We start from the raw sequence: 56,462 nt of genomic DNA on the forward strand, positions 1-56,462 counted from the left end.
ACCTCATGCTCGTCGCCGTGGCCGCCGGTGATCAACAGGTGCTTGATGAATGGCAGCAGTTTCTCGGCGCACTGGTCCGCCGTACCTTCGGGCAGTTCGGCGAGGATGCGCGCTTCAGGCAGGTTGGGCGTGGCAATCAGCGACAAGGGCAACAGCCGCTCGCGCATGGCATAGCCGACCTCGTCCTTGCCCAGGCTGCCACCGCCACCGGCACGCAGCACCGGGTCGCAGACTACCGGCAGGTGCGGGTGCTCCTTGAGCAGTTCGACCACGGTGTCGACCATGACGGTGGAACCGAGCATGCCCAACTTGACCGCTGCAACTTCGGAGTCGCCAAGCACGGCATTGGCCTGGGCCAGCACCCACTCGCGGTCGAGTACGCGGAAATCGCTGACATTCACGGTGTTCTGCACGGTCAGCGCGGTCACGGCCGGAGCCGCATGACAGCCTTGGGCGAGCAGGGCTTCGATATCTGCCTGCAAGCCGGCGCCACCACTGGGATCATGGCCGGAGAGACAGAGGACAACAGGGCGAGAGCTGTAGATATTCATGGTGCGCGAGCTTACCACCAAACGCTTTTTGCGTGGCTGTCGGGCAGTGCTTGTATTTTGCTTCGGAATATCAAGAAAAGTGGCTATAGGCCATTATTTATTTCTGGCAGTTATCGCTCTGAAAGCCCCGGCCTAGAGCCTTTCAAAAAATTATTTCAATGGTGTCTTTTGGCCTTTACCGGCTATGCTAGAGTGGATCCAAACAACTTAATGTATCGCCGGTGTACGTCTTCTCAAAAGGAATGGGGGGCTTTTGACATAACCGGACAGGCCACGCTGGGGCTCTATGCGCTATTTGCTGATGTTTCTCTTGTGCGGGCTGCCGATGCTGGCCGGCGCCGTCGAGTTCAATGAAACCACCCGCAGCCTTCCCCTGGGCCGGGTCATGCAAGTACTCGAAGATCCAAGTGGCAGCGTCACTCTCGCCGACGCCCGTTCTGCGGCACTGGCCGATCGCTACACCCGCCATGATAAAGACACCCTCAATGCTGGTTATTCGCGCTCGGCGTTCTGGCTCAAGGTCGACCTGCATTACCTGCCCAAGGATCCGAAGGCCCTGCGCACCTGGTTGCTGGAGCTGGCCTATCCGCCCCTTGATCATCTGGAGTTGTACGTCCCTGATGATACCGGCGCCTACCGACTGGCCGGGCGCACCGGTGATGCATTGCCGTTTGCCAGTCGCGAGATTCGCCAGAACAACTACCTGTTCAATGTCGACTTCAAGGCCGGCGAGCAGAAAACCCTCTATTTGCGCCTGCAAAGCGAAGGCTCGATCCAGGCGCCGCTGACCCTGTGGTCGAGCACCGCCTACCTGGAAGATCAGCCGCTGCGCCTGTATGTGCTGGGCCTGATCTACGGCGTGTTGCTGGGCATGCTGGTGTACAACCTGTTTATCTACCTCAGCGTGCGCGACACCAGCTACCTCTATTACATCCTCTATATCGCCTCGTTCGGCATGTACCAGCTCTCGGTGAATGGCGCGGCGGTGGAATATTTCTGGCCCGACAACCCCTGGTGGGCGAATGCGGCGACGCCGTTCCTGATCGGCGCGTCGGCGTTGTTCGGCAGCCTGTTTGCCCGCAGCTTCCTGCATACCGCCCTCTACAGTCGCTGGCTGGACCGGCTGTTGCTGGTGCTGGTGGGCACGGGGGCGGTGGTGATGTTGTTGTCGCTGATGACCAGCTACGCCCTGGCCCTGCGCCTGGCGACTGCGCTGGCATTGATTTTTACCGTGACCATTTTTGTCGCCGGGATCAAGGCCTGGTGCTGCGGCCAGCGCGTGGCGCGGTATTTCATCATTGCCTGGTCGGCGTTCCTGATCGGCGGGGTGGTCAACACGATGATGGTGCTGGGCTACTTGCCCAATGTGTTTTTCACCATGTATTCCAGCCAGATCGGCTCGGCCATTGAAGTCGCCCTGTTGTCCCTGGCCCTGGCCGACCGCATCAACGCAATGCGCGAACAACAGGCGCAGATCCTGTTTGAGGCCAGCCAGAAACTGGAGGTGCTCAACCAGCAACTGGCCCACAGCAACCAGTTGAAAGACGAATTCCTCGCGACCCTGACCCATGAACTGCGCACGCCGATGAATGGGGTGATCGGTTCATTGGAGTTGATGCAGACCGTGCCCCTGTCCGGGGACCTGGCGCAGTACCAGCACACCGCCGCCGGTTCGGCGCGGGACATGATGCGCATGGTCAACGGCATCCTCACCCTTACCGAGCTTCAGGCCGGTCGCCTTGGCGCGCAGCCGCAGGTGTTCAGCCTGCGCGGGGTGCTCAATACCTTGCGCCAGCAGTTCCTGGGCAACGCCCAGGGCAAGGGGCTGGAGTTTTCCATCGACGTGGCGGGCGAGTTGCCGGATCGCCTGGAGGGGGATGCTGGCAAACTGATGCAGTGCCTGGAGTGCCTGCTGGATAATGCGTTCAAGTTTACCCACGAAGGCGCGGTGCGCGTGCGCGTGGTGGGACTGCCCCGGGCCGATGGTCATTTGCATCTGACGTTTATCGTCACCGATACCGGTATTGGTTTTGCCCACCTGGATGAGGCAACTTTGTATCAGCGTTTCTTCCAGGTGGACGGCTCGACCACCCGTGAATATGGCGGCCTGGGCATTGGCCTGGCGATCTGCCGGCAGTTGATCGAATTGCTCGGCGGGCGCCTGACCCATCATTCCGAACCGCGCAAAGGCAGTCGCTTCCAGTTGGAAGTGGCCGTGATTGCGGTGCCGCCTGAGCCGGCACGGGTGGTTGATTGGCAGCGCTCGCCCCAGGATTGCACGGTATTGCTGGTGGATGACAATAGCGTCACGCAGTTGGTCCTGCGCGGGATGTTGCTCAAGCTGGGTTACCGGGTGAAAGTGGCAGGCAGCGGCCCGGTGGCGTTGGCGATGTTGCAGGACGCGGCATTTGATGCGGTGCTGCTGGATGTGCCCGAGGATGGTTTCTCCCTGTGCTGCCAGGTCCGGGCCTTGCCAGGCTGTGGCGAACTGCCGGTGATTGCCTTGAGCGACTCACTGCAAGGCAGTGCGCGCCAGCATTGCCACGGCGTCGGCCTTACCGAGCAGTTGGTCAAGCCGGTACGTTTTGAGCTGTTGCAAGCGGTATTGCAGCGGCGCCTGCTGTGTCCGTTAGAGGGTGAAAGCGCCGGCAGTTAGGCGTATATGCCACTTTTTTAAGCGCGGTGACGATGCTTAACTGAAATGAAGGCCTCACTGAAGCTGGCCTTTTATCAGGAGGCCCGTCATGAATCTGCACCCGTTCGCCGAAACCCACGACGTTACCAACCAGCCGCCGTCATTGGATGGCGCCAACCTGTATCGCCTCGACCTGCCCTTGCAGGAGTGGTCGCGGCGCTTTGGCGCGGGCTGGGCCGAGGCGCGGATTGATGCCTACGGCGCCCTGGCAGGCGGGCCGCTGATGGCGGCGGGGTTCCTGGCGAATCAGAACAAGCCGGTGTTCAACAGCCATGATCGTTATGGCCACCGGATTGACCTGGTGGAGTTCCACCCGGCCTATCACGAACTGATGCGCACGGCCGTTGAACATGGCTTGCCGTCATTGCCCTGGGCCCATCCCCAGGCTGGCGCCCATGTCGCACGCGCCGCCATGACCTACCTGCACAGCCAGGCGGAAGCCGGCACCGGTTGCCCGCTGACCATGACCTTCGCCTGCGTGCCGGCCCTGCGCCTGCAGCCGGATCTGGCTGACACCTGGCTGGCGAAAATCCTCAACACCGAATATGACCCCCGCAACGTCGGCATTGCCCATAAGGCCGGTGCAACCATCGGCATGGCCATGACCGAGAAGCAGGGCGGTACCGATGTGCGTGCCAACACCACCCGCGCTTACCCCGTGGGTGCCGGTGGTCCTGGCCAGCCCTATGAATTGGTGGGGCACAAGTGGTTTTGCTCGGCGCCGATGTGCGACGCCTTCCTGACCCTGGCCCAGACTGACAAGGGCCTGACCTGTTTCCTGCTGCCCCGGCACCGCCCGGACGACACGCGTAACCAGTTCTATATCCAGCGCCTGAAAAACAAACTCGGCAACTGTTCCAACGCCTCCAGCGAAGTCGAGTTCCGTGGCGCCCTGGCCTGGATGATCGGCGAAGAAGGCCGAGGTGTGCCGACTATCATCGAGATGGTCGCCATGACCCGTTTCGATTGCATGGTCGGTTCCAGCGCCTTGATGCGCCAGGCGCTGACCCAGGCCAGCCATCATTGTGCCCATCGTACGGTCGGTGGCCGCGTGCTCAGTGAACAACCCTTGATGCAAAACGTGCTGGCCGATCTCGCCCTGGAGAGCGAGGCGGCCCTGGCCTTGAGCCTGCGCATGGGCCGGGCGCTGGACCATCTGGGCGATGAGCAGGAAGCCAAGTTCGCACGGCTGGTGACGGCAGTGGGCAAGTATTGGATCTGCAAGCGCGCGCCGGCAATGATCAACGAAGCCGCCGAATGCATGGGCGGCGCCGGGTATGTCGAAGACAGCATCCTGCCGCGCCTGTACCGTGAGGCGCCGGTCAACTCGACGTGGGAAGGTTCTGGCAACGTGCAATGCCTGGACGTGCTGCGGGCCTTGTCGAAAGAGCCTGGGGTGTTGGAGACATTGTTTGTCGAATTGGGCGATGGGCATGGCGATAAACGCCTGGCGCGGCATATCGAGCAATTGAAATCGGCGTTTATGGACACCCAGGACATCCAGTACCGGGCGCGGCAACTGACCGAAGATATCGCCGTGGCGTTGCAGGCCAAGTTGTTGCTGGAGGCGGGCAATGCCAGTGTCAGCGATGGGTTTATGGCCAGCCGCTTGGGTGAGTCATCAGGGCGGGTGTACGGCACCTTGCCACGGGGGGTGGATGTGCAGGCCATCGTCGCCCGCTCAACTCCTGTGTAAACGCGATCCCATGTAGGAGCTGGCTTGCCAGCTCCTACCCTGAATCACATGCCAATTCAGATTTTGCGTCTGGCGGCGATGCAGGCAAGATGAAGGCCTGCACGTCAGAACACAGGATGCTTACCGTGACCGAAGCTTTTGTTGTCGTCCAAACCGCCGAAGAGGCCGTGGACCGGCTGGCGGCCCTGCATGAGCGGGCCACCAGCGCGCTCAATCAGGCCCTCAAGCAATACCTCAAGGATCGCGTCGAACCCGACGCCGCACAACGTGCACTGTTTCGCTACCCGGAACTGCGCCTGACCTACCACTGCCATGGCGAAGTCCCACAGACCACTCGGGCCTATGCCAAGGTCCAGTTGCCGGGCACCTACAGCGTCACCGTCACCCACCCGGCGGCGTTCCGCAAATACTTGCTGGAGCAACTGGTGCCGTTGATGCACGACTTCACCGTGACGGTAGAAGTGGGCGTCAGCCAGCAGAACATCCCTTACCCGTACGTGGTGGAGCAGGGCGACGAGTTGGCCGGCTCCGGTGTGACCGCAGCGACCCTGGCGCGGGTGTTCCCGAGTACCGATCTGTCCGCCGCCACCGATGGCATTGCCGACGGCCTTTATGATTGGGAAAACACCGATCCACTGCCCCTGGCGCTGTTCGATGCGGCCCGCGTGGATTTCTCCCTGCGCCGCCTGGTGCACTACACCGGCAGCGACTGGCGCCATGTGCAGCCGTGGATTCTGCTGACCAACTACCACCGCTATGTCGACCAGTTCATCGTCCATGGCCTGGAACAGTTGCGCAGTGACCCACGCTTTATCCGCATGGTGTTGCCGGGTAACGTGATCATCGACAAGAACATGGACCATGGCGAAGCGTCTGCCATTGCCGCCGGCGTGGTCTGGCACCGTTACCAGATGCCGGCCTACCACTTGCAGGCCAGCGACGGCCACGGCGTAACCCTGGTCAACATCGGTGTCGGCCCGTCCAACGCCAAGAACATCACCGACCACTTGGCAGTATTGCGTCCACATTGTTGGCTGATGATTGGTCACTGCGGCGGCCTGCGCCAATCCCAGACCATCGGCGACTATGTGCTGGCCCACGCTTATATGCGTCGCGACGGGATTCTCGACCGCGTGGTACCGCCGAACATCCCGATCCCGGCCCTGGCCGAAGTACAGATGGCGTTGCAGCAAGCGGCGGCCAATGTCACCGGCGAGAAGGGCGAAGAGCTGAAAAAGCGCCTGCGCACCGGCACCGTGTTGACCTACGACGACCGCAACTGGGAGCTGCGTTGGGCCCAGGAACGCCCGTTGATCAACCTGTCCCGTGCCGTAGCGGTGGATATGGAAAGCGGCACCATCGCAGCCCAAGGCTACCGTTTGCGAGTGCCTTACGGCACGTTGTTGTGCGTCTCGGACAAACCGCTGCACAGTGAGATCAAGTTGCCAGGTTCGGCCAACGCGTTCTATGAGCGTGCTGTCAGCCAACACTTGAAGATCGGTATCGAGGCGGTGGACTTGTTGCGCACCGAGCTCAACTCGTTGCATTCGCGCAAACTGCGCAGCTTTGACGAGCCGCCGTTCCGCTAAATAGCGGGGTGGTTATTTAACGGTCAGGCCACTAGCATGGTCGGTCCTGACCGTTAGATGTTTCGTTGCCATGTCCCGTCCTGCCCGTCCCGACTCGCGCCGCCCTGGCGTGAAACCTCCCCATGCCGCTGCTCGCCGTGTTGCCAAGGCGCCGCCGGCCGAGCCGAAGTTGATCCTGTTCAACAAACCCTTCGACGTGCTGACTCAGTTCAGTGATGAAGGCGGGCGCGCGACCCTCAAGGATTTCATCGACATTCCGGGGATCTATCCGGCCGGGCGCCTGGATCGGGACAGTGAGGGCCTGTTGCTGCTGACCAATGATGGCCAGTTGCAGGCGCGGATTGCCGACCCCAAGCACAAGTTGGCGAAAACCTATTGGGTGCAAGTGGAAGGCGAGCCCACCGAGGCGCATCTGCAACGCCTGCGCACTGGCGTTGAATTAAATGACGGTATGACGTTGCCGGCTGAAGCCCGGCGACTGGATGAGCCAGAACTATGGCCGCGCAACCCGCCGGTGCGGTTTCGTAAAAACCTGCCGACCTATTGGCTGGAACTGGTGATTCGCGAGGGACGCAACCGCCAGGTACGGCGCATGACCGCCGCCGTGGGCTTGCCGACCTTGCGCCTGGTGCGGGTAAAAATCGGCGATTGGTCGATTGAAGGCCTGGGCCAAGGCCAGTACCGCGAAGTACCGGCGCGTTTATAAAGCCCCGGATTCGATCAGGCCGATCACCACGCTCTTGATGATGAACGCGGCCACGCCCAGGCCTAGCACGAAGAACAGAATCATCGAGCCAAAGCGCCCGGCCTTGGATTTCTTCGCCAGGTCCCAGACGATAAAGCCCATGAAAATGATCAGGATGGTGACCAGGCCGGTCATCATCCACTCTTCAAACAGCACGGGGTCAATCGAATTCATTGGGCAGTTTCCGACAAAGGCAGGCGCGAAGTATAAGGCAGCGAGGCACGCTCAAAGTTGACCTGCGTCGGTACGTCGCACACAGATCCAGCGGTTGAAACACAATCCAGATGTGGGAGCGGGCTTGCTCGCGATAGCGGTGTGCCCGTCGCCGAATGCATTGACTGACGCACCGCTATCGCAGGCAAGCCAGCTCCCACATGGGGTTGGTGGTGAGTCTTAGGTCCGCAGGTGAGTCAACGGCAACTCCGTGCTGTTAAGCACCTGGTTGAGCACAAAACTTGAGCGCACGCTGGTCACCCCTTCAATCCGGGTCAGGTGGCCCAGCAGCAGTTTTTGATAGTGATCCATATCCGGCACCACCACCTTCAACTGATAGTCGGCATCCATCCCGGTGACCAGGCTGCATTCCAGCACCTGCGGCAAGGTGCGGATGGCCGCTTCGAAGTTCTCGAAACGCTCGGGTGTGTGTCGGTCCATGCCGATCAGCACGTAGGCCGTGAGGCTCAGGCCGAGCATCTTGCGGTCGAGCAGGGCGACCTGGCGTGAGATGTAGCCGTCGTCCTCCAATTGCTTGACCCGGCGTGAGCAGGGCGAAGGCGACAGGCCGATGCGCTCGGCCAGCTCCTGGTTGGAGATCCTCGCGTCGCGCTGTAATTCCGCCAAAATACTCAGGTCGTATCGGTCAAGTTTGCTCATTGAGATGGCCTTTATCGTAACTATTGCTGCGAATTATCTATCCAGGGTTAAAAATTGCGCAAGCACTGTTTATTGACGCAATCTTCGCAATCATCTATCGGGGCTTCACGCCTATGATTACCAACAGAATCACTGCCCGGACATACAGTCCACTGCAGCCCGCCGAATCAGGCCGGCTGCGGCCCGCCAACCCCACCGGGTTGTGCCGGCCCCCGGGCTGCACACTGTCCACAAGACGGCGTGAGGTGAGCCAACGTCATAAGCGTTGAGCCAGGACGAAGTTCTCAAGGGGTGGCCGACGGGCTACCCCTTTTCTTTTGCCGACGAAAAATGTTCGGCTGGCTGATAACCTGTGGCAGAACCGGGCCCGGCTTTTCCAGTCTCATGCATAGGCCCTAATCCGCAGTGAGGAATAGCATGAAGCGCATCTGGCGTTTGGCAGGTGTAGGTGTGTTGATGGTCACCTTGGGTACGCAGGTGATGGCTGACGAGCGAGACAACTCACCCCGCCAGGGGCAAGGCCCGCAGGGCGGTGGTGGCGGGCAGCGAGAGCGTGGCCCCGAAGGCGGTGGGCGCCCGGCGAATAACCCGCCGCGAGCGGAAAATACTCAGCCACGTCCACAGAATCAGCATTTCGAGCGCAATGGCCAGAGCGGTCAAAATGGCCAGTGGCAAGCTCGCCCCCAAGGCAATGAACCTTCGCGCCCGGCGCCCCAGGCCGGGAGCAATCTGCCGATCCAGGCCCGCCCCGATTCCGTGAACCAGACCCAGGAGCCGCGCCAGGGTAACTACCGTGACATTCCCCGGCGCAACGATGGCAACCCGCGCTGGGAAGCCGGCGGCCCCGGTTCGCGTCCTGGCTACAACGGCCACCCCAATGACAACCGCTGGCCGGGTCGCCCCGACGGGCACGGCAATGGCTGGGGCCCGGGCCCACAATATCGGCCCGGGTACACGGTGGAGCGTTTCCCCGATCGCAATTACCGCGTGCCCTATCGTGGCCAGGATTATTTCTTCTCCGGGGGTTATTGGTATCGGCCCCAGGGCCCGCGCTATGTAGTGGTCACACCTCCCTATGGGATTCGTGTGCATTACCTGCCGGACTATGCGCGGGAAGTGTGGGTGGGCAGCGCGCTGTTTTTCCTCGCCGCCGGCGCCTATTACAGCTATGAGACCAGCACCCAGCAGTACGTGGTGGTGCAACCGCCAGTCGCCAGTCTGCCGCCACAGCCGGCGCCCCAGGGCAATGGTTATGACGTGGTCGCCTATCCCGTCAACGGCCAATCACCCGCCCAAGTGCAGCAGGACGGTTATGACTGCTATCGCTGGGCGGTACAGCAGAGTGGCTTCGATCCTCAGACAGTCACCTACGCCCCCGCGCCTGCGGTGGTGCAAACCTACCGCCAGGCCCAGGGCAACTGCCTGGGCAGCCGTGGCTATCAGGTGACCTACTAGGCCTTGTTGCCGGTAACCACTTCCTGCGGATCGGCGTGCACCAGCACCTCAGCCCGCGGGTAGGCTTTCTGGATGGCATCGGCGGCCTGGTCGCTGATGCCATGGGCCACCAACAGGCTCAACTCCCCCGGTAATTCCAGGTGCAACTGCACAAACCAGTGATTGCCGGAAACCCGTGTGCGCAAGTCATGGGCGCCCAACACGCCGGGCACGCCACGGGCCAGTTCCAGCATATGCTGGCTGACCTCGGCCGGCAGTTCCTCGTCCATCAGCACGGCAAAACTTTCCCGGGCGATCTGGATCGCGCTCCACAGGATGTAGGCGGCGATCCCAAGCCCGAACCAGGCATCGACCTGATGCAAGCCAAAGGCCGCCAGCACCAGCGCCAGGAGGATGCTGCCATTGAGCAGCAGGTCCGAGCGGTAGTGCAGCGAGTCGGCGCGCACCGCGTTCGAGCCGGTTTCGCGAATCACCCGATGTTGCAGGATCAGCAGCGCCACGGTCAGCGCCAGCGACAGCACAATCACCGCAATGCTCAGCCAGGGTGCGCCCACAGGCTCGGGGTGCTGCAAGCGTTGGTACGCCTGGAAGGCGATCAGCACCGCACTGCCGGCGATAAACAGCGCCTGGGCCATGCCCGCCAGGGACTCCGCCTTGCCATGGCCATAACGGTGGTCGTCATCGGCCGGGCGCAGGGCGTAATGCACCGCCAGCAGGTTGAGCAACGACGTCACGCCGTCGAGCAGCGAGTCGGTCAACCCGGCGAGCATGCTCACCGAGCCGCTGAACCACCAGGCGACGGCTTTACCGATAATCAGGATGCTGGCCACGCCGACCGAGGCGCGGGTGGCCAGGCGCAATAGCCGGGCGTGTTCGGTGCTGGTGGTCATGGGGCGATCAAGTCCTTACGCAGCCGGTTGCAGGCCCAGCATCGCGAGTTGTTGCACGCTGCCCTTGAACTGGATCAGGCGCGGGTCGTCCAGCGGCAGGCTGCGGCCGGTTTCGTGCTCGATGATGGTTTGCAGCTTGGTGTTATCCACCTTGCCGTCGGCGCCGATGGCTTGTTGCAGTTTTTCTGGCGCGACCTGGGCGGTCTTGCCGGGTTCGAAATAGATGGCGCCGGTGGCGAAGTCCACACCAAAGGCGATCAGGCCGGGGATGACATAGAACAGCAGGCCGAGCGCATCGAGTACGGCAATCGTCGGGTCGATCTTGCCGTCGATCTGGCCACGGCGGTCAGGATAGAAAATCGAACCGCAGGCGGTCAGTTGGCTCAACAAGGTGACGGCCAGAACACCGCCGATGACACGGGAAGCAATACGCATGGGACTCTCCTGAACACTTTATGGCGTGACTATAAAACATATCTACCGGGTGCCTCTTATCTAATGCGTGGGCTGGCTTGCCTGCGATGGCCCAGCCATAGGGTAAGCGAGCAAGCGACGACAGAGATAGCCAGGTACGGAATCAATGCATAGGTGAAGCTGCCGGTATGCCCTTTGATGATGCCTATTAGATAAGTCCCGGCAAACACTCCAAGGTTGTTCAGCGCATTGATAAGGGCAATCGCCATCGCGGCATTACGAGCAGGAATCATCTCGGTGGCGAGCGCCCAGAATGGCCCTTTGATCATTGAGGCGGCACTGATTGCAATGCATAAAATGATAATGGTCGGGATGAGCGCATTGACAAATATGATACTGGTCAATGCAACTGCGCCTACTGCTAGAGGGATTGCCAAGTGCATGACTCGCTCCCCTGTCTTATCGGAGTGGCTACTCCAAAAGTACATGGCGACACTTGCAAACGCGAAAGGAATAGAATTAAGAAAGCCAATTTGCATGGTGGTGAGGTTGAAAGTACTGATGATCTGCGGCTGCCACAACGAGAGGCCGTTCGTGACAGATGTCCCGCCAATATAGATTAGAGTAAGTGCCAAAACATACTTGTTGCAGAAAAGCTTCCAAACATCAGAAAAAGAGGCACGAGTTTTTTCGGTTGGAACTTTTTCAACTTGGCCTGACAGCCAGGTTTTATCTCCCTCAGTCAAAAACGAGGCTCTACTTACGCTATGAGGGAGAACCCACAAGGCTGCAATGCCCAAGAAAATGGCTGGGGAGCCTTCAATGATGAAAAGCCAGTGCCAGCCACGCATTCCAAACCAGCCGTCGAGCAACAATAGCATTGCCGACAAAGGCGAGCCCAAGACGCTCGATAGCGGCAAAGCAATCATCAGGATCGCCACCGCCCGGCTGCGATGACCGCTCGGAAACCACAGGGTGAGGTAGTAGATGACACCGGGAAAGAAGCCCGCTTCAGTGACACCCAGTAAAAACCGGAGAATATAGAATGAGTACGGCCCAGAAACCGCGGCCATGCAACTGCTGACGAGACCCCAGGAAACCATGGTCAATGCTAGCCAGCGAACAGGGCCAAAGCGTTCAAGAAGCATGTTTGCAGGTACCGCAAAAATGCAGTAAGCAATAAAGAACAGGCCTGCGCCAAAGCCAAACGCGGCATCGCTCAAGGCAATATCTGATTTCATCTGCAATGCGGCAAATGCAATGTTGACCCGATCAAGTGAGGCAAGGAAATATCCCAGTGTAACGAATGGAAGGATTCGCCACGCGACCTTGTTCATTACCCCGCGTTCAATATCTTGCTGTGCTTGTGTCATATTGATTTCATCCCAAGCAGTCAGGCCCGAAGTCGGGTGGTTTTTTATAAAAGTCGGTCGACGAGCCAGTTGTCGATTAATCCGGATATGGTCAGATTGTTTTTCTCAAGCATTGGTAAATGAGAATTTCCATATATCCCTTGTTCGGGCAAGTCCAATGCGTCAACACGTCCTCCAGCAGAAGCCAGGGCGTGGAAATAGGCGTCAGTTCGCGCTCTGATGGCCGGCCATCGTGCATCCAGGGACAAGTGATCCCCGTATACCGTGAGGATCGGAGTCTCTTTTAGCAGGCGTTTTTCAATGCCTTCTTTCGTACCGGCCTGAGAGGGCTCTATCGCCACAATGGCTGCAACTTTGTGTGGTACTAATTCAGCTGCACGAATAGCAAAATGGCCACCCTGCGAATGAGCGATCAATACGACCGGTTGTTCCAACTCCTTGAGCATTTGAACGTAAGCGTTCAGGGTAAGCTCGTCGGTAGCTGCCCAGCGAGGAACAATCTGCTTCATGAACGTTTTAAACGCATGGAGCGGGAACTGGCAGTGCGGGTATGCAGCCCTCTGTAAGCTGCTGGCGCAGAGGTCACTGACACGTTTACCTATCCGGAATTGTGTGAACGTATCCTGGTGAGTTCGCAGTAATGCCGGTTCCGAAAACTCATCTTCTCGTGGTGCCCAGCCAGACCTTCCCCGTTCTACCGCATCAATATTAAAAACAGACCAGCCCCGTTTCAGAAAGTCGTTCAACCAACCAGGGCGCCCATCAGGGGTTGATTCCCATACTGCGCCGGTCATAGACCCACCATGACAAAAGACTATGGGGGGGCGGTCTTGAGCTGACGCATTTATGACAAACTGTACATACATCTGCCCAACACAAGCCGTACCATTGGGGTTGATCTTGACTGGCACTCCGTTTGGGGCCAATACGTACTCTTCCATGGGATTGTCGCAATAGTCGACATGATGCCCGCCTACAAAGTAAGAGCCAATGGAATTAATGCTCACTGGGTTTGAGGTTTCTTTAGCCGTAATTATCATAAGAAATTCCGGAAGTGGTCTTGAAGCTTGTTGGAAAGTTGCTTGATGACAGGAAGGCATGTATTTAACTTGCTGTCAGTCATTCTGGAGTTCGGGCCTCCAATGGTCACCGAACCGATGACAAGGTTTCGAATATCCAAGATAGGGAAGCTCAGTCCAACAACATCAGAGAGCCTTTCACTTCGGCTTATGGAAAACCCCGATGATTGAACATTTTTCAAATCCTCCTGGAGGGCCGTTTTGCGTGTTTCACGGTCGGCGCCAGACTTTGGAGCGAATACATCTTCCAGAATGGCCATTTGTTGATCGCGAGGCAGGAACGCTAGCATTGCTTTTCCCCGTGACCCCAGGTGCAACGGCGTTCGTTCGCCCGGATTGATGTTCAATTGGACATGTTCGCTACTCTTGGCAACCTGCACGCATACGGCGGTGCGGTTTTCGAGGAAGTTCAGGTAGACGGTCTCGCCTTGGCCCAGGGCTACTTCCTGGAGCCATGTCGCCGGGGCGTCGCAAAGCTGTAAGCGATCCCGGTACAGAACTCCGAGCTCCCAGAAACGGACACCCAATTCATATCGTCGTGTTTCAGGTTGCTGTCGAAGGAACCCCTTTTTCGCAAGGGTCGACATGATCCGTTGGACAGCAGACGGAGACAGCCCTGTCTGTTGGCTCATCTCCCGTACACCCCAACTAGGGTGGTGAGCAGTGAAATACCCTAAAAGCTCCAAGGAAATATCTAGTGTTTTCAGCGGCATGATCTTTTGTTCCTCTATTTGGAACACTGTTTCTTTATTAGGTTTGCAACTTTGTTCCTTCCTATAAAAGCTTGTCAAGCAATTGCTTGTAGGTCTATTCGTATGTTGATTTTTTGGTGTTAGTTGGGGTGGGTAAAGAATTTGTTGGAGGGGCGTGGTTTATTACTAATAAAGGGGTGTGTTGCTTGTTCCTTTATTAGCAACACTTAGTGTTGGCTGTAGCGCCAGTTAGCAGCTTGGCACTGAATGGCAATGAAATATTTCAGGGTATTAAAGAGCTTCTACTCTCTATATGCCTGTTTATCTCTCCCAAAAGACTACTGGCGGATGATCCGTTGGTGGCTGAAGTCACCGGACGGATCAAGCTCCGCAGCCATCATATGAAGGTCTAAGTGTGGGAGCGCATTCCATAGGGAGATGGCATCGCCTCTGAGACCATCGATATCCAGCAGTTCGCCGTTATACTCGCCGTTCTGCCTTGGAGCCAGTATGAATTCGTTGCCAATCGATGATGTTTTACCCGCCTTGCGTGAAGCCTTGGCGACGCGCCATGAAGCCGTGCTTGAAGCACCGCCCGGTGCCGGTAAAACCACACGGGTTCCGTTGGCGCTGTTGAATGAAACCTGGCTGGCTGGGCAAACCATCCTGATGCTTGAACCTCGTCGGCTAGCGGCCCGCGCCGCCGCCGAGCGACTGGCCAGCGAGCTGGGGGAAAAGGTCGGGGAGACCGTTGGCTATCGGATCCGCCTGGACAGCAAGGTCGGCCCCAATACCCGTATCGAAGTGGTCACCGAAGGCATCCTCACCCGTCGCCTGCAGGATGACCCGGCGCTGGATGGCGTAGGCCTGTTGATCTTCGACGAGTTCCACGAGCGCAGCCTCGACGCCGACCTGGCGCTGGCCCTGAGCCTCAATGGCCGTGAGCTGTTTCGCGACGAGCAACCGCTGAAAATCCTCCTGATGTCCGCCACCCTTGAAGGCGAACGCCTGTCGGGTCTGCTCGACGACGCACCGATCCTGCGCAGTGAAGGACGCATGTACCCGGTGCAGATGCGCTGGGGGCGACCGTTCCAGCCCGGTGAATTTATCGAGCCACGGTTGGTGCAGACCATCCTTGAAGCCCTGCACGACGAAACCGGCAGCGTGCTGGTATTTCTACCCGGTCAGGCAGAAATTCGCCGGGTCAATCAACAGTTGGCGGACGCCTTGGGTGAGCGCAGCGATGTACTGCTCTGCCCGTTGCATGGCGAACTCGACCTGACGGCCCAGCGGGCGGCCATTGACCCGGCACCCGCCGGCAAGCGCAAGGTGGTGCTGGCCACCAACATCGCCGAGACCAGCCTGACCATCAATGGCGTGCGGGTGGTGATTGACGCCGGGCTGGCGCGGGTCCCGCGCTTTGACCCCGGTAGCGGCATGACCCGCCTTGATACCCAGCGCATTTCCCGCGCCAGTGCCACGCAACGCGCGGGTCGGGCAGGGCGGTTGGAGCCGGGCGTGTGCTATCGCTTGTGGTCCGAGGACCAGCATGAAGGGCTGGCGGCCTATGGCAGCGCGGAAATTCTTTCGGCGGACCTGGCCGGCCTCGCGCTGCAACTGGCGCGCTGGGGTGTGACGCCGACACAACTGGTATGGCTCGATGTACCGCCCACGGCCGCCTATGCCCAGGCCCAGGACTTGCTGGAGCGACTGGGCGCATTAAAGGACGCGACCTTGACCCCCCACGGGCAGAAAATGGCCAGCCTGCCGGCGCACCCGCGTATCGCACACTTGTTGTTGCGTGGTCAGGACCTGGGGTTGGCGAACATGGCGTGTGATGTCGCCGCGCTACTGGGTGAGCGCGATATCCTGCGTGGTGCCGGTGCGGATTTGCACAGTCGCCTGGCGTTGTTGTCCGGCGAGGAGCGGGCCCGTGGCACCCAGGGTGGCGTGCAGCGGGCCAGGCAGTTGGCCCGCCAATATCGCGGCTATCTACGAGGCAAGGCCGAACAGCCCGTCGCCGATCCCGATCACCCGCGTTGGCTTGGGGCGTTACTGGCACTGGCTTACCCGGATCGGGTGGCCCAGCAGCGTCGTGCCGGGGGCGCCGAATATCGCCTGGCCAATGGCCGTGCGGCGCTGTTTGCCGAAGCCGACAGCCTGATGAAGCAAGCGTGGCTGGTCATCGCCGACCTGGGCAGCCGTCAGGGGCAGCGTGAAGAGCGGATCTACCTGGCTGCAGACTTTGATCCGGCGTTGTTCGATTCGGTATTGGCCGAACAGGTGCGCTGTCTTGACCAACTGGATTGGGACGAGCGCGAAGGCGTGTTGCGTGCCGAACGCCAGCGCAAGGTCGGTGAATTGGTGCTCAGTCGCGAGCCGTTGACCGGTCTCGACGAGTCTGCTCGCAGCCAGGCGCTGGTCAATCTGGTGCGGCGCAAAGGCCTGGAATTGCTGCCCTGGACTGCGGAGCTGCGCCAGTGGCAGGCCCGCGTCATGCTGTTGCGCCAACTGGACGCCGGCCAGGTCAGTGAATGGCCAGATGTCAGCGACAGCGCCTTGCTCGCCAGCCTTGAACACTGGTTGATGCCGTACCTGGGCAAGGTCTCGCGCTTGAGCCATTTTGCCAACCTGGATCTATCGAGTTTCCTGCATAACCTGCTGCCCTGGCCGTTGCCGCAACGCCTGGACGAGTTGGCGCCGCACCATTTGAAAGTGCCGTCGGGGTCTTCGGTGCGTTTGGACTACAGCGAACAACCGCCGATCCTCGCGGTGCGCTTGCAGGAGCTGTTTGGCCTGGCTGACACCCCGCGCATCGCCGGTGGGCGGCAAGTGGTGAAGCTGCACCTGCTCTCGCCCGCACGGCGGCCGGTGCAGGTGACGCAGGATCTGGCGAACTTCTGGCGCAGTACCTACGCCGAGGTGAAGAAGGATCTGAAGGGCCGGTATCCCAAGCATTATTGGCCGGATGATCCTTTGGTGGCTGAGGCGACTGCGCGGATCAAACCCCGAAAATAACCTTGAACACGCCACCGATCAAAAATGTGTGCGAGCAAGCCCACACACATTGGTTTTGTAGTGTTGGTTATTGCGCGGCGGGCAATAAGAACCGCGCAATCACCGGCAGGTGATTGGAAATACGCAACGTATCGTCCTGCCGCACCCGGGCCTCCACTTTCTTCAGCCTTGGGCTGTAGAACAGATAATCCACCGTGCGATCCGGTCCGTCGAGGCTCGGGTCATTGGGGAAGTGGGTCAGCCACTGCGCCCGGTCGATGCCGCTGGATTGGCTGTTGCTGGGCACCATCGGGTATTTGTCCCACAGCAGATGCAGCTCGCTGTCTGGCGAATACTGCCCGCGCTTACCGGCCTCCAGGCGCAGGAACTGGCCCAGCGGCAACAGATTGAAATCGCCGCCGATCAGCCAGGGCGTGCCACGGCTTTCGAATTTATCCAGCAGCTTGATGGTCGCCTGGACTTGTTCGCGCACCGTGCTGTGGCCAGGAGCTGCGTTGTCCAGGCGGGTGTTGAGCACCGCCAGTTGGCCGCCGTCGCTCAACGGCAGGTAGCTGAGCAGCAACGCAGGCTTGGGCTGGAACTGGTGACTGAGCAGGTTGGCCGAGGCCACTGGCAGTTGCAGGCGTTCGGCGTGTTCGATCTGGTAGCGGCTGAGGGTTACCAGCTTGCGGCCGACGCTGCCGAAGATATGCCAATCGGGCACAAAGTCGGCTTTCCAGTCGAAGGCCTGGACGCTGCAAGGATAGAGGTCCACCAGTCGCTCCTGGAGCAGCGCCAGTTGGTCCTGGTAATGGGACGGTTTGGCGTCCTCATCCAATTCCTGCAGCAGCAGTACGTCCGGTTGTTCATCACGGATCACCCGCGCCACTTCATCCAGGCTGGAGGCCATGTCTTCAACGGTCGGGCGGTCATCCGGGCCGCTGCCGTCCGGGGTGTCGTACCAGAACACGTAGTTCTTGCCGGCCAGGTACTGCACGTTCCAGGTCATCACCTTGAGCGCCTGGCCGGGCAACAGCGTCGGCGCACGCGGGGCGACGCAGCTTACCGGCAGGATCTCTTTGTCGGCGGGGCGCCAGGTCAGGCTGTAGACCAGGGCGGTCAGCACACCAGCCAGAATCAGCAGGCCCACCAGGGTTGTACGCAGTAAACGGTTCATCGGCTCGCCTTATGGCGCTGCAGGACAGGCACGGAGCATACCCGACCGGCGGCCGAGAGCCCAAGGGCCACGTTAGCGGGCGTCTGCATCACCGGCGATCAGCATGAACAGGCGGAACAGCACCACGCTGGTAAACAATTGCAAGAAGCTGTGGGCGCTGTCGATCAGCACCGCCAGCAGTGGGTTCTGCGGGTCGGGCCAGGCCGCGACGCTCGCGCCCTTGAGCAGCCACAGCGGGGTCATCACGCACAACAGGCAGATCAGGATGCGCAGGAAATGCCCACGGGTCAGTCGGAAACTTTCCTTCATCGCCGCCAGCGCCGGCATGCCGCGCAGCACCAACAGGTACTCGGCAAACGCCAGAGTGACCATCAGCCACAGCCCCGGCAGGAAGTACAACGACAGCCCCAGCAGGATCAACAGGGTGCTCATGGCGGTCAGCAGCGCATAGCGTGGCCACAGGGTCAGCGCCATGGCCAGCACGTCGGCGGTGCGCGGCGACTCGCCACGGCTGCGGGCATCGAGAAACAGGATCAACGCGGCGGTGTACAGCGGATACACCAGCAGCCCGACGATCATGCTGTAGCCGGTAAACGCCTCCGGGCCCAGGGTGCGATCGAGCACTTGTTGCAGCACGGCTTCGAGGATCACCAAGGGCAGGCATAACTGCACGATGGCGCCCAGGTTGCGCTGGAAGAAGTAGAAAGAGTCGCGCAGAACGGTCAACGGATTCATCAAAGTCATCACAGGCCAAAAAAGCAGCAGACACTTTAACTGATCACCGACAAACGTAAACCTTGGGTAAAGATCATTGAAACGCCACAGGCCAGCCCCATTACTGGTGGCGTACCTTGTCCATTGCGGGCGGGACGCAGATTTTTACCGGCAATCTAACGAGGTCGCCATGAACAGCGAAGAGCAAACCCTGATCGATGGACTGTTTTCACGGTTGCAGCAAGCCGAAACGGACTCAGCCCCCCGCGACGCCCAGGCAGAAACGCGGATCAAGGAGCACATCACTCGCCAACCGGCCGCCGGGTATTTCATGACCCAGGCGATCCTGGTGCAGGAAGCCGCGATCAAGAGCCTGGATGCGCAGAACAAGCAGCAGGCGCAACAGATCCAGCAATTGCAGGATGAGCTGCAACGGGCCAAGGCCGCGCCGCCGGCCGCGAGCGGCGGTGGGTTCCTGTCGAGTATCTTTGGTGGCAGCCCTCGCGACTCGCAACCGGCGCCCAGCACACCGTCGTCATCGAACGGTGGTTGGCGTGAGCCGAGCCGGCCGGGTTTCAACAGCGCGCCTGCGCCGCAACAGAATGTTCAGCAACCCCAACAGGCTGCACCCGCCGGCAGCAGCTTTCTCGGCGGGGCCTTGAAAACCGCAGCCGGCGTGGCCGGTGGCGTGATGCTGGCCCAGGGCATCAGCAGCCTGTTCAGCCATAACCAACAGCCGCAGGTGGTGGAAGAGATCGTGCGCGAAGAGCCGGCGCCGGCCAGTGACAACAGCGACTGGGGCAATGACGAGCAACGTTTCGCCGGCAATGACAGTTATGCCAACGATAACGACAGCTTTGCCGACAGCGATTCTTCCTTCTTTGGCGACGACGATTCCTTCGTCTGAAACACACAAATCCGGGGCGCGTTGCCGCCCCGGTCTGATTTTTCTCGGAAAGCTCCCCTTGGCTGGCATACTGGCGACCTTTGCGGGCCATCACGCCTGCCAGTGCCATGAGGGTGTGCGGTGAAAAAAATTGCAGTGTTCGCCGATGTCCAGAACCTCTACTACACCGTGCGCCAGGCCTATGGCTGCCACTTCAACTACGCCGCCCTGTGGGCTGATATCAGCCAGCGCGGGCAGATCGTCGAGGCGTATGCCTATGCCATCGACCGTGGCGACAGCAAGCAGCAGCAGTTCCAGCAGATCCTGCGCAACCTGGGCTTTACCGTGAAGCTCAAGCCCTACATCCAGCGCAGTGACGGCTCGGCCAAGGGCGACTGGGACGTGGGCATCACCATCGACATCATGGACGCGGCCGCCCATGTCGACGAAGTAGTGCTGGCTTCGGGTGATGGCGATTTCGACATGTTGCTCGACCGCATCATCCATAAACATGGCGTCGAAGCCGTGGCCTACGGTGTGCCGGGGCTGACGGCCAATTCGTTGATCCGCGCGGCCAGCCGCTACGTGCCTATCGAAGGCGCGTTGTTGCTCAAATAGATTTTCTGATGAGGTTGGAACAGGTTTGGAACGGATAGCGGTCATCGACTTTGAAACCACCGGCATCTCGCCGAGCAGCAGTTGCCGGGCCACGGAAATCGCCGTGGTCATCCTGGAGCGGGGCCAGATCGTGGACCGCTACCAGAGCCTGATGAATGCTGGCGTGCGCGTGCCTGGGTTTATCGAACAACTGACCGGCATCAGCAACGCCATGCTGCGCAGTGCGCCGCCGGCCGAGAAGGTAATGAACGAGGTCAATGAGTTTGTCGGCACCACGCCACTGCTGGCGCACAACGCTGCGTTCGACCAGAAGTTCTGGGACTTCGAACTCGGTTTGATCCGCCGCACCCGTCTGCAAAAATTCGCCTGCTCGCTACTGTTGGCGCGCCGGCTGATGCCCGCCGCGCCCAATCACAAACTCGGCACCCTGACCTCATTTGCCCAACTGCCCCACACCGGCAAGGCTCACCGGGCCATGGTCGACGCGGAAATGGCGGCCAACCTGACCGCCCACCTGGCCCAGGAACTGCGCCGTGCCCACGGCTTGCGCGAACTCTCCCATGACCTGCTGTGCAGCTTGCAGAAAGTGCCGGCGGCAAAGATCAATGATCATCTGAAGAAACATCGCGGGTTCTGATCTCAACCTTCCGAGCAGCAAAGATCAAAATGTGGGAGCGAGCAAGCCCGCTCCCACATTGGTTTTGTGGTGGTTATCGGCGCTTTGTCGGGGCGTTTACCGGCTTTCTGAATTGTCAGTAGGTTTAGCCCTACAGTCCCGTCGGGCCTTTCTGGATTTTCCCTTCTCCCGCCTATCGTCCTTTGTTGCGGCCTAACATCTTGCCTGTCATTTACGTACAGGGACTACGTCATGCAGGAAAGCGATCTTCATTCGGCAATCATTCGAATCCAGTCCGAACTCGAACAAAATGGCATTGATTTCGGCTCAACTTCCAGCATGACGTTTCACCTGGGAAATACGATGGCAAGCTGCCCGGCAGTTATGGTTTTACCTAGTACACCAGGCTGGACGCATGGCGCCAGTTACAAGTTACTCAAGCCCATTCATGCCGACTCTGCGGTGCCGAACACTACGTTTGACGAACTCTGGAAATGTACACAGCAACACTACGGCTTGACGCTGGCAACGGTCCTCACGGGGGCGGCGGGCATACCCATCAGCAAAATTGCAGTGGGGACCTGGGTCCACGTTGGCTCCAGCAAAACGACAAACCTGGCTAGCCTCATTGGCATGCGCTTTTTCCCTCGTACACTGATCAGGCAGCCAACAATGGCAAGGGTAGCGAAAGCAACGTTTGGCAGTGTCCGAGTGTTTGGCATTATCGGACGAGGCACTCCCTTCGTTGCTGCGGGTGTGGCTGTTTTTGATCTGATCAGTCTTGGTAAGTGTGCCTATGAGGCAAGAAGTGGACGGTAACTGTCAGATCAAGTCTGAATTTCTACAGGTGCGGTCAACTCGGTCAACTGTGAGAGCGGGCTTGCTCGCGATGGCGCCCGTTCAGCCACCGCCATTTTTCCCTTCCAAATGCCCCAACGGCACCCGCCGCTCTATGGCGCTCGACAAGATGATCGAGGTCTTGCTGAACCCGAACTTCGCCACTCGATTGATCAGGTTTTCCAATTCCGGCATCGAGCCCACCGCCGCCTGCATGATCACGCAGGGGTCGCCGGTGACCCGGTGGCACTCGGTCAACTCGGGGATTTCTGCCAGTGCGTCGTACACCTTCTGGCTACCGTTGTTGGTCAAGCGCAGTTCGATCGTGCACTGGATCGGCAAGCCGATCTTGGACAGGTCAACCTTGGCCTGGTAACCGGTGATTACGCCACTGGCTTCCAGCTTGGCCACGCGCTCGGCTACGGCGGGGGCGGAGAGGTTTACCGTGCGGGCCAGTTGCGCGTAGGTGGCGCGACCATCTTCGAGCAGGGCGCTGAGGAGCATGCGGTCGTATTTGTCCATGAATAAGGCTCTGGTAATGGGAGGCTTTCGAATACAAGGCTTATAGCCCTGATAACCATGAATTGAAAAGTGTATGGGCACTTTAAACAGGTTTTGTAACTTATGTTTACTGGCGCGGATTTCTAGAATAGCTATCCCCTGTCTTGCCTCAGAGCCACCCTATGCCTGGCCCACGTCGTTTTCCCTTACCGTTGATCGCCGCTTTTTTTGCGCTGTATGTCATTTGGGGTTCCACCTACCTGGTGATCCGCATTGGCGTGGAGTACTGGCCACCGCTGATGCTGGCGGGGATTCGTTTTTGTACGGCGGGCGTTCTGATGTATGGCTACTTGCGCTGGCGCGGTGTGCCAGCGCCGACCTGGGCACAGTGGAAAGCTGCCGGCATGATCGGCATCTTGTTGCTGACGTTCGGCAATGGCGCGGTGAGTGTGGCTGAACACACGGGCGTGACCTCCGGTGTCGCCGCGCTGGCCGTGGCGACGGTGCCGCTGTTTACCTTGCTCTGTGGTTATTTCTGGGGCGCGCGTAATACCCGTCTGGAATGGGCCGGGGTGATTCTGGGAATGATCGGCATCGCCATGCTCAATATGGGCTCCAACCTGCAATCGAGCCCGTTGGGTGCAGGGTTGCTGTTGTTCGCCGCAGCCTCCTGGGCTTTCGGTTCGGTCTGGAGCCGGCATTTGCCGTTGCCTCAGGGCGCCATGGCCAGCGCCGCTGAAATGCTGATCGCCGGTGTGGTGCTGTTGATCGGCAGCGTACTCAAGGGCGAGCACCTGGAAGCGATGCCGCCAGTGGAAGGTTGGCTGGCCCTGGCTTACCTGACCGTCTTTGGCTCGATCATCGCCTTCAACGCTTATATGTACCTGCTCAAGCATGTGCGTCCGGCAGCGGCCACCAGCTACGCCTACGTCAACCCGGCGGTGGCGGTGTTGCTGGGCATTGTGTTCGTGGGCGAGACCATCGGCCTGGAAGAAGCCCTGGCGATGCTGGTGATCATCAGTGCGGTGTTGCTGATCAGCCTGCCCCAGTGGCGCAAGCCGAAGCCGGAAATAAGGTAAACTGCCGCGCATTGCGACCTTGCGCTGAATTTTTCCTACGGTAAACACATGACTTTCGCCTCCCTTGGCCTGATCGAACCCTTGCTGCGCGCCCTTGAGACGCTTGGCTACCAGACCCCGACGCCGGTGCAGGCGCAAGCCATTCCGGCGGTGCTGGCCGGTCGCGACCTGATGGCTGCGGCCCAGACCGGTACCGGCAAGACCGCAGGTTTCGCGGTGCCGCTCCTGCAACTGCTGACGATGGAAGGGCCGAAAGTCACCGCCAACTCGGTGCGCGCGCTGATCCTGTGCCCAACCCGCGAGTTGGCCGAGCAGGTTCACGCCAGCGTCGCCCAATACGCCGAACACCTGCCGCTGACCACCTACGCGGTGTATGGCGGCGTCAGCATCAACCCGCAGATGATGAAGCTGCGCAAGGGCGTCGACATTCTGGTGGCCACGCCTGGCCGCCTGATCGACCTGTTTCGCCAGAACGCGCTGAAACTCAATCAGTTGCAAACCCTGGTGCTGGATGAAGCCGACCGCATGCTGGACCTGGGCTTCTCGGAAGAGCTGGCGAACATTTACCGCATGTTGCCGAAAAAGCGCCAGACCCTGCTGTTTTCCGCGACCTTCTCCGACGATATCCGCCTGCTGGCCGGGCAGATGCTCAATGACCCTTTGAGCATCGAAGTCAGCCCGCGCAACGTTGCCGCCAACACCGTCAAGCAGTGGGTGGTGCCGGTGGACAAGAAGCGCAAGGCCGAGCTGTTTGTGCACCTGATGCGCAAGGGCAAGTGGAAGCAGGTGCTGGTGTTCGCCAAGACCCGCAATGGCGTGGATGCGCTGGTAGATAAGCTACAAGGCCTGGGGATCAATGCCGACGGCATCCACGGCGACAAGCCACAAGCCACGCGCCAACGTGCCCTGGACCGCTTCAAGGCCAGCGATGTGCAGATCCTGGTGGCCACTGATGTGGCGGCCCGCGGTCTGGATATTGAAGATTTGCCGATGGTGGTCAACTTTGACCTGCCGATTGTTGCCGAGGATTACATCCACCGTATCGGCCGTACTGGCCGCGCGGGCAACACGGGCGAGGCGATTTCCCTGGTATGTGCCGATGAGGTGAACATGCTCTCGGCCATCGAGATGCTGACCCGCCAGACCCTGACCCGCAAAATGGAACAGGACTTCGAGCCGGAGCACCGGGTGCCGGACACCGATGCCAGTGGGCAGGTGGTGAAAAAGCCGAAAAAACCGAAGAAGCCCAAGACCTCGGGTGGTGGCGGCAAGCGCAACTTGGGCAAGTGGGTAGAAAGCGGGGAAGTTGCGGCAGAGCCGTCGATCAAGCCGGTGCGCAAGGTGCCGGTCTTTAATACCGGGCCGCGTAAGAAGAAGTAATTTCTTTGCTGCCTGTCAGGGCCTCATCGCTGGCTTGCCTGCGATGAGGCCCTGAGTTCGCCGCAACTATTGGCGTTGGAACCATTCCAACACCCCGCGCCCCGCAGCCCGCCCACTGGCAAAACACCCCGTCAGCAAATACCCGCCCGTCGGCGCTTCCCAATCCAGCATCTCTCCGGCACAAAACACTCCCGGCAATTGCTTGAGCATCAAGCGCTCATCCAGCGCCTCAAACGGCACGCCACCTGCGGTGCTGATGGCTTCGTCCATTGGCCGGGTTTTCACCAGGGTCAGCGGCAGAGCCTTGATATCGACGGCCAATTGCTGCGGGTCGCTGAAATGTTCGGCAGGCGCCAACTCGCGCAACAGCGCCCCCTTCACCCCATCTAACCCCAACTGACTGTGCAAATGCTTGCTCATCGAACGTGAGCCACGGGGCTTGGCCAATGCAGCCTGCACTTTGTCCAGGGGCTTGCCCGGTAGCAGGTCGATATGCACGGTGGCCGCGCCATCACGGTTGATTGCTTCACGGATCGGCGCCGACAGTGCGTAGATCAAACTGCCTTCGATACCTGTCGCGGTGATCACGCATTCGCCCAACCGAGGTTTGTCAGTTGCCAAACCAATGGCGACGTTTTTCAGCGGCGCGCCGGCGAATTTGCTCACCATCAAGTCGCTCCAGGTTGACACCTCGAAGCCACAGTTGCTCGGCTGCAGCGGGGCGCAGGGCACGCCTTGGTCTTCCAGCAATTTGAGCCAGGCGCCGTCGGAACCCAGGCGTGACCAACTGCCGCCGCCGAGGGCCAGTAGCACGGCATCGCTGTGGACAGTTTTCTCGCCATCCGGGCTGTGGATAATTAAGCCGCCATCGGCATTCCAGCCGAGCCAGCGATGGCGGGTGTGGATAACTACCCCTTGGTCGCGCAGGCGCTTGAGCCAGGCCCGCAGCAGCGGTGCGGCTTTCATGTCGGAAGGGAATACCCGGCCGGAGCTACCGACAAAGGTTTCTATCCCCAGGCCATGAATCCACTCGCACAACGCCTCGGCGCCAAACTGGCGCAACAAGGGGGCGATGTCCGGTGCGCGTTCGGCATAGCGCGCAAGGAATGCCGGGTAGGCCTCGGAGTGGGTGATATTCATGCCGCCAACACCTGCCAGCAGGAACTTGCGACCCACCGATGGCATGCCGTCGTACAGGTCCACCCGGACCCCGGCCTGGCTCAATACTTCGGCGGCCATCAGCCCGGCGGGGCCGCCGCCGATGATCGTGACGTGATGGGGCTGGGCTGGGATCTGGGACATGGCGGTGACTGCGGTTCGGCGAAGTAAGCCGAGCATTCTACCCGAGGACCGCAAAACTGCCTGATCAAAAAACGTACACCTTCCTACACGCTATACGCTGTCTGCCTTACAGGTGTTTACGCTCAAGTTATCCACAGGCCGTTCCACAGGCATTGTGGGTAACACTCACGTTTCAATGACAACCTGATGACGTCCAGACCCGTTGCGCGCTGTGGTGCAGGATGCCGTGGCGACGGGCCAGGGCAGGGCGGTCCTTGCTGTAGCCGCCACCAATCACGCCCATCACCGGGATGTCGCGGCCCAGGCAGTGGCGCATCACGCTTTCGTCACGGGCGGCGACGCCGGCGTCTGTCAGCTTGAGGTAACCGAGGGCGTCGTCCTTGTGTACATCGACACCGGCGTCATACAGCATCAGATCCGGTTGATACAACGGCAGCAGGTAGTTGAGGGCATCGTCCACCACCTTGAGGTAGTCGGCATCGCCCATGCCCATGGGCAGGGGGATATCCCAGTCGCTGGTGGCCTTGCGCGCCGGGAAATTCTTTTCACAGTGCAGGGACACGGTAATGGCATCCGGCGTGTCGTGGAGGATGCGCGCGGTGCCATCACCTTGGTGCACATCGCAGTCGAAGATCAGCACCCGATTGACCCGTCCGCTGGCCAGCAGGTAGTGGCTGATCACCGCCAGGTCATTGAAGATGCAAAAGCCCGCCGGGTAGTCGTAATGGGCATGGTGGGTGCCGCCCGCCAGGTGGCAGGCCAGGCCGTGCTCCAGGGCCTGCTCGGCGGCCAGCAACGAGCCGCCGACCGCACGCACGGTGCGTCGGGCCAGGGCCTCGCTCCAGGGCAGGCCGAGGCGCCGTTGGTCTTCGCGGGACAACTCACCGCTCATATAGCGTTCGATATAGCCAGGGTCATGGGCCAGGGCGAGGACGTCGGCCGGGCATAATTGGGGGCGCAGCAACTGGCTGTCCTGGGTCAGGCCGCTGTCGACCAGGTGATCGCGCAGCAGCCGGAACTTGTCCATGGGGAAGCGATGATCCGCCGGGAATTCGGGGCTGTAGTCGTCGTGGTAGATCAGTGGCAAAGGCATGGCAATTTCTGACAGGAACCAGCGACGGATCTTAACAGCGCTGTACACTCACGCACATGGCAAGGGAGGGGAACGATGGAGCCGATACTGGAGTTGGAAAGCGCGCGCCTGGTGCTGCGCCAGTGGCGCGACAGCGACCTGCCGGAATTTGCCCGGATGTGTGCCGATCCGCAGGTGATGCGCTATTTCCCGGCCCCCCTGGACCGCCTGGAAAGTGCGGCATTGATCGGGCGAATACGTGGGCATTTTGCTGAGTATGGGTTTGGCCTGTGGGCCCTGGAGCGCAAGGACAGCGGCGAGTTTATCGGCCTGACGGGGTTGCTGAATGTCGGCTTTGAAGCCGACTTCACCCCAGCGGTGGAAATTGGCTGGCGCCTGGCCCGCGAGCACTGGGGCCTGGGGTTTGCCAGTGAGGCGGCCTGGACCGCATTGCGCTGTGGGTTTGACCGTTTGCAACTGGAGCAGATCGTGGCCTTCACCACCGAGGCCAACCTGGCGTCGCAGAAAGTCATGCAGGCCATCGGCATGCATTACGATCCGGCGGCAGATTTTCAACACCCCAGGCTCGCGGCGGACGATCCGCTGCGCCATCATGTGTTGTATCGCATCACCCGCGCCCAATGGTTGGACACGCTGCACGGATAAGCAGGCGGTAATACTTGTAGGAGCGGGCTTGCTCGCGAAAAACATCAACGGTTACGCGGGAGGCCTGACACCCTGCGTCATCCCTGGGCTTTTCGCGAGCAAGCTCGCTCCTACAGTAGAAAATAGAAGGTAGAAACCGTTTTGCTCTGAGGAGAGTGTATGAGCCAAGTGTTGGAAGATCTGGTCGATTTGCTGACCCTGGAACCGATTGAAGAAAACCTCTTTCGCGGCCGCAGCCAGGACTTGGGCTTTCGCCAACTGTTCGGCGGCCAGGTCTTGGGCCAGTCGCTGTCGGCGGCCAGCCAGACCGTCGAAGAGGCGCGGCATGTGCATTCGTTGCACGGCTATTTCCTGCGCCCTGGGGATGCCGGGCTGCCGGTGGTCTATCAAGTGGACCGGGTACGCGATGGCGGCAGTTTCAGTACGCGTCGGGTGACGGCGATTCAGAAGGGCAACCCGATCTTCACCTGCAGTGCCTCGTTCCAGTACGACGAAGAAGGCTTCGAGCACCAGACCACCATGCCGGTGGTGGTGGGGCCGGAGAACCTGCCGTCGGAGTTGGAACTGACCCAGCAGCGCGCGCACCTGATTCCTGAGTCCATGCGCGAAAAATTGCTGTGCCCCAAGCCGATCGAAGTGCGGCCGGTGACTGAGAAAGACCCGTTCAACCCGCAGCCGTCCGATCCGGTCAAATATGTGTGGTTCCGCGCCGATGGTGCCCTGGCCGATTTGCCGGCGCTGCACAAATACCTGCTGGCTTATGCCTCGGACTTCGGCCTGCTGACCACCTCGTTGCTGCCCCATGGCAAAACTGTGTGGCAGAAGGACATGCAAGTGGCCAGCCTGGACCATGCGTTATGGTTTCACGCCGATCTGCGTGCCGATGACTGGTTGCTGTACGCCATGGACAGCCCATGGGCCGGCAATTCCCGTGGGTTCTCCCGTGGCAGTGTGTACAACCGCGCTGGCCAACTAGTGGCCTCGGTGACTCAGGAAGGCTTGATTCGCCATCGCAAGGATTGGGCGTGAGCCTGGCGCACGTCAAACACTGGGTGTTCGACATGGACGGCACCCTGACTGTGGCCGTGCATGACTTTGCGGCGATCCGCGTGGCGCTGGAAATTCCGCCCACCGACGATATTCTCACCCACCTGGCGGCATTGCCTGCGGCCGAAGCGGCGGCCAAGCATGCCTGGTTGTTGGCGCATGAGCGCGAACTGGCGCTGGGTTCGGTGGCCGCCACGGGCGCGGTGGAGTTGGTGCGTGATTTGGCGGCACGGGGCTGTCGCCTGGGGATCCTGACGCGCAATGCCCAGGAGTTGGCGCACATCACCTTGCAGGCTATCGGCCTGGCAGACTGTTTTGCCGTGGAAGATGTGTTGGGCCGCGACGACGCCCCGCCCAAGCCGGATCCCGGTGGCCTGCTGAAACTGGCGCAGGCGTGGGATGTAGCGCCCGCCGAGATGGTGATGGTGGGTGACTATCGCTTCGACCTCGATTGCGGCCGGGCGGCGGGAGCGCGGACAGTGTTGGTGAACTTGCCGGAAAACCCTTGGCCGGAATTGGCCGATTGGCATGCCAAGGACTGCGCGGCATTGCGCCAGATGATCTAAACCAAGCACCACATTTCTGATTGGGTTTTGTCTGAAGGATTAGTGGAACAGGGCCGCCTGCCCTTCGGGTGAGGTAAACATCTTGTCGCCGTCATGCCCAACCCCTGGCACTTCAACCAACCGCTGGCTCAACTGCGGATGCCGCTGCTTGAGGTAGTCGAAATAGTTGTGCCCGCGAATCAGCCGATAAGCGCCCTGGGCCTCGGCGGCGCAGCTCTTGTCCAGGGCCGGGTGGTTGGGGTCGGTGTCTTGTTGGCCCAGCAGGTAGGTGATATCGCGTGCGACGTAGGCTTTTTCCAGTTGCTCGGGGCTTTGGCCGTTGGCGTAGGTCGGCAGCTTTTGCATGCCGTACTTCCAGTCATTGAATCCTGAGCAACTGGCCGGCGCGAATTGCACCGGGCGTTGCGGGCTGAAGTAGGCATAGGACGACGGGTTGGCGATCACATAACGCAGGCTGATCCCCGCCGCTTGCAGGGCCGGGTGCGCATGGCCGGTCAGGGCAAAGCGTTGCACCACCTGGCCACCACCGGAATGCCCGGCGACCACTATTTCCTTGAGGGTCGGGAACAGTGTGCGGTTGCCCAGGTGCTTGATGATCTGGTCCAAGGCGCCGTAGGAACTGATCTGGCCATGGCCGATTGACGACTCGCCGGCCATCCACGCATTGCCGTGCCAGCGCAGCACGCTATCGCCCAGGTGATGGCGCTGAATATCCGCATCGTTGAGAAACTGCGGCGCGATCACTAGGGTGTTGGCGCCTTGCCCGGCGTGGGCGGCGGCGTCCTCGGCGCTTTTGAGGTAGGTCTGGGCATTACGCAGCCGGCCATGCACGATAATCAGCGCGCGGGTGACCTGCGGCAGCGGCTGGCGCCAGTCCTGGCTAAGGCCCAGGCTCAGGTCGCCGGCTTGCAGGGTGAATCGATCGGGGCTGATCACCTTGACCGCCTGCCCGGCGGCCAGGGTGGCGGTAGAGCAGGTGATCAGCAGGCCCAGCAGCCATCCGCATCGCTTATTCATTTACAGACTCTTGGCCGAAAACGTGTCGCATTGGCTGATCTGGCCTTGGGCAAACCCGGTCTTGAACCAGCGGACCCGCTGTTGCGAAGTGCCATGGGTGAACGAGTCAGGTACTACGCGGCCTTGGCCCTGCTGCTGCAAGCGGTCGTCGCCGATGGCGTTGGCGGCGTTCAGCGCTTCTTCGATGTCACCCGGTTCCAGCCAGTTCAGGCGCTTTTGCGCGCGGTTGGCCCAGACCCCGGCGAAGCAGTCGGCCTGCAGTTCCTGGCGGACCAGCAAGCCACCATCGCCTTGCATCTGCCGGCCTTGCTGGCGCGCGACCTGGATCTTCGAAGAAATTCCCAGCAGGGTTTGCACGTGGTGACCGACTTCGTGGGCGATCACATAAGCCTGGGCAAAATCGCCGGCCGCCTGGAAGCGTTGGGACATTTCCCGGAAGAAATCCAGGTCCAGGTAGACCTGCTGGTCGGCCGGGCAATAGAACGGGCCGCTGGCGGAGGTCGCGCCACCGCAGGCGGAATTCACCCGGCCACGGAACAGGATCAGCTTGGGATTCTTGTAGGCCAGGCCGTTTTCCTGGAACACCTGGCCAAAGGTGTCTTCGGTGTCGCCCAGCACGGCACGCACAAAGTCTGCCTGCTCATCGTTGGCGGGCGGTGCCTGGCGTGTTTGCGGGCTGACCGAAGGCGCCTGCTCGGTCATCTGGCCGCTCAGTTGCCCGAGGATCTGCATCGGGTCCTGGCCGGTCAACAGACCGATACCGACGATCAGCACGATGGCGGTCAGGCTCAGGCCCTTGCCGCCACCAAAGCGCATGCCGCCACCGCCGCCACCACTGTCATTGCGCGCGTCGACCACGTTGTCGCTGCGCCGACCTTTTTTCCATAGCATGTGGCTATCCTCTTGATGATCGTTATGCAGGAACGAGCTTGCTCGCGAAAAACGCCAAGGCACCGCGTTAAACCAGGCATGCGGCGTTAGCGTTAACGACTTTCGCGAGCAAGCTCGCTCCTACAGTAATAGGGGTTGTGGTGAGTGAGTATGGCCGTTATTGGCGGCAATACCCTTCGCCTGTATTGACCACCAGGCAGTCTTTTTTATCAGCCAGCCATTTCAGTCCAGTGGCTGCACCGTCGCCAGCACGCAGCACTTGCGGGCCGTCCGGGCGGTTGAAGGTGATGCCGTCTTCGCCAGCCTCGCCTTTGAAGGTGCCGGAGGCGTCGGCATCGAGGCCGTATTGCATGGTCAACAGGTAATGCCCGCGGCCGATGCTGTCGTCCTTGCTGACGGTCAGGTGCAGGCCTTCGACGCCGACCCACTTGCCGACCCATTTGTCGGTGGGCAGGGTTTCCGGCACCAGGGTCGCCTGTACGGAGGGCGGCGCCGGCTTCGGGGCCTGGGGGGATTTATCGCAGGCGCTGAGCAGGGCGAGGGTCGAAAGGATCAACAGGGTTTTTTTCATTGGGGACTGGCCTTGGTTAAACAGCATGCAATGGCAGGCTGGCGTGCAGCGTTGGACTGGGTTTGGGCAATTTAGTGCGCTGATCGCCCGCTGTTTGGTTATGCTCTTGAGACCGATGCACCACCCGCTCTAGATTAGCGCGTTGAGTGCCACTGCTTGCGGCGGTCATTTCAGCCTGTCACGCACGAGAATTCAATGACCCTCAGCACCCCTCTTTCCGGCGTCAACCATCCCTTCAAGGGCATCGCGCTGATTGTACTGGCGACGCTCCTGTTTTCCAGCCATGACGCCTTGTCCAAATACCTGGCCGGCTTCTATCCGATCGTGATGGTGGTATGGGCCCGGTACATGGTGCATACGCTGCTGATGGCGGGGATTTTCCTGCCGCAATCGGGCCTGCGCGTGCTGCGCAGCAAGCGCCCGTTGTTGCAGGTCGCCAGGGCCTTGTGCCTGCTGGGTACCAGCCTGTTTTTTACCGCAGCCTTGCATTACATCCCGCTGGCGGAGGCCACGGCGGTGAACTTCCTGGCGCCGATCCTGGTGACGGCCCTGTCGGTGCCGCTGCTCGGCGAGCATGTGACGCGGGGCCAGTGGCTGGCGGTGATCTGCGGGTTTGTCGGGGTGATCATCATCGTGCACCCCGGCGGTGAGTTGTTCACCCCGGCGGTGTTGTTGCCATTGGTCTCGGCGTTGTTCTTCTGCTTCTACCAACTGTTGACCCGCATCCTCAGCCAGTACGACAGCCCGACCACCAGCAACTTCTTCGCCGGCCTGTGCAACACCCTGGTGATGAGCGCGCTGGTGCCGTTCTTTTGGGAGGTGCCAACCCTGGGCCATGGCCTGTTGATGCTGGCGCTGGGCAGTTGCGGGATGACCGCGCACTTGATGCTGACCCAGGCCTTCCGCTTCGCTGCGCCGGCCTTGCTGGCGCCGTTCGGCTATTGCCAGATCGTGTTTGCGGGGTTGTTGGGCTGGCTGGTGTTCAACCACACCCCGGACCTGACCACGGTGGTCGGGATCGGGGTGATCTGCCTGAGCGGGTTGGCCGCTGCCTGGCAGCAGCGGCGGCGGTGAATCAGACCTCGACCGTCGGGATCTTGCGCGGTGCCATGAAGTACATCCAGGTCAGGGCAAGGAAGTACATCGCCGGGATCAGGGTGAACAGCACGGTGTAGTTGTTGTTGGTCACGGTCAGGATATGGCCGACGATCTGCGTCATGAACATCCCGCCGATGGCCGCGCACATCCCGCCAAAACCGAACACCGTGCTCATCATGTGCTTGGGCGTGTAGTCCATCACCAGGCTCCAGATATTGGCGGTCCAGGCCTGGTGCGCGCCGATGGCCAGGGAGATGGCAAACACCGCGACCCACAACTGGCTGGAGCCTGCGGCCATGATCACGCCGACGATGCAGCAGGCAAACAGCAGCATCGACAGCAAGCGCGCCTTGATCGGCTGCATGCCGCGACCGATGAGGAACGAGGACAGGATCCCGCCGCCCACGCTGCCGAAGTCTGCCGTCAGGTAAATGATGATCAGCGGGATACCCATCTGGGTCACGTTGATCCCCAGGTTGTATTGCTGGTTGAGAAACGGCGGCAGCCAGTATAGGTAGAACCAGAACACCGGCGCGGTCAGGGCGTAGGCAATGGCGAAGGCCCAGGTGCCGCGCATGCGCAGGATGCGACTGAAGGGCACGCGCGGTTGTTCCGGCTCGACTTCCTGTTGCACGTAGTCCAGTTCCGATTGCTTCACGCTTGGATGGTCTTCGGGGTTGTAGTACTTCAGGCCCCAGAACACCAGCCAGATCCCACCCAGCGCCGCCATGCACAGGAAGGCGGCCTGCCAGCCCCACACATGCAGCACCAGTGGCAACAGCATCGGGGTCATCATGGCGCCGACGTTGGTGCCGGCGTTGAAGATGCCGGTGGCCACCGCGCGCTCGCCAGCGGGGAACCACAGGCGGGTGGTCTTGACGCAGGCCGGGTAGTTGGCCGCTTCGGTCAGGCCGAGGATAAAGCGGCAGACCATAAAGCCCACTGCTGAGGTCGCCAGGCCGTGGGCGCCGGTGGCGATGCTCCACAACAGCACCGCGCAGAAGAACACACGCTTGACGCCGACCCGGTCGATCAACCGGCCTTGCAAGACAAAACCAATGGCGTAACCGACCTGGAACCAGAAGTTGATGTTGGCGTAGTCCATCGCCGTCCAGCTCATCTCCTTGGCCAGGATCGGCTGCATCACGCCCAGGGCGGCGCGGTCGATGTAGTTCAGGGTGGTGGCGAAAAACACCAGGGCCAGCATGCCCCAGCGGGTTTTGCCGACGGCGAGGGCGCCGCGAATCTTGTCGCCAATAGCCGCTTGCGGGTTGCCGGGGCGCGGGGCCACGGCGGAGTTTTGCGAAGGCATGAGAGGTACCCGTTTTTTGAAATTCTTATGGTGTGTTCTGGGTCGTGATCACAGGTGCACGCCGATTAAAAGCGGCCCTGGATGCGCAATCGATGGTGCGCAGTGGCTAAAAAATCGTCAATTCGCCAATTGCCATTGTGTTCGATAATCGCCCATAAAACTAACCGGTTCGTACATTTTGAATTGCTGCTTTATTGCGCGCGGCCAATAATTTGCCGCAAACAAGACCAGCCTTCATTGCCGGGAGTCACCCCATGCAACGTTCCATCGCCACAGTTTCCCTGAGCGGCACCCTGCCGGAAAAGCTCGAAGCCATTGCTGCGGCTGGGTTTGATGGGGTGGAAATCTTCGAGAACGACTTGCTGTATTACGACGGCAGCCCCCGCGAAGTGCGGCAGATGTGTGCCGACCTGGGCATTGCCATCACGCTGTTCCAGCCGTTTCGCGACTTCGAAGGATGCCGCCGCGAACGCCTGGCGCGCAACCTGGAGCGGGCCGAGCGCAAGTTCGACCTGATGCAGGAACTGGGCACCGACCTGGTGCTGGTGTGCAGCAATGCCTCGGCGGATTCCACGGGCGAACATTCGATCCTGCGCGATGACTTGAGTCTTTTGGCCGAACACGCCGGTCGGCGCGGCTTGCGCATTGGCTACGAAGCCCTGGCCTGGGGCCGGCACGTCAACACCTGGCAACAGGTCTGGCAACTGGTGCGCGAGATCGATCACCCCAGTTTCGGGGTGTTGCTGGACAGTTTTCATACCTTGTCGCTCAAGGGCGATCCGGCGGCCATTGCCGAGATTCCCGGCGACAAGATCTTCTTCGTGCAAATGGCCGACGCGCCGATCCTGGCCATGGATGTGCTGGAGTGGAGTCGTCATTTCCGTTGCTTCCCCGGCCAGGGCGAGTTCGACCTGCCGGGCTTCTTGGCGCCGATCATCCAGAGTGGCTACACCGGGCCGCTGTCCCTGGAGATTTTCAACGATGGTTTTCGCGCTGCGCCCACCCGGGCCAACGCGGCGGATGGTTTGCGCTCGTTGCTGTACCTGGAAGAGAAGACCCGTCAACGCCTGGAACAACAGGCTACGCCGGTGGATATCCTGTTCGAAACCCCGCCTGCCAGCGAGTACGATGGCATCGAGTTCCTGGAGTTTGCGGTGGATGAAAACCTCGGCGCCCGGCTCACGCAATGGCTGCAACGCCTGGGGTTCGTCAAGGCCGGGCAGCACCGGTCCAAGAGTGTGAGCCTGCTGCGTCAGGGCGATATCAACCTGATCCTCAACTGCGAGCCTTACTCCTTTGCCCACAACTTTTTCGAGGCCCATGGCCCGTCGTTGTGCGCCACGGCGATCCGCGTCAAGGACAGCGCCAAGGCCCTGGAACGGGCAGTGGCCTACAAGGGCCAACCCTATCGTGGCTTGGTCGGGCCCAATGAACTGGAGCTGGCGGCGGTGCGTGCGCCGGATGGCAGCCTGATCTACCTGGTGGACCAGCACGCGGGCGGGATCTACGACACTGATTTCAACCTGCAAACCGCAAGCAGCAACAGCGGTGGCTTGCTGCGCATCGACCATATGGCCATGGCTTTGCCGGCCGACAGCCTCGACAGTTGGGTGCTGTTCTACAAGAGCCTGCTGGATTTCGAGGCCGACGATGAAGTGGTGTTGCCGGACCCCTACGGCCTGGTCAAGAGCCGGGCGCTGCGCAGCCGCTGCAGCTCGATCCGCCTGCCGCTGAATATTTCCGAGAACCGCAATACGGCGATCTCCCACGCGCTATCGAGCTACCGTGGCTCCGGGGTGCATCACATTGCCTTCGATTGCGCGGATATTTTCGCCGAGGTCAGCCGGGCCAAGGAGGCGGGCGTGCCGCTGCTGGATATCCCGCTCAACTATTACGATGACCTGGCGGCGCGGTTTGATTTCGACGATCAGTTTCTCAGCGAGCTGGCGTACTACAACGTGTTGTACGACCGTGACGCCCAGGGCGGTGAGTTGTTTCACGTGTACACCGAGCCCTTCGAAGGGCGGTTTTTCTTCGAGATCATCCAGCGCAAAAACGGCTATGCGGGTTATGGCGCGGCCAATGTGGCGGTACGCCTGGCGGCCATGGCCAAGTCGCGCAGCGGTGCGGTGCGCCAGGCCAAGTTGTAGGGGGTTGGCGCTTCCTTCGTACGACGTGGCGGCCCATAATCACGGCCTGCATAAATGGCCGTGAGCGCACCATGAACCCGACGTCCGAACTGCCCGACGCCCCCCTGGCGCCGCGCAAGAGCCGCAAGAACAACCCGGAAAAGACCCGCGAGAACATTCTGCAAGAGGCCATTGTCGAGTTCGTGCAGCAGGGGCTTTCCGGTGCGCGGGTGGATGCCATCGCCGAGCGCATCCACACCTCCAAACGCATGATCTATTACTACTTCGGCAGTAAGGAACAGCTGTACGTCGAGGTCCTGGAAAAACTCTACGGGGATATCCGCAACACCGAGACCCGGATGAACCTCACCGAGCTGGAACCCCGTGAAGCGATCCGGCGCCTGGTGGAGTTCACCTTCGACCACCATGACCAGAATGTGGATTTTGTGCGGATTGTCAGCATCGAGAACATTCACAACGCCGAGTATGTGAAAGAGTCGGATGCGATCAAGGCAATGAACAGCAACATCCTTGAAGCGCTGGGCGCGACCTTGCGCCGGGGGGCGGAACTGGGGGTATTTCGCGCTGGGCTGGAGCCGCTGGATGTGCATTTACTGATCAATTCGTTCAGCTTTTACCGGGTGTCCAACCGGCATACCTTCAGTGAGATCTTTCAGATCGAGTTGTCGGATGAGGCAATCAAGCAGCGGCATCGGGCGATGATCTGCGAGTCGGTGCTGCGTTACCTACAGGCCTGACTCCCCCGCTGAACTCAATGTGGGGTGGGCTTGTGTGGGAGCAAGCCCGCTCCCACATTTGGATTCGGTTCCTACCGTGAAGTATTCATGCTCTGGAAATGATCGAGCATCCTTTGTGCATCTGCTTTCTTGCCGCTGAACAACTCAAACGCCTTCACCGCCTGGAACACGGCCATATTCCCCCCATCCAACGTACGGCAACCCAAGGCCCTGGCCGTGCGCAACAGTTCGGTTTCCAGCGGGAAGTAGACGATGTCCGCTACCCATAAATCCGCGCGTAACAAGCCCGCTGGTACCGGCATGCCCGGCAGCTTGGCCATGCCCATGGGCGTGGTGTTGACCAGGCCGTCAGTCGCCGCCATCGCGCTATCGAGGTCACTGCCGGCATACGCCCGGCCGGGACCGAAATGCTGATTGAGGTTGGCAGCCAGGCTTTGGGCGCGGTCGTTATCCACATCAAAAATACTCAACTGCCCAACCCCTTCGGCCAACAGCGCGTGGGCGACTGCCGCGCCCGCGCCACCGGCCCCCATCTGCACCACGCGCTGGCGCGCAGCCTCATGCAGGCCACGGCGAAACCCTTCGGCAAAACCCAGGCAGTCGGTGTTGTGGCCAATGCGCTTGCCGTCGCGCCACACCACCGTGTTGACCGCGCCGATGCCTCGCGCTTCGGGCGACAGTTCATCGAGCAGCGCCAGGATCACTTGCTTGCACGGGTAGGTGATGTTCAACCCGGTGAAGTTCATCTGCTCGGCGGCCTTGAGCAGGTCGGGCAGGGCGCTGCTGTCCAGGTGCAACTGATCCAGATCGATCAGGCGATACAGGTAGCGCAAACCTTGGGCATCGCCTTCCTGCTCATGCAGGGCCGGTGTACGCGACGCTTGGATGCCAGCGCCGATCAGGCCGGCAAGAATACGCGGCTTCATTTGAGTTCCCGGCTGAAATGCTCAAGGGCCAGGTGATAGCCGTGGCTGCCAAACCCGGCGAGTACGGCCTTGGCGATAGGCGAGACGAAGGAATGGTGGCGGAAGGGTTCACGGGCGTGCACGTTGGACAGATGGACTTCGATCACCGGTAATTCACTGGCTACCAGGGCGTCGCGGATGGCCACCGAGGTGTGGGTCCAGGCCGCTGGGTTGATCACAATCCCGGCACAACGGGCGCGGGCGCCGTGGATCCAGTCCAGCAGTTCGCCTTCATGGTTGGTCTGGCGAAACTCCAGTTTCAGCCCGAATTGTTCGGCGCTGCGACCGCATAGCGCGGCGACGTCGGCCAGGGTCTCGTGGCCATAGGTGGCCGGTTCGCGGGTGCCGAGCAGGTTCAGGTTGGGACCGTTGAGGACCAGCACAATAGGTGGCATAGGGATGTCTCCACTGTTGTTTTTATTGATGAGGACAAAATGTACTGAATAGTTAATTTGGTCAATTGACGAAGTGTCCTGCTGTGGATAACCGTTCGATTATCGAACGCTGAATAAGGTTTTTCGACACTGCCCAAGAGCGGATATCAATTGAAAATCATTCTCGACAACGCTTAAGATGCCCGCCTGTTTCCTTTACATCCCAGGGAGTCGGTTTGTCGGACGTGGATCTCAAGGGCCTCTTTCTCAAGCATGCCGATACCCTGCGCCGGTATCTGCTGCGCAAGGTACGGGACCCTCAGTTGGCTGCGGACCTGGTGCAGGAGAGCTTTCTGCGCCTGGCACAAAAGCCCTCCAGTGAACGGATCGACAACTCCCAGGGCTATCTCTACCGCACGGCGAGCAATCTGCTGATCGACCATATCCGCCAGGAAGCACGGCGCAAGACCGACTCCGTGCCCCATGAGGCGCTGGCCGAGATTGAAGATGAAGTGGCCGGGTTGGAGGCTCAGGCAATGGCGCAACAACAGCGACAGGCATTGAAGCAGGCGTTGGCGGAACTGCCGGAGCGTACGCAGCAGATTTTCCGCCTTAACCGCGTTGAAGGCATGACCCACGCCCAGGTCGCGCGGCACCTTGAAATTTCCGACAGTTCAGTGCAAAAACATCTGGCCAAGGCGCTGGCACATGTCATGCAGCGTTTGCGGGAGGGCGATGTGACGCCATCCGATGAATGAATTACTGGAAAAATGCTGCTCAAACGTCACTGTTTCATACAACGAGAATTCGAGACTCACACGTGAATAGCCCGGAGTCGCAACAGCCCAGCATTACTGAGACCGCCGCCGATTGGGCAGTGCGCCTGCATGCGGGTGGGCTGGATGTGCAGGAGCATGCCGAACTGCAACGCTGGATCGACAGCGACAGCCGTCACGCTGCGGAACTGGCGTTTGCCCAGCAGACCTGGGTGGCGCTGGGCGACTTGCAATTGGACACGCCGGTGCATCGCCAGCGTCCGCCTTCGGTTGGTGTGCCATCGCGTCGCGCCCAGCGTCGGCGGCCATGGCGCGTGGCCGCAAGCGTCGCGCTGTTGCTGGTGGTCGCCGGTGTTGGCTGGTTGCAGGGGCCGCAAGCCTTGCTGCAGATGCAGGCCGACTACCTGACTGCCAAGGGCGAAGTGCGCATGGTCCGCCTGGTGGACGGCAGCACCGTGGAATTGGATTCCTCCAGCGCCATCCGCCTGGACTTCGACGGCGAGCAGCGCCGGATCAGCCTGTTGGCCGGCTCGGCGATTTTCGACGTGGCGCCCATGGCTGGACAGGAAACCCGGCCATTCGTGGTGCAGAGTGCTGGCGGGCAAACTCGGGCGCTGGGCACGCGCTTTGTGGTCGGTCGCGAGGCAGACGACCAGGCGTGGGTGGGTGTGCTGCAACACAGCGTGGCCGTGACCCAGCAAGACAAGCCACAAACCACGGTCCTCCAGGAAGGGCAGGCCGCCCGCTACAGCATGCAAAACGGTGTGGTTGACCTGCCCAACCTTGACCTGGCCCGGGCCACCAGTTGGCGGCGCGGGGTGCTGGTGTTCGATCGCCAGCCGCTGGCCAAGGTGGTTGAAGAGCTCAATCGCTACCGCCCCGGCCGGGTGGTGCTGACCGATGCCGAGCTGGGCAAGCGTGAAGTCAGCGCGGTGGTGCGCCTCGACATGCTGGACAAGGCGCTGGGCACCTTGACCGAAGAGTTGCAGGTGCGGCGCTTTGATCTGGCGGGTGTCAGCCTGATCTACTGACACACCGCAAACCCCTCTGTAGACCGACACTGTGTAGGAGCCGGCTTGCCGGCGATGCAGGCAACTCGGTCTATCTGGCACACCGAGGTGACGCTATCGCCGGCAAGCCAGCTCCTACAAAAGTCCGCACTCCTGGCTGATCTTCCAATAATTTTCAGAAACACTTACTGAGTCCCTATCCCTGACGCGTCTTGCTAATCGAGAAGTATTCGCATAAACAAAAAACGCTCAGCGAAGGGATCACCACAATGTCTGCAATCACCAAAGGGCGCACCACCGGCAGCCGGTTGGCCCTGGCCATTCACTTGGGTCTGTTTGCCAGCGCAGGGCAAGCCTACGCCGCCGCTCCTGTGGCTGGCGCTTCGCAACCTGCGACGCTGATGTTCGATATTCCCGCCCAACCTCTGGGCGGCGCAGTCCTGGCCTTTGCCGACCAGGCCGGCCTGCAGGTGCTGTTCGACAGCCCGCGCCTGCAAGGCCTCAGCAGCACCGCGCTCAAGGGCCAGTACAGCGCCCAGGAAGGCCTGGGGCGTTTGTTGGGCAGCGCACCGGTGGAGTATCGCTTTACCGGCGAACGCCAGGTCACCCTCAATCGCGTCAGTGTCGAACAGGACAGCGCGTTGACTGTCGGCACCACCACCATCAACGCCAATACCAACGGCAAGCCCAGTGACTGGGTGTACGAAACGCCGCGCTCGGTGGCGGTGATCACCCGCGAGCAGATCGACAAGCGCCCACCCCGGCATGCCGCCGATATGCTCGAAGAAACTGCTGGTGTCTACACCGCCGTCAACCAGCGTGACCCTGGCCTGTCGGTGAATATCCGTGGGGTGCAGGACTACGGCCGGGTGAATATGAACATCGATGGCATGCGCCAGAACTTCAACGTCAACGGCCACCAGCAGCGCAACGGGACGATGGTGATCGACCCCGAATTTGTCTCCAGTATCGAGATCGACAAGGGCAGCCAGTCGGGCATGGGCGGCGCGGCGGTGCTCGGCGGGATTGCGTCCTTCAAGACCCTGGACGCCAGTGAGTTTTTGGCCGATGGCAAGGAGTACGGCGGGCGTCTGCGCGCGGGTAACGGCATCGGCAAACTGGGCAATGGTACTAACTTTAACGGCAGCGGGGTGTTTGCCTTTGGCGATGAGCGTGGCGATGTGCTGCTGGGCTACAGCGAGCGGCACTTTGGCGATTACCGCGCCGGTACCAACAACGACCAGAAACTGGGCACCAACCTGCGCGCGCGCAAATACCAACCCGAAGCGTTTGACGATTGGTTGAACAGCGAAGTCGGCGATATGGGCAGCGTGACCCGTTCACAGATCGTCAAGCTGGGCTTGAACCTGCCCAACGATCAGCGCGTGCAACTGAGCTACCTGCAAACCGACAGCGACAGCAACGACGCCTGGGCCTATACCGCCGACGATGGGCAAAGCGTTTACTACCAGCGCGTGAGCAAGAACAACCTCAACGCCAAGAACGTCGCGTTGGACTACAGCTACATCCCGGACAACCCACTGATCGACTTCAAGGCCAAGGCGTATTACGTCACGACTCAATTGGAGCGGACCCATGCGCCGAACCTGGCGACGCCGGGCACGGGCAACGAGGTCGGCGGCTACACCGACCACTTCCAGACCGACACCTGGGGCTTGCAGGCCGACAACACCTCGCGCTTCGATTTCAATACGCTGGGACAGGTCAAATGGAACTACGGCCTGGAGATGTACCAGGACGAATTCAAACCGCGTACCAACAAGGTCGAGGCGGTCAACCTCCAGGGCTTGCTGCCGTATGTCGAAGGCGCCACCCCGGGCGGCAAGCGCACCATCGCCAGCCTGTTCAGCAATCTGCAATACGAGTACGACAACTGGCTGACCCTGGATGCCGGCCTGCGGTACGACCGCTATCGGCTTGAGGGTCAAACCGGGATGACCCTCTACAAGCGTGACCGTTTCTACAACAGCCTGGTGGGCGCCAAGCGGGTGGCCGAGGTGTTTGATATCGACAATGAAGAAGGGCACTTCTCGCCCACCTTTGGCATCGGTATCAAGCCGGGGCTTGAGTGGATGCAACTCTATGCGCGCTGGGGCAAGGGCTGGCGCCCGCCGGCAGTCACGGAGACTTTCATGACCGGTCGGCCCCATGGCGGCAACTCGTCAGAGCGGGTGTTTCCCAACCCTTATCTGAAGGCTGAAGAGTCGCGGGATTGGGAAATGGGCGTCAACGTGTTCAAGGAAGGGTTGTTTTTCAACGACGACCGCCTGGGCATGAAGGTCGCCTACTTCGATACCAAGATCGAAAACTTCTCATTCCTCAACCACAGCGTCAGCTTGCCGGAAACCAGCATTGGCGGTTTCCTGGGGACCATGGCCTACGTCAACAACACGGCGCCGACGCGCTTTCGCGGCATGGAATACCAGCTCAACTACGACATGGGCCGGGCCTACGCCAACTTGAGCTACACCCACATGATCGGCAGTAACGACTTCTGCTCGAAGAACTATTACATGGGCGGCGCCAAGACCAGCGGGCCCCGGACCACACGTATCGAATCCTACATTCGCCCGGATGGCCGCCCGGGCATCCGGCCGGTCACGACCTATGAAGTGCTAGATGACGATGTTGCCAACAATAAGGAAAGCTGCGGCCGGATCATGGGCAACGCTACTTATATGCCAGCAGATCGCGGCTCGTTGACCCTGGGCGCGCGGTTCCTGGAAAAGCGCCTGGATACCGGGGTGCGAGTGCGCTACAGCTCGGGCAACGGCGCCAACCTCAACCAGCAGGGCTACGAGTTCATCGACCAGGCACTGTGGCCGCAATACACCCTCTATGACCTGTATGCCAGTTACTGGATGACTGACCATTTGAACCTTGGCATAGCCCTGGAAAACGCCACTGACGAAGCCTATTTCGTTGCCATGGGCGACGCCAACAACCTCAGCCTGGCGCGCGGTCGCACGTTGAGCGGGATGCTGGAATACAAGTTTTGATCAAGGTGTTTGAGCCCGTAGGTCCTGGGCATTCGCGGTTACAACCCGGCATTTGAAGCCGTACCAATCGTTACTAGTCTGTGAGGCAGCCCTGGCAATTAGAAGGCGCCGGTTGTCGGTTGGTGCTCGATAAAGCGCTGATCGCTGAAAAATAACCTAACGGATGGGTTACGATGAGAGTAGGCACTTACAAGGGACATGTGATTGCAGTGTTGCTCCGGGATGAGCATTGCCCGCCGCACGTACGTTGTGGAGCGGCGAACCATTTTGAATCTGGTGAGGGCGCCAGGTTCCGTGGAGATTGAGTTATGAAAATTGTAAAAGCCAAAGTCCGACCCGATGCACCTATCACTGAGACCGATATTGATAAGGCCGTGACCCGTGGGCGCAAGCTCAAGCGGGTGTACGCCAATGCCAGTTCCGTGCGCTACGAAGATGACTGCATCTCCATCGGCTTCGGCGACGGCAGCCGCATTGTGTTGCCGGTGGCCGGCTTTGCGGAGTTCGAAGGTTTTTCTGTACAGGACTTCCAGAAGCTTGAGGTCGGGTTTGGTGGCAAGGCGCTGTGCTGTGAGGGCCGAGACCTGCATGTTTCCATCAGCGGCCTGATTGCCACGAGCCAGCCCTTGATGGATCTGGCCGCGAGCATGGTGGCATCGCGCAATGGTCGTAAAACCAGTGCTGCCAAGTCCGAAGCCGCCCGTGCCAATGGTAAGAAGGGTGGTCGGCCGCGTAAGGAAGAATAAGTCGGGGAATACCCGCCAATCCAATGTGTACGGGCTTATGTGGGAGCGGGCTTGCTCGCGAATGCGGTGGGTCAGCCAACTACTTGGCAACTGACCCACCGCCATCGCAGCCTCGCCGGGGCTCGAAAACTCCCACATTTCTGGATCTGCTGTGCCCTGACGGGTTAGCGCCGGGTCAGCAGGACGCCCGACTCCATATGGTGGGTCCACGGGAATTGGTCGAACATGGCACAACGGGTGATGCGGTGCGTGTCATGCAGTTGCGCGATGTTGGCCGCCAGCGTTTCCGGGTTGCAGGAGATGTACAGGATGTTCTCGAAGCGCCGGGTCAACTCGCAGGTGTCCGGGTCCATGCCCGCGCGAGGTGGGTCGACGAATACGCTACCGAACTCGTAGCTCTTGAGGTCGATGCCGTGCAGGCGTCGGAACGGCCGCACTTCGTTCAGGGCTTCGGTCAGTTCTTCGGCGGACAGGCGCACCAGGGTGACGTTATCCACCGCGTTTTCATCGAGGTTGCTCAGGGCAGCATTGACCGACGTCTTGCTGATCTCGGTGGCCAGCACCTTGCGCACGCGGGTCGCCAGGGGCAGGGTGAAGTTGCCATTGCCGCAATACAACTCCAGCAGGTCATCACTGCGATCGCCCAGGGCGTCATAGGCCCAGTTGAGCATCTTCTGGTTCACCGTGCCGTTGGGCTGGGTGAAGGCGCCTTCGGGTTGGCGATAGCTGAAGGTGCGACCGCCGACAGCGAGTTTCTCGATCACGTAGTCGTGGCCGATCACATCACGCTTGCCCTTGGAGCGGCCGATGATGCTGACGTTCAGGTCGGCAGCCAGCTGGTTGGCAGCGGTGTGCCAGTGTTCGTCCAGCGGGCGGTGATAGCACAACGTGATCATCGCGTCGCCGGCCAGGGTGGTGAGGAACTCCACCTGGAACAGCTTGTGGCTCAGGGCGGCGCTGGCTTGCCAGGCAGCCTTGAGTTGCGGCATCAACTGATTGATGCGCAGGCTGGCGATGGGGAATTCTTCGATCAGGATCGGCGTGCGCTTGTCGTCCTGGGAGAACATCGCGTAGTGGCGCTGGCCACCTTCGCGCCACAGGCGGAACTCGGCGCGCAGGCGGAAGTTCTGCAGGGGCGAATCGAAGACCTGCGGCTCGGGCGCGTCGAACGGCGCGAGCAGGTCACGCAAACGCGTGACCTTGTCTTGCAGTTGCAGGGCGTAACTTGCTGCATCAAAAGTCATGCGGGGAACCAGCCTAGCTTGATCACGAACAGGATCGACAGAATCACCAGCGCTGGGTTGAGTTCACGGTAGCGGCCCGTAAGCAGCTTGATACCGGTCCAGGCGATGAAGCCGAAGGCGATGCCGTTGGCGATGGAGTAAGTGAAGGGCATCGCCAGGGCGGTGATCACCACCGGCGCGGCAACAGTAATGTCGTCCCAGTCGATTTCCGCCAGGCCCGAGGTCATCAGCACCGCGACAAACAGCAGCGCGGGAGCGGTGGCAAACGCCGGGACGCTGGCCGCCAGCGGCGAGAAGAACAGCGCCAGCAGGAACAAGATCGCCACCACGATGGCGGTCAGGCCGGTGCGGCCGCCGGCACTCACGCCAGCAGCAGACTCGATGTAGCTGGTGGTGGTCGAGGTGCCCAGCAGTGAACCGGCCATGGCGGCGGTGCTGTCGGCGATCAGGGCGCGGCCCATTTTCGGCATGTGGCCGTCCTTGCCCATCAGGCCGGCGCGCTTGGCGACGCCGATCAGGGTGCCGGAGTTGTCGAACAGGTCAACGAACAGGAAGGCGAAGATCACGCTGATCAAGCCCACGTCCAGGGCGCCGGCGATGTCCAGCTGCAGGAAGGTCGGGGCCAGGGACGGTGGCATCGATACCACGCCGCCGAATGGGGTCACGCCGAGCGCGATGGCTGCGATGGTCACCGCGAGGATGCCGATCAGCACCGCGCCGCGCACTTTCAGGGCTTCCAGGGCCACGATCAGGAAAAAGCCCAGGGTCGCCAGGATCGGTGCAGGTTTGGCCAGGTCGCCCATGCCCAGCATGGTCGCCGGGTTGCTGACCACGATCCCGGCGTTATGCAGGGCGATCAGCGCCAGGAACAGGCCGATACCGGCGGCAATCGCCGAGCGCAGGGGCAGCGGGATCGCATTGATGATCCATTCGCGGATGCGGAAGATCGACAGCAGGAAAAACAGCACGGCGGAGATAAATACCGCACCGAGCGCCACTTGCCAGGTATGGCCCAGGTGCAGGACCACGGTGTAGGTAAAGAAGGCGTTCAGGCCCATGCCCGGTGCCAGGGCGATCGGGTAGTTGGCGATCAGGCCCATGATCGTCGAACCGATGGCCGCCGCCAGGCAAGTGGCGACAAACAGCGCGCCCTTGTCCATGCCGGTCTCGCCGAGGATGCTCGGGTTGACGAACAGAATGTAGGCCATGGCCAGGAACGTTGTGATACCGGCGAGAATCTCGGTACGCACGTTGGTGTTGTGTGCCTTGAGTTGAAACAGCTTTTCCAGCATGCCTGCTCCCTGTGGCGCGCTTGGCGCCGTGATTTGTTGACCTCAAAGTCAAAGCACAAACTGCGCCAAGCGCCGCGTGTTTTCTAGAGAGGATCGGAAAAAGCGGCGCATCATACCAGCAGGTCGACGGCCTGTGGCGCCCAGCCTCGGTTTTGTTGAGTGTGGCCTTGAGGCATACTCCGTCGACGTTCAGTCCTGAGTCATCCAAAGCATGAAAAAAGCCATCGCGTGCAGTCTAGCTCCGTTCGCCTGTATCGGCCTGTGGCTGGCGGCGGCACCGGCATGGGGCGCGCCTGCACCGGCCTTGAGCGAGGTGCGGGTGTTCCAGGTGCAGTCCCAGGCGTGCAACGAGTCCATCGCCGAGGGCGCCGACAGCACCCGGCAGTGCCAGCACCGTGGGCCGACGCAGGTCTCGGTGATGGAAGTGGGCCTTGGCAATAATTCCATCGCCACCTTTGATGGGGCGCGGCTTGCGGGGCGCAGTACGGCTATCTGCCAAGTCGGCTCCAGCAGCCAGGCGTGCAATGGCGCTGGTACGTTGATGGGCTACGTCTATGTCTTTGACGTGGATATCCGCGCAGCGGGCTGGTTCGAGTACAGCAACACGTCCATCAATGTGCCGCGCAACACCTTGAAGACTCAGCTACGCATCCAGTAATGGCCCCATGTAATTACAGGGTCAGGGCGCCTCGGCCGGCGTATGCATGCGGTCCCGCTTGGCCAGCGTCGGGAACAGTTTGATCCACACCCCGGTCACCACCAGCGTGCCGACCCCGCCCAGCACCACGGCGGGCACCGTGCCCAACCAGTGGGCGGTAACGCCGGACTCGAACTCGCCCAACTGATTGGACGCCCCGATAAACAAGCCATTGACCGCACTGACCCGCCCGCGCATTTCATCGGGGGTTTCCAGTTGCACGAATGAGGCACGGATCACCATGCTGATCATGTCTGCTGCCCCCAGCACCACCAGCACCGCCAGGGAGAACCAGAACGAGGTGGACAGGCCGAAGGCAATGGTCGCCACGCCAAACACGCCGACGGCGGTAAACATCACACGGCCCACGTGCCGGTCCACGGCAAACCGCGCCAGCCACAACGACATCAGCAGCGCGCCCACCGCTGGCGCCGAACGCAGCAGCCCCAGGCCCCATGGGCCGGTCAACAGGATGTCCTTGGCAAACACCGGCAGCAACGCGGTGGCGCCGCCCAGCAGCACGGCGAACAGGTCCAGGGAGATCGCCCCGAGGATGTCCGGCCGGCTGCGGATAAAGCGAATCCCCGCCAGCAACGAGTCCAGCGTTGCCTTGCCTTTGTTCAGCGGGGTTTGCCGCGCCGGCAGGTTGAGGGTCAGCACACAAGCAATCAGGTACAGCAGCACCGTCGGGCCATACACCCAGGCGCTACCGAAGGCATAAAGCAAACCGCCCAGGGCCGGCGCGACGATGGTTGCCGATTGCTGGGCCGACTGCGCCGCTGCCACCGCCCGTGGGAACAGGGCACTGGGCACGATGCTCGGCAGCAGGGCCTGGGTGGTGGGCATTTCGAAGGAGCGGGCAGCGCCGAGCAGGAACGCCAGGATAAAAATCATCTCGCGGGTGACATTGCCCGTCAGGCTGCCAATCACCAGCGCCAGGGCGATCATCGCCTGCAACGTCTGGCAAATGGCGGCGACCTTGCGTCGTTCGTAACGGTCGGCGACATGCCCGGTGTGCAGCATGAACAGCACCCGCGGTACAAACTCCACCAGGCCTACCAACCCCAGGTCCAGCACGTTGCCAGTCAGTTGATAGAGGTTCCAGCCGATGGCCACGGTGAGCATCTGGAAGCCACTGGCGGTAAAAATCCGGGCCAGCCAGAACGCTATAAAAGGGCGGTGATGACGTAACAGCAGCGGGGTTTCACTGGGCATCGGCAGGGACTGGACTGAGCGTGGGGAAAGGCGAGATTAGCACCAACCTGTAACAAATAGTTGCTGCTTCGGAAATATCCTTAGCAAGGCATCTATTTTGCTGAGTCAACCTGTCACGCGGCAAAAGACCACACAGTCCAACCTGGAAAATGGGACTACTCTTTCATCGTTGCTTGATCCAGATCAATGCTGACTTGAGTGTTGTGCTGGCGGCCGCAAGGCCAGAATCCCTACGTGGTTGGTAAAAAAAGAACGAATTGCAATTCGCCACACTCCATATCCGTGGGGGCAGTGGGTGCAGGCCTCCCTGCTTGCAGCCGGTATTACCTGACAGAGGAAGACTTATGTTCGGTTTGGAGGCGCTAGATCTCGCCCGAATTCAATTCGCGTTCACCATCTCGTTCCATATCCTGTTCCCGGCCATCACCATTGGCCTGGCCAGTTACCTCGCGGTGCTGGAGGGCCTGTGGCTCAAGACCCACAACGATACCTACCGTGACCTCTACCACTTCTGGTCGAAGATCTTTGCCGTCAACTTCGGCATGGGCGTGGTCTCGGGCCTGGTCATGGCCTATCAGTTCGGCACCAACTGGAGCCGCTTCTCGGACTTCGCCGGTTCCGTCACGGGGCCCTTGCTGACCTATGAAGTGCTCACCGCGTTCTTCCTTGAAGCGGGCTTTCTTGGGGTGATGCTGTTTGGCTGGAACAAGGTCGGGCGCAAGCTGCACTTCTTTGCCACGGTGATGGTGGCCGTCGGTACGTTGATCTCGACGTTCTGGATCCTTGCCTCCAACAGCTGGATGCAGACCCCGCAAGGTTTTGAAATTATCGATGGCCGGGTGATCCCTACCGATTGGCTGGCGGTGATCTTCAACCCCTCGTTCCCCTATCGCCTGGCACACATGGCCACGGCGGCGTTTGTCGCTACCGCGTTCTTCGTCGGCTCCTCGGCGGCCTGGCACTTGCTGCGGGGCAAGGACAACCCGGCGATCCGCACCATGCTGTCGATGGCAATGTGGATGGCGTTGATCGTCGCACCAATCCAGGCGGTCATCGGTGACTTCCACGGCCTCAATACGCTGAAGCACCAACCGGCGAAAATCGCCGCCATCGAAGGCCACTGGGAAAACATCGGCAATGAGCCGACCCCGCTGATCCTGTTCGGCTGGCCGGACATGAAGGAGGAGCGGACCAAGTACAAGGTGGAAATCCCCTACCTGGGCAGCCTGATTCTCACCCACTCCCTGGACAAGCAAGTGCCGGCCCTCAAGGAGTTCCCGCCCGAGGATCGCGCCAACTCGACCATCGTGTTCTGGTCGTTCCGGATCATGGTCGGCCTGGGCATGTTGATGATCTTCACCGGCCTGTTCAGCCTCTGGCTGCGCAAGGGCGGCAAGCTCTATAGCAACAAACCCTTCCTGTACCTGGTGCTATGGATGGGCCCGTCGGGGTTGATTGCGATCCTGGCCGGCTGGTTCACCACCGAAATTGGGCGCCAGCCCTGGGTGGTCTACGGCTTGATGCGCACGGCGGACGCCTCCTCCAACCACAGCGTGGTGCAGATGAGCATCACCCTGGCGCTGTTTGTGGTGGTGTACTTCGCCCTGTTTGGCGCCGGCCTGGGCTACATGATGCGTCTGGTGCGCAAAGGTCCGGTGACCCACGAAAGCACCGAGCCGGCCCACGGTGGCCCCGGGCAGCAACGCACCCCGGCGCGTCCATTGTCGGCGGCCGATGACAGCGGCGACGCCGATCACGGCGACACTCTGAACAAGGGGAATTGAGTCATGGGTATTGATCTTCCGCTGATCTGGGCCGTGATCATCATCTTCGGCATCATGATGTACGTGGTCATGGATGGCTTTGACCTGGGGATTGGCATTCTCTTCCCCTTTATCCCGGGCAAGACTGACCGCGACGTGATGATGAACACCGTCGCCCCGGTCTGGGACGGCAACGAAACCTGGCTGGTACTGGGGGGCGCGGCGTTGTTCGGCGCGTTCCCGCTGGCCTATTCGGTGGTGCTCTCGGCGCTGTACCTGCCGTTGATCCTGATGCTGATCGGCCTGATCTTCCGCGGCGTGGCCTTTGAGTTCCGCTTCAAGGCCAAGGATGACAAGCGCCACCTGTGGGACAAGGCGTTTATCGGCGGCTCGCTGGCCGCCACCTTCTTCCAGGGCGTGGCGCTGGGGGCATTCATCGAGGGCATTCCGGTGGTCGACCGCCAGTTCGCCGGTGGTTCATTGGACTGGTTCTCGCCGTTTGCTTTGTTTTGCGGTGTGGCCTTGATCGTGGCCTATGCGCTGCTGGGCTGCACCTGGCTGATCATGAAGACTGAAGGCAAGTTGCAGGAGCAGATGCACAACCTGGCACGACCGCTGGCGTTCGTGGTGTTGGCGGTGATTGGCATCGTCAGTATCTGGACGCCCCTGGCTCACCCGGACATCGCTTCGCGCTGGTTCACCCTGCCGAACCTGTTCTGGTTCCTGCCGGTGCCGATCCTGGTCCTGGTGACCATGTACGCCCTGGTGCGTGCCGTGGCCCGCAATGCTCATTACGCGCCGTTCCTGTTGACACTGGTGTTGATCTTCCTGGGCTACAGCGGCCTGGGCATCAGCTTGTGGCCGAACATCATCCCGCCGTCGATCTCGATCTGGGACGCTGCCGCGCCGCCGCAAAGCCAGGGCTTCATGCTGGTAGGCACGCTGTTCATCATCCCATTCATCCTGGGCTACACCTTCTGGAGCTATTACGTGTTCCGCGGCAAGGTGACCCACGAAGACGGCTATCACTAGGAGGCGTGCACCATGAGCGGTAAACCTTCACTGGACGACATCGAACAGGCCGAGAAAAAGCCGCTCTGGCAGCGCCTGGGCTGGTTGGCGATGATCTGGACCGGCAGCGTCCTGGCCCTGTTCGTGGTGGCCAGCCTGATGCGCATGTTCATGAACGCCGCTGGCTTGAGCACTCACTGACATCCCACGCTGTCTTGACCCTCCTTGCGGAGGGTTTTTTTTGCGTGGCTTATTTACGGGCCTTGAGGATCACGAACTTTGGCGTCGCCGCCACCTGCTCCACCCCACGGAACAGGCGCGCCAGCTTGCTGTGATAACCCAGGTGGCGGTTGCCGACGATGTACAAGGCGCCGCCGACCACCAGCGCTTCGCGGGCCTGCTGGAACATGCGCCAGGCGAGGAAATCGCCCACCACCTGCTGTTGGTGGAACGGTGGGTTGCACAACACCACGTCCAAAGATTGCGGCTCCTGGTCTGCCAGGCCGTCGCCGGGGCGAATAGTCACTGACCGCTCGCCCAGTGCCGCCTGCCAGTTTTCGGCCGCTGATTGCACGGCCATATAGGACTCGTCCACCAGGGTGTATTGCGCTTCGGGGTTTTGCAGGGCGCTGGCAATCGCCAGTACGCCATTGCCGCAACCCAGGTCTGCCACGCGGGCACTGCCCAGGTTTTGCGGCAGGTGGGGGAGGAAGGCGCGGGTGCCGATGTCCAGGCCTTCGCGGCAGAACACGTTGGCGTGGTTAAGCAATTCGATGGCCGGTACGTCCAGGCGATAGCGCGTGGGGTAGGGCGACACGGCCTGCGGTCGATCAGCCTGGGTGGCGATCAGCAGCCGGGCCTTTTTTACCGCCAGCGACGCGTGCATCGGCCCGATGTAACGCTCCAGCAGTTCACCGGCGGCGCGGGGCAGGTGCTTGACCATTGCGCCCGCGATCACTTCGGCGCCGGGTGCCAATTGGCCTTGCAGACGGATCAGTTGCTCTTCCAGCAGCGCCAGGGTTTTCGGCACCCGGATCAGCACACGGTCGAATGGCCCGTGGGGGATCTGGCTGGCGGGAACCACGGTGACGGCATCGAAGGTCTTGTGATTGCGCACCAGGTTTTTTTGCAGGGCCTGGGTGCCGAGGAACGAATCGCCGCAGGTGGTGACATGCACATGCCCCTCAAGACTGGCCGCCAGTGCGCCAAAGCTGTCATTGAGCACCAGCACGCGGGTGCTGCTGGCCGGTTGCTGCTCGGCCAGGTGGGCGAGCAAATACTCGTCGGCCGCATCGAACGCCTGCAGCGGTTCATTTTGCTGCTCGGGCTGGCGGATCAAGTCGAGTTGGGCGAAGGGGCTTTCGAGCAGGGGCATGGCGGGGGGAACTCTGGATGATCGACGGGTGTTCCCGGCTGGGCGAGGAACCTCCTGAGTGGACTGCGACGTGGGTGTTGAAGGGCTGCGTCATCACTCAGAACTGGCCGTAAATGTTACGTTTTTTTCCAGAGGATTACATTCGGTGTTTTAACCCGCAGCCTTTAAAAGAGGCCATGTTTCACGGCGCTCATCACGGCGGCAATCTTATTGTTGACCCCCAGCTTTCTCATCGCGCTACTGATATGAAACCCCACGGTGCGTTCTGACAGGCACAGGATCGTGGCGATATCGGCCGCCGTTTTGCCCAGTGCCGACCATTGCAGGATCTCGGTCTCGCGACTGCTGAGTTTGCTGGGACACTGGAAATCAGGCGCCTTGGCATATTTCTGTACCGCTACGGTATGCAAGGCATGACATATCCACAGTACCTGGCCGGTTTTCTCGTAGAGTTCATGGGCTTGCACCAGGCCATTGCGCCGCGCCAGGCAGATCATGCTGAAAAAACCGTGGAAGTCATGCACCGACTGTGCCCAGCCATGACTCAGACCGTGGGTTTGGGCATGTGCCCACATGTCAGGGACTGCGGAAAAGGTTTTTTCCTCCCAGACGATCGGTAGCACATTGTGTTTGCAGTGGCTGACCAGCGGGTCCAGTTCGAAGTAGTGTTGTGTTTTGTAGAGGGTGTTCCATTCATCCGGATAGTTGTTGAGGTTGATGTTCTGGGGCGGGCGATAGAGGGCATTGGAGCCCATGGTAAAACCGCAGTATTCGAAGCCTAGCTCATACGTGATGTTCAGGGCCGCTTCGAACATTGTGGTCACTTCATCCTCACCTTCCAGTTTAGGGAGACGTGTGTTGCGCCAGTGGACCATCGGTAACTCTCCATGAGGTACATATTGGTTTGTACATGACGCACTTCCTATAGCGTCACCGGGTCGAGTGTAGGACAGCATCTAAACGCTAGGTGGGATATTTCGCACTTATCGCGGCGGTTTTTAGCAGTTTTGACAGGGGTACAGACGCCAGGAGGCCTGTGTGTGGGACTTCGCCAGATCGTATGAGTCGTAGGTCCGTACAACATGGTCTGTCAGCCTGGCTGGATGCCACTACAAACCGGCGGTGTTTCCGGGCGACACTTTGGGCGACACTAGGGATTACCTGTAGACCGGAGCCCCCCATGACGGCCAGTGCTGAAAAATTCACCCGCCAGACCCTGATTGATGTGCAGTCATTGACCCCCAGCCTGTTCACCCTGCGTACCACCCGCGATCCGGGTTTTCGGTTCACCGCCGGGCAGTTTGTTCGCCTGGGCGTGACCAAGCCCGATGGGAGCCTGGTGTGGCGTGCTTATTCGGTGGTGTCATCGCCCTTTGATGAGTTCCTGGAGTTTTTCTCCATCGTGGTGCCTGGCGGCGAGTTCACCAGTGAACTGAGCCGCCTGCGCGTTGGCGATGAGTTGCTGGTGGAGCGCCAGGCCACCGGTTTTTTGACCTTGAATCGCTTTGTCGATGGTCGCGACCTATGGCTGCTGGGCACCGGCACGGGCATTGCGCCATTTCTGTCGATCCTGCAGGACTTTGAAGTCTGGGAGAAATTCGAGCGGATCATCCTGGTCTACAGCGCCAGGGAAGCCCGGGAACTGGCCTACCAGACACTGATCGCGCAATTGGGTGAGCGTGAATACCTGAGCGAATACGCCCATAAACTCACTTACCTGCCCATCGTGACGCGTGAGCAGCACCCGGGCGCATTGAATGGGCGTATTACCACCCTGATCGAAAATGGCGAACTGGAGCGGGCGGCGGGCGTGGACCTGACGCCGGAGCATTCACGGGTGATGATTTGCGGCAACCCGCAGATGATCGATGACACCCGCCAGTTGCTTAAACAACGGGATATGCAATTGAGCCTGGCCCGCAGACCGGGGCAAGTCGCCGTAGAAAACTACTGGTAGAAAAAAGGCGCCTGGTCAGAGGCGCCTTTTCATGTTGCGAGTCGGTTACAAGGGCTTGTTGTTCTGGGCCTTGAGCAGATCGCGGATCTCCCCCAGCAGTTCCTCTTCCTTGGTGGGCACCGGTGGCAGGGTTGGTGCCACGGCTTCTTCGCGCTTGAGGCGGTTGATGGCCTTGACGCCCATGAAGATTGCGAACGCAATGATCACGAAGTCGATGATGCTCTGGATGAATTTGCCGTAGGCCAGGACTACTGCAGGGATATCGCCCTGAGCGGCCTTGAGCGTTACCGCCAGGTCCCCGAAGTTCACACCGCCGATCAACACGCCGATGGGTGGCATCACTACGTCGCCCACAAAGGATGAAACAATTTTGCCGAAGGCGGCGCCGATGATAATACCGACCGCCATGTCGACCACATTACCTTTGACCGCGAAGGCCTTGAACTCACTGAGCACGCCCATAGGTTATTCCTTGTTACAGTTGAGAGGGGAGAGTGCAGTGTAAGTCAGTCTGCAGTGGCTTGCGCGACACAACTGTTAACACTGTTCGTTGTTATCGACATATTAAATCGCAAATAGTTTGCAAAGTGCCATCATTCGCGCGCGGATTACCCGTGATTTCAGGGCTTTACCAGATTATTTTTTCAATCGGGTAGGTCAGGGTTTTCTATTTATCTTCTGGCGTTCAGGGCTCTAGCCTCTGGCAAGCACCTGTTCGAGTGCAATAAAACAACCAGAGGAACGCCTGATGAAAAACCTTATTAGTCGCAGGTCTATTGCTGCGCGAACTGTATTGATAATTGCCAGTGCCAGTCTGCTTTCGGTGTCTGTACAGGCCGCTAACTTGACGCGCGATAATGGTGCGGCGGTTGGCGATAATCAGAACTCGCAAACGGCTGGCGCGACCGGCCCGGTATTACTGCAAGATGTGCAGTTGATCCAGAAACTGCAGCGCTTTGATCGTGAACGTATCCCCGAGCGTGTGGTACATGCCCGTGGTACCGGGGCCCATGGCACCTTCACGGTCACCGACAACCTCAGCGACCTGACCAAAGCCAAGGTATTTGCCGCAGGCGAGGCCACACCGGTGTTCGTACGCTTCTCTGCCGTCGTCCATGGCAACCATTCCCCGGAAACCCTGCGCGACCCTCGCGGTTTCGCCACCAAGTTCTATACCGCCGAAGGTAACTGGGACTTGGTGGGCAATAATTTCCCCACCTTTTTTATTCGCGATGCGATCAAGTTCCCGGATATGGTGCACGCCTTCAAACCTGACCCGCGCACTAACCTGGATGACGACTCCCGCCGCTTCGACTTCTTCTCCCATGTTCCAGAAGCCACCCGCACATTGACCGAGTTGTATTCGGACTCCGGCACGCCGGCCAGTTACCGGGAAATGGACGGTAATGGTGTACATGCCTACAAGTTGATCAATGCCAAGGGGCAAGTGCACTACGTCAAGTTTCACTGGAAGAGCCTGCAGGGCATCAAGAACCTGGACCCCAAACAAGTTGTCGACGTCCAGGGTCGTGATTACAGCCATATGACTAACGACTTGGTCACCCATATCAACAAGGGCGACTTCCCCAAGTGGGATTTGTATGTGCAGGTCCTCAAGCCCGAAGAACTGGCCAAGTTTGATTTCGACCCCTTGGATGCCACCAAGATCTGGCCCGATGTGCCCGAGCGCAAAGTCGGGCAAATGGTGCTGAACCGTAACCCGGCCAACGT

54 protein-coding genes and 1 pseudogene (1 of these 55 only partly in view) are annotated in these 56,462 nt (G+C 60.4%); 30 read left to right on the forward strand and 25 right to left on the reverse strand.

Going from position 1 to position 56,462, the window contains the following annotated elements; all coding sequences use genetic code 11:
• A partial coding sequence (locus BFQ03_RS07850) for a bifunctional hydroxymethylpyrimidine kinase/phosphomethylpyrimidine kinase (protein ID WP_239695228.1) occupies positions 1-551 on the reverse strand: 551 nt, incomplete at its 3' end.
• Between BFQ03_RS07850 and BFQ03_RS30205 the strand changes: the two genes are divergently transcribed.
• The 5 genes from BFQ03_RS30205 to BFQ03_RS07870 all read left to right on the forward strand — a co-directional run bounded on the left by BFQ03_RS30205 (position 441) and on the right by BFQ03_RS07870 (position 7,237).
• Positions 441-905: a hypothetical protein gene (locus BFQ03_RS30205; RefSeq protein WP_162237653.1), complete on the forward strand. Its 465-nt coding sequence runs from the start codon at positions 441-443 to the stop codon at positions 903-905. The genes BFQ03_RS07850 and BFQ03_RS30205 overlap by 111 nt on opposite strands.
• Positions 838-3,207, forward strand: coding sequence for a hybrid sensor histidine kinase/response regulator (locus BFQ03_RS07855; RefSeq protein WP_032861721.1), 2,370 nt, complete (start codon positions 838-840; stop codon positions 3,205-3,207). Before BFQ03_RS30205 ends, BFQ03_RS07855 begins: the two co-directional genes overlap by 68 nt.
• Before the next feature lie 88 nt (positions 3,208-3,295).
• Complete coding sequence (locus BFQ03_RS07860; RefSeq protein WP_065942803.1) at positions 3,296-4,942, forward strand: acyl-CoA dehydrogenase family protein; 1,647 nt, start codon at positions 3,296-3,298, stop codon at positions 4,940-4,942.
• An 89-nt stretch (positions 4,943-5,031) separates the two neighbouring features.
• A complete protein-coding gene (gene amn, locus BFQ03_RS07865; protein WP_175403885.1) occupies positions 5,032-6,531 on the forward strand; it encodes an AMP nucleosidase in 1,500 nt (499 codons plus the stop codon).
• Positions 6,532-6,601: 70 nt separating this feature from the next.
• Positions 6,602-7,237 (forward strand): pseudouridine synthase, encoded by a 636-nt coding sequence (locus tag BFQ03_RS07870; protein WP_065942804.1) that lies wholly within the window; start codon positions 6,602-6,604, stop codon positions 7,235-7,237.
• Here BFQ03_RS07870 and BFQ03_RS07875 read toward each other — a convergent pair.
• Together BFQ03_RS07875 and BFQ03_RS07880 are read right to left on the reverse strand one after the other, a co-directional pair.
• On the reverse strand, positions 7,232-7,441 hold the full coding sequence (locus tag BFQ03_RS07875) for a DUF2788 domain-containing protein (RefSeq protein ID WP_032861950.1): 210 nt from the start codon (positions 7,439-7,441) through the stop codon (positions 7,232-7,234). The genes BFQ03_RS07870 and BFQ03_RS07875 overlap by 6 nt on opposite strands.
• A gap of 228 nt (positions 7,442-7,669) precedes the next feature.
• Entirely contained in the window at positions 7,670-8,149 is a 480-nt protein-coding gene (locus BFQ03_RS07880) for an Lrp/AsnC family transcriptional regulator (RefSeq protein ID WP_003176264.1), read from the reverse strand.
• Between the two features lie 417 nt (positions 8,150-8,566).
• On the opposite strand from BFQ03_RS07880, the gene BFQ03_RS07885 reads away from it, so the two are divergent.
• Complete coding sequence (locus BFQ03_RS07885; RefSeq protein WP_032861727.1) at positions 8,567-9,604, forward strand: DUF6515 family protein; 1,038 nt, start codon at positions 8,567-8,569, stop codon at positions 9,602-9,604.
• Here BFQ03_RS07885 and BFQ03_RS07890 read toward each other — a convergent pair.
• The 5 genes from BFQ03_RS07890 to BFQ03_RS07910 are packed head-to-tail and all read right to left on the reverse strand — an operon-like array spanning position 9,601 to position 14,073.
• A complete protein-coding gene (locus tag BFQ03_RS07890; protein ID WP_032861729.1) occupies positions 9,601-10,494 on the reverse strand; it encodes a cation diffusion facilitator family transporter in 894 nt (297 codons plus the stop codon). The genes BFQ03_RS07885 and BFQ03_RS07890 overlap by 4 nt on opposite strands.
• 15 nt (positions 10,495-10,509) lie before the next feature.
• Entirely contained in the window at positions 10,510-10,929 is a 420-nt protein-coding gene (locus BFQ03_RS07895) for a hypothetical protein (protein WP_032861730.1), read from the reverse strand.
• Between the two features lie 56 nt (positions 10,930-10,985).
• Positions 10,986-12,281, reverse strand: a complete 1,296-nt coding sequence (locus BFQ03_RS07900; protein WP_065942805.1) for an MFS transporter — start codon at positions 12,279-12,281, stop codon at positions 10,986-10,988.
• A gap of 44 nt (positions 12,282-12,325) precedes the next feature.
• Positions 12,326-13,381, reverse strand: coding sequence for an alpha/beta fold hydrolase (locus BFQ03_RS07905; RefSeq protein ID WP_083204811.1), 1,056 nt, complete (start codon positions 13,379-13,381; stop codon positions 12,326-12,328).
• Positions 13,318-14,073: an IclR family transcriptional regulator gene (locus tag BFQ03_RS07910; protein WP_139115658.1), complete on the reverse strand. Its 756-nt coding sequence runs from the start codon at positions 14,071-14,073 to the stop codon at positions 13,318-13,320. Before BFQ03_RS07910 ends, BFQ03_RS07905 begins: the two co-directional genes overlap by 64 nt.
• Positions 14,074-14,562: 489 nt before the next feature.
• Here BFQ03_RS07910 and hrpB point away from each other — a divergent pair, with 489 nt between their 5' ends.
• Entirely contained in the window at positions 14,563-17,070 is a 2,508-nt protein-coding gene (hrpB, locus tag BFQ03_RS07915; protein WP_065942807.1) for an ATP-dependent helicase HrpB, read from the forward strand.
• Between the two features lie 67 nt (positions 17,071-17,137).
• On the opposite strand, the gene BFQ03_RS07920 is transcribed toward hrpB, so the two are convergent.
• Both BFQ03_RS07920 and BFQ03_RS07925 read right to left on the reverse strand, forming a co-directional pair.
• Complete coding sequence (locus tag BFQ03_RS07920; RefSeq protein ID WP_065942808.1) at positions 17,138-18,226, reverse strand: endonuclease/exonuclease/phosphatase family protein; 1,089 nt, start codon at positions 18,224-18,226, stop codon at positions 17,138-17,140.
• A 72-nt stretch (positions 18,227-18,298) separates the two neighbouring features.
• Positions 18,299-18,961 (reverse strand): YciC family protein, encoded by a 663-nt coding sequence (locus tag BFQ03_RS07925; protein WP_032861781.1) that lies wholly within the window; start codon positions 18,959-18,961, stop codon positions 18,299-18,301.
• Positions 18,962-19,130: 169 nt separating this feature from the next.
• On the opposite strand from BFQ03_RS07925, the gene BFQ03_RS07930 reads away from it, so the two are divergent.
• From BFQ03_RS07930 to BFQ03_RS07945, 4 genes are all read left to right on the forward strand, one after another.
• Entirely contained in the window at positions 19,131-19,847 is a 717-nt protein-coding gene (locus tag BFQ03_RS07930; RefSeq protein WP_032861782.1) for a DUF2076 domain-containing protein, read from the forward strand.
• Between the two features lie 120 nt (positions 19,848-19,967).
• Entirely contained in the window at positions 19,968-20,444 is a 477-nt protein-coding gene (locus BFQ03_RS07935; protein ID WP_032861784.1) for an NYN domain-containing protein, read from the forward strand.
• A gap of 25 nt (positions 20,445-20,469) precedes the next feature.
• The gene (locus BFQ03_RS07940) at positions 20,470-21,081 is read left to right on the forward strand and encodes a 3'-5' exonuclease (protein ID WP_065942809.1); all 612 of its coding nucleotides are present in this window, start codon (positions 20,470-20,472) and stop codon (positions 21,079-21,081) included.
• Positions 21,082-21,312: 231 nt separating this feature from the next.
• Positions 21,313-21,879 (forward strand): hypothetical protein, encoded by a 567-nt coding sequence (locus BFQ03_RS07945; RefSeq protein WP_065942810.1) that lies wholly within the window; start codon positions 21,313-21,315, stop codon positions 21,877-21,879.
• Positions 21,880-21,960: 81 nt separating this feature from the next.
• On the opposite strand, the gene BFQ03_RS07950 is transcribed toward BFQ03_RS07945, so the two are convergent.
• Positions 21,961-22,419, reverse strand: a complete 459-nt coding sequence (locus BFQ03_RS07950) for an Lrp/AsnC family transcriptional regulator (protein WP_032861790.1) — start codon at positions 22,417-22,419, stop codon at positions 21,961-21,963.
• 161 nt (positions 22,420-22,580) lie between these two features.
• Here BFQ03_RS07950 and yedA point away from each other — a divergent pair, with 161 nt between their 5' ends.
• The gene (gene yedA, locus BFQ03_RS07955; RefSeq protein WP_065942811.1) at positions 22,581-23,477 is read left to right on the forward strand and encodes a drug/metabolite exporter YedA; all 897 of its coding nucleotides are present in this window, start codon (positions 22,581-22,583) and stop codon (positions 23,475-23,477) included.
• 48 nt (positions 23,478-23,525) lie between these two features.
• Positions 23,526-24,857: an RNA helicase RhlE1 gene (locus BFQ03_RS07960; RefSeq protein WP_032861794.1), complete on the forward strand. Its 1,332-nt coding sequence runs from the start codon at positions 23,526-23,528 to the stop codon at positions 24,855-24,857.
• A gap of 66 nt (positions 24,858-24,923) precedes the next feature.
• Here the strand turns inward: BFQ03_RS07960 and BFQ03_RS07965 are convergent, their stop codons facing one another.
• Both BFQ03_RS07965 and BFQ03_RS07970 read right to left on the reverse strand, forming a co-directional pair.
• Entirely contained in the window at positions 24,924-26,195 is a 1,272-nt protein-coding gene (locus BFQ03_RS07965; protein ID WP_139115659.1) for a TIGR03862 family flavoprotein, read from the reverse strand.
• 136 nt (positions 26,196-26,331) lie between these two features.
• Positions 26,332-27,252 carry a histone deacetylase family protein gene (locus BFQ03_RS07970; protein WP_065942832.1) on the reverse strand — a complete coding sequence of 307 codons (921 nt, stop codon included), beginning with the start codon at positions 27,250-27,252 and terminating at the stop codon, positions 26,332-26,334.
• A gap of 75 nt (positions 27,253-27,327) precedes the next feature.
• Here BFQ03_RS07970 and BFQ03_RS07975 point away from each other — a divergent pair, with 75 nt between their 5' ends.
• From BFQ03_RS07975 to BFQ03_RS07985, 3 genes are all read left to right on the forward strand, one after another.
• Complete coding sequence (locus tag BFQ03_RS07975) at positions 27,328-27,897, forward strand: GNAT family N-acetyltransferase (protein ID WP_032861806.1); 570 nt, start codon at positions 27,328-27,330, stop codon at positions 27,895-27,897.
• Positions 27,898-28,056: 159 nt separating this feature from the next.
• Positions 28,057-28,926, forward strand: a complete 870-nt coding sequence (gene tesB, locus BFQ03_RS07980; protein WP_032861807.1) for an acyl-CoA thioesterase II — start codon at positions 28,057-28,059, stop codon at positions 28,924-28,926.
• Positions 28,923-29,510, forward strand: coding sequence for an HAD family hydrolase (locus tag BFQ03_RS07985; protein WP_032861809.1), 588 nt, complete (start codon positions 28,923-28,925; stop codon positions 29,508-29,510). The genes tesB and BFQ03_RS07985 overlap by 4 nt, the downstream gene beginning before the upstream one ends.
• Before the next feature lie 39 nt (positions 29,511-29,549).
• Here the strand turns inward: BFQ03_RS07985 and BFQ03_RS07990 are convergent, their stop codons facing one another.
• The 3 genes from BFQ03_RS07990 to BFQ03_RS08000 form a co-directional block, all read right to left on the reverse strand.
• Positions 29,550-30,527 carry an alpha/beta fold hydrolase gene (locus BFQ03_RS07990; protein WP_032861811.1) on the reverse strand — a complete coding sequence of 326 codons (978 nt, stop codon included), beginning with the start codon at positions 30,525-30,527 and terminating at the stop codon, positions 29,550-29,552.
• Entirely contained in the window at positions 30,528-31,418 is an 891-nt protein-coding gene (locus tag BFQ03_RS07995) for a KPN_02809 family neutral zinc metallopeptidase (protein WP_032861813.1), read from the reverse strand.
• 157 nt (positions 31,419-31,575) lie between these two features.
• A complete protein-coding gene (locus tag BFQ03_RS08000; protein ID WP_032861815.1) occupies positions 31,576-31,989 on the reverse strand; it encodes a hypothetical protein in 414 nt (137 codons plus the stop codon).
• Between the two features lie 195 nt (positions 31,990-32,184).
• On the opposite strand from BFQ03_RS08000, the gene BFQ03_RS08005 reads away from it, so the two are divergent.
• Positions 32,185-33,063 (forward strand): DMT family transporter, encoded by an 879-nt coding sequence (locus BFQ03_RS08005; protein ID WP_032861818.1) that lies wholly within the window; start codon positions 32,185-32,187, stop codon positions 33,061-33,063.
• 1 nt (position 33,064) lies between these two features.
• Here BFQ03_RS08005 and BFQ03_RS08010 read toward each other — a convergent pair whose 3' ends face one another.
• Positions 33,065-34,399: an MFS transporter gene (locus BFQ03_RS08010; RefSeq protein WP_032861820.1), complete on the reverse strand. Its 1,335-nt coding sequence runs from the start codon at positions 34,397-34,399 to the stop codon at positions 33,065-33,067.
• Positions 34,400-34,653: 254 nt separating this feature from the next.
• Here BFQ03_RS08010 and quiC point away from each other — a divergent pair, with 254 nt between their 5' ends.
• Positions 34,654-36,549 (forward strand): 3-dehydroshikimate dehydratase QuiC, encoded by a 1,896-nt coding sequence (gene quiC / locus BFQ03_RS08015; protein ID WP_065942813.1) that lies wholly within the window; start codon positions 34,654-34,656, stop codon positions 36,547-36,549.
• A gap of 71 nt (positions 36,550-36,620) precedes the next feature.
• A complete protein-coding gene (locus BFQ03_RS08020) occupies positions 36,621-37,286 on the forward strand; it encodes a TetR/AcrR family transcriptional regulator (protein WP_032861824.1) in 666 nt (221 codons plus the stop codon).
• Between the two features lie 71 nt (positions 37,287-37,357).
• Here BFQ03_RS08020 and BFQ03_RS08025 read toward each other — a convergent pair whose 3' ends face one another.
• Positions 37,358-38,212 carry a shikimate dehydrogenase gene (locus tag BFQ03_RS08025; RefSeq protein WP_065942814.1) on the reverse strand — a complete coding sequence of 285 codons (855 nt, stop codon included), beginning with the start codon at positions 38,210-38,212 and terminating at the stop codon, positions 37,358-37,360.
• Complete coding sequence (aroQ, locus tag BFQ03_RS08030; RefSeq protein WP_032861827.1) at positions 38,209-38,646, reverse strand: type II 3-dehydroquinate dehydratase; 438 nt, start codon at positions 38,644-38,646, stop codon at positions 38,209-38,211. The genes BFQ03_RS08025 and aroQ overlap by 4 nt, the downstream gene beginning before the upstream one ends.
• A 215-nt stretch (positions 38,647-38,861) precedes the next feature.
• Here aroQ and BFQ03_RS08035 point away from each other — a divergent pair, with 215 nt between their 5' ends.
• The 5 genes and pseudogenes from BFQ03_RS08035 (at position 38,862) to BFQ03_RS08050 (ending at position 44,177) form a co-directional block, all read left to right on the forward strand.
• Positions 38,862-39,383, forward strand: coding sequence for an RNA polymerase sigma factor (locus BFQ03_RS08035; protein WP_032861829.1), 522 nt, complete (start codon positions 38,862-38,864; stop codon positions 39,381-39,383).
• Between the two features lie 62 nt (positions 39,384-39,445).
• On the forward strand, positions 39,446-40,432 hold the full coding sequence (locus BFQ03_RS08040; protein WP_065942815.1) for a FecR family protein: 987 nt from the start codon (positions 39,446-39,448) through the stop codon (positions 40,430-40,432).
• 248 nt (positions 40,433-40,680) lie between these two features.
• Positions 40,681-43,431 (forward strand): TonB-dependent receptor, encoded by a 2,751-nt coding sequence (locus tag BFQ03_RS08045; RefSeq protein ID WP_065942816.1) that lies wholly within the window; start codon positions 40,681-40,683, stop codon positions 43,429-43,431.
• A gap of 173 nt (positions 43,432-43,604) precedes the next feature.
• Positions 43,605-43,676, forward strand: a pseudogene (locus tag BFQ03_RS31055) (DUF4160 domain-containing protein); the annotation flags it as partial.
• A gap of 63 nt (positions 43,677-43,739) precedes the next feature.
• Positions 43,740-44,177 carry a DUF2442 domain-containing protein gene (locus tag BFQ03_RS08050; protein ID WP_065942817.1) on the forward strand — a complete coding sequence of 146 codons (438 nt, stop codon included), beginning with the start codon at positions 43,740-43,742 and terminating at the stop codon, positions 44,175-44,177.
• Positions 44,178-44,341: 164 nt separating this feature from the next.
• Here BFQ03_RS08050 and trmA read toward each other — a convergent pair whose 3' ends face one another.
• Together trmA and BFQ03_RS08060 are read right to left on the reverse strand one after the other, a co-directional pair.
• On the reverse strand, positions 44,342-45,421 hold the full coding sequence (gene trmA / locus BFQ03_RS08055; RefSeq protein WP_065942818.1) for a tRNA (uridine(54)-C5)-methyltransferase TrmA: 1,080 nt from the start codon (positions 45,419-45,421) through the stop codon (positions 44,342-44,344).
• Positions 45,418-46,713 (reverse strand): NCS2 family permease, encoded by a 1,296-nt coding sequence (locus BFQ03_RS08060; protein WP_032861840.1) that lies wholly within the window; start codon positions 46,711-46,713, stop codon positions 45,418-45,420. Before BFQ03_RS08060 ends, trmA begins: the two co-directional genes overlap by 4 nt.
• A 211-nt stretch (positions 46,714-46,924) precedes the next feature.
• On the opposite strand from BFQ03_RS08060, the gene BFQ03_RS08065 reads away from it, so the two are divergent.
• A complete protein-coding gene (locus BFQ03_RS08065) occupies positions 46,925-47,371 on the forward strand; it encodes a DUF4879 domain-containing protein (RefSeq protein ID WP_032861841.1) in 447 nt (148 codons plus the stop codon).
• A gap of 21 nt (positions 47,372-47,392) precedes the next feature.
• Here BFQ03_RS08065 and BFQ03_RS08070 read toward each other — a convergent pair whose 3' ends face one another.
• Positions 47,393-48,625: an MFS transporter gene (locus BFQ03_RS08070; protein WP_065942819.1), complete on the reverse strand. Its 1,233-nt coding sequence runs from the start codon at positions 48,623-48,625 to the stop codon at positions 47,393-47,395.
• A gap of 344 nt (positions 48,626-48,969) precedes the next feature.
• Here BFQ03_RS08070 and BFQ03_RS08075 point away from each other — a divergent pair, with 344 nt between their 5' ends.
• The 3 genes from BFQ03_RS08075 to BFQ03_RS08085 are packed head-to-tail and all read left to right on the forward strand — an operon-like array spanning position 48,970 to position 51,600.
• The gene (locus BFQ03_RS08075) at positions 48,970-50,409 is read left to right on the forward strand and encodes a cytochrome ubiquinol oxidase subunit I (protein WP_065942820.1); all 1,440 of its coding nucleotides are present in this window, start codon (positions 48,970-48,972) and stop codon (positions 50,407-50,409) included.
• Positions 50,410-50,412: 3 nt separating this feature from the next.
• On the forward strand, positions 50,413-51,420 hold the full coding sequence (gene cydB / locus BFQ03_RS08080) for a cytochrome d ubiquinol oxidase subunit II (protein ID WP_032861844.1): 1,008 nt from the start codon (positions 50,413-50,415) through the stop codon (positions 51,418-51,420).
• Positions 51,421-51,432: 12 nt separating this feature from the next.
• A complete protein-coding gene (locus BFQ03_RS08085; protein WP_065942821.1) occupies positions 51,433-51,600 on the forward strand; it encodes a DUF2474 domain-containing protein in 168 nt (55 codons plus the stop codon).
• A gap of 49 nt (positions 51,601-51,649) precedes the next feature.
• On the opposite strand, the gene BFQ03_RS08090 is transcribed toward BFQ03_RS08085, so the two are convergent.
• Both BFQ03_RS08090 and BFQ03_RS08095 read right to left on the reverse strand, forming a co-directional pair.
• On the reverse strand, positions 51,650-52,774 hold the full coding sequence (locus tag BFQ03_RS08090) for a methyltransferase (RefSeq protein ID WP_065942822.1): 1,125 nt from the start codon (positions 52,772-52,774) through the stop codon (positions 51,650-51,652).
• Between the two features lie 164 nt (positions 52,775-52,938).
• On the reverse strand, positions 52,939-53,649 hold the full coding sequence (locus BFQ03_RS08095) for a helix-turn-helix transcriptional regulator (protein ID WP_032861846.1): 711 nt from the start codon (positions 53,647-53,649) through the stop codon (positions 52,939-52,941).
• A 305-nt stretch (positions 53,650-53,954) separates the two neighbouring features.
• On the opposite strand from BFQ03_RS08095, the gene BFQ03_RS08100 reads away from it, so the two are divergent.
• The gene (locus BFQ03_RS08100) at positions 53,955-54,731 is read left to right on the forward strand and encodes a ferredoxin--NADP reductase (protein ID WP_032861847.1); all 777 of its coding nucleotides are present in this window, start codon (positions 53,955-53,957) and stop codon (positions 54,729-54,731) included.
• Positions 54,732-54,776: 45 nt separating this feature from the next.
• Here BFQ03_RS08100 and mscL read toward each other — a convergent pair whose 3' ends face one another.
• Positions 54,777-55,193 carry a large-conductance mechanosensitive channel protein MscL gene (gene mscL, locus BFQ03_RS08105; RefSeq protein WP_032861849.1) on the reverse strand — a complete coding sequence of 139 codons (417 nt, stop codon included), beginning with the start codon at positions 55,191-55,193 and terminating at the stop codon, positions 54,777-54,779.
• Positions 55,194-55,479: 286 nt separating this feature from the next.
• On the opposite strand from mscL, the gene katB reads away from it, so the two are divergent.
• On the forward strand, positions 55,480-56,462 hold the 5' portion of the coding sequence (gene katB / locus BFQ03_RS08110; protein WP_032861850.1) for a catalase KatB. 559 nt of this gene lie beyond the right edge of the window; 983 of the gene's 1,542 nt are visible here — the first part of the coding sequence; the start codon lies at positions 55,480-55,482; its stop codon lies off the right edge, out of view.

It is taken from the genome of Pseudomonas sp. 25 R 14, assembly GCF_900004755.1.
GTDB lineage: Bacteria > Pseudomonadota > Gammaproteobacteria > Pseudomonadales > Pseudomonadaceae > Aquipseudomonas > Aquipseudomonas brenneri.

Bases quoted from the DNA above. Each gene is read 5' to 3' on its own strand.
- BFQ03_RS30205 (WP_162237653.1), top strand. From the start codon at position 441: ATGACAGCCTTGGGCGAGCAGGGCTTCGATATCTGCCTGCAAGCCGGC.
- BFQ03_RS07855 (WP_032861721.1), top strand. From the start codon at position 838: ATGCGCTATTTGCTGATGTTTCTCTTGTGCGGGCTGCCGATGCTGGCC.
- BFQ03_RS07860 (WP_065942803.1), top strand. From the start codon at position 3,296: ATGAATCTGCACCCGTTCGCCGAAACCCACGACGTTACCAACCAGCCG.
- amn (WP_175403885.1), top strand. From the start codon at position 5,032: ATGAAGGCCTGCACGTCAGAACACAGGATGCTTACCGTGACCGAAGCT.
- BFQ03_RS07870 (WP_065942804.1), top strand. From the start codon at position 6,602: ATGTCCCGTCCTGCCCGTCCCGACTCGCGCCGCCCTGGCGTGAAACCT.
- BFQ03_RS07880 (WP_003176264.1), bottom strand. From the start codon at position 8,149: ATGAGCAAACTTGACCGATACGACCTGAGTATTTTGGCGGAATTACAG.
- BFQ03_RS07885 (WP_032861727.1), top strand. From the start codon at position 8,567: ATGAAGCGCATCTGGCGTTTGGCAGGTGTAGGTGTGTTGATGGTCACC.
- BFQ03_RS07890 (WP_032861729.1), bottom strand. From the start codon at position 10,494: ATGACCACCAGCACCGAACACGCCCGGCTATTGCGCCTGGCCACCCGC.
- BFQ03_RS07895 (WP_032861730.1), bottom strand. From the start codon at position 10,929: ATGCGTATTGCTTCCCGTGTCATCGGCGGTGTTCTGGCCGTCACCTTG.
- BFQ03_RS07900 (WP_065942805.1), bottom strand. From the start codon at position 12,281: ATGACACAAGCACAGCAAGATATTGAACGCGGGGTAATGAACAAGGTC.
- BFQ03_RS07905 (WP_083204811.1), bottom strand. From the start codon at position 13,381: ATGCCTTCCTGTCATCAAGCAACTTTCCAACAAGCTTCAAGACCACTT.
- BFQ03_RS07910 (WP_139115658.1), bottom strand. From the start codon at position 14,073: ATGCCGCTGAAAACACTAGATATTTCCTTGGAGCTTTTAGGGTATTTC.
- hrpB (WP_065942807.1), top strand. From the start codon at position 14,563: ATGAATTCGTTGCCAATCGATGATGTTTTACCCGCCTTGCGTGAAGCC.
- BFQ03_RS07920 (WP_065942808.1), bottom strand. From the start codon at position 18,226: ATGAACCGTTTACTGCGTACAACCCTGGTGGGCCTGCTGATTCTGGCT.
- BFQ03_RS07925 (WP_032861781.1), bottom strand. From the start codon at position 18,961: ATGAATCCGTTGACCGTTCTGCGCGACTCTTTCTACTTCTTCCAGCGC.
- BFQ03_RS07930 (WP_032861782.1), top strand. From the start codon at position 19,131: ATGAACAGCGAAGAGCAAACCCTGATCGATGGACTGTTTTCACGGTTG.
- BFQ03_RS07945 (WP_065942810.1), top strand. From the start codon at position 21,313: ATGCAGGAAAGCGATCTTCATTCGGCAATCATTCGAATCCAGTCCGAA.
- BFQ03_RS07950 (WP_032861790.1), bottom strand. From the start codon at position 22,419: ATGGACAAATACGACCGCATGCTCCTCAGCGCCCTGCTCGAAGATGGT.
- yedA (WP_065942811.1), top strand. From the start codon at position 22,581: ATGCCTGGCCCACGTCGTTTTCCCTTACCGTTGATCGCCGCTTTTTTT.
- BFQ03_RS07960 (WP_032861794.1), top strand. From the start codon at position 23,526: ATGACTTTCGCCTCCCTTGGCCTGATCGAACCCTTGCTGCGCGCCCTT.
- BFQ03_RS07965 (WP_139115659.1), bottom strand. From the start codon at position 26,195: ATGCTCGGCTTACTTCGCCGAACCGCAGTCACCGCCATGTCCCAGATC.
- BFQ03_RS07970 (WP_065942832.1), bottom strand. From the start codon at position 27,252: ATGCCTTTGCCACTGATCTACCACGACGACTACAGCCCCGAATTCCCG.
- BFQ03_RS07975 (WP_032861806.1), top strand. From the start codon at position 27,328: ATGGAGCCGATACTGGAGTTGGAAAGCGCGCGCCTGGTGCTGCGCCAG.
- tesB (WP_032861807.1), top strand. From the start codon at position 28,057: ATGAGCCAAGTGTTGGAAGATCTGGTCGATTTGCTGACCCTGGAACCG.
- BFQ03_RS07990 (WP_032861811.1), bottom strand. From the start codon at position 30,527: ATGAATAAGCGATGCGGATGGCTGCTGGGCCTGCTGATCACCTGCTCT.
- BFQ03_RS07995 (WP_032861813.1), bottom strand. From the start codon at position 31,418: ATGCTATGGAAAAAAGGTCGGCGCAGCGACAACGTGGTCGACGCGCGC.
- BFQ03_RS08000 (WP_032861815.1), bottom strand. From the start codon at position 31,989: ATGAAAAAAACCCTGTTGATCCTTTCGACCCTCGCCCTGCTCAGCGCC.
- BFQ03_RS08005 (WP_032861818.1), top strand. From the start codon at position 32,185: ATGACCCTCAGCACCCCTCTTTCCGGCGTCAACCATCCCTTCAAGGGC.
- BFQ03_RS08010 (WP_032861820.1), bottom strand. From the start codon at position 34,399: ATGCCTTCGCAAAACTCCGCCGTGGCCCCGCGCCCCGGCAACCCGCAA.
- quiC (WP_065942813.1), top strand. From the start codon at position 34,654: ATGCAACGTTCCATCGCCACAGTTTCCCTGAGCGGCACCCTGCCGGAA.
- BFQ03_RS08020 (WP_032861824.1), top strand. From the start codon at position 36,621: ATGAACCCGACGTCCGAACTGCCCGACGCCCCCCTGGCGCCGCGCAAG.
- BFQ03_RS08025 (WP_065942814.1), bottom strand. From the start codon at position 38,212: ATGAAGCCGCGTATTCTTGCCGGCCTGATCGGCGCTGGCATCCAAGCG.
- aroQ (WP_032861827.1), bottom strand. From the start codon at position 38,646: ATGCCACCTATTGTGCTGGTCCTCAACGGTCCCAACCTGAACCTGCTC.
- BFQ03_RS08045 (WP_065942816.1), top strand. From the start codon at position 40,681: ATGTCTGCAATCACCAAAGGGCGCACCACCGGCAGCCGGTTGGCCCTG.
- BFQ03_RS08050 (WP_065942817.1), top strand. From the start codon at position 43,740: ATGAAAATTGTAAAAGCCAAAGTCCGACCCGATGCACCTATCACTGAG.
- trmA (WP_065942818.1), bottom strand. From the start codon at position 45,421: ATGACTTTTGATGCAGCAAGTTACGCCCTGCAACTGCAAGACAAGGTC.
- BFQ03_RS08060 (WP_032861840.1), bottom strand. From the start codon at position 46,713: ATGCTGGAAAAGCTGTTTCAACTCAAGGCACACAACACCAACGTGCGT.
- BFQ03_RS08065 (WP_032861841.1), top strand. From the start codon at position 46,925: ATGAAAAAAGCCATCGCGTGCAGTCTAGCTCCGTTCGCCTGTATCGGC.
- BFQ03_RS08070 (WP_065942819.1), bottom strand. From the start codon at position 48,625: ATGCCCAGTGAAACCCCGCTGCTGTTACGTCATCACCGCCCTTTTATA.
- BFQ03_RS08075 (WP_065942820.1), top strand. From the start codon at position 48,970: ATGTTCGGTTTGGAGGCGCTAGATCTCGCCCGAATTCAATTCGCGTTC.
- cydB (WP_032861844.1), top strand. From the start codon at position 50,413: ATGGGTATTGATCTTCCGCTGATCTGGGCCGTGATCATCATCTTCGGC.
- BFQ03_RS08085 (WP_065942821.1), top strand. From the start codon at position 51,433: ATGAGCGGTAAACCTTCACTGGACGACATCGAACAGGCCGAGAAAAAG.
- BFQ03_RS08090 (WP_065942822.1), bottom strand. From the start codon at position 52,774: ATGCCCCTGCTCGAAAGCCCCTTCGCCCAACTCGACTTGATCCGCCAG.
- BFQ03_RS08095 (WP_032861846.1), bottom strand. From the start codon at position 53,649: ATGGTCCACTGGCGCAACACACGTCTCCCTAAACTGGAAGGTGAGGAT.
- BFQ03_RS08100 (WP_032861847.1), top strand. From the start codon at position 53,955: ATGACGGCCAGTGCTGAAAAATTCACCCGCCAGACCCTGATTGATGTG.
- mscL (WP_032861849.1), bottom strand. From the start codon at position 55,193: ATGGGCGTGCTCAGTGAGTTCAAGGCCTTCGCGGTCAAAGGTAATGTG.